At 71.3% G+C, this 48,748-nt stretch carries 41 protein-coding genes and 3 pseudogenes; 34 read left to right on the top strand and 10 right to left on the bottom strand.

What is annotated here, in order from left to right:
• Positions 1-27: 27 nt before the first annotated feature.
• Together ACFU6I_RS28750 and ACFU6I_RS28745 are read right to left on the bottom strand one after the other, a co-directional pair.
• The gene (locus ACFU6I_RS28750) at positions 28-705 is read right to left on the bottom strand and encodes a TrkA family potassium uptake protein (protein WP_037701202.1); all 678 of its coding nucleotides are present in this window, start codon (positions 703-705) and stop codon (positions 28-30) included.
• A complete protein-coding gene (locus tag ACFU6I_RS28745) occupies positions 705-1,373 on the bottom strand; it encodes a TrkA family potassium uptake protein (RefSeq protein WP_026242838.1) in 669 nt (222 codons plus the stop codon). Before ACFU6I_RS28745 ends, ACFU6I_RS28750 begins: the two co-directional genes overlap by 1 nt.
• A 314-nt stretch (positions 1,374-1,687) precedes the next feature.
• Between ACFU6I_RS28745 and ACFU6I_RS28740 the strand changes: the two genes are divergently transcribed.
• The 4 genes from ACFU6I_RS28740 (at position 1,688) to ACFU6I_RS28725 (ending at position 7,119) form a co-directional block, all read left to right on the top strand.
• The gene (locus ACFU6I_RS28740) at positions 1,688-2,380 is read left to right on the top strand and encodes a GntR family transcriptional regulator (protein ID WP_384371913.1); all 693 of its coding nucleotides are present in this window, start codon (positions 1,688-1,690) and stop codon (positions 2,378-2,380) included.
• 72 nt (positions 2,381-2,452) lie between these two features.
• Complete coding sequence (locus ACFU6I_RS28735) at positions 2,453-3,493, top strand: 1-aminocyclopropane-1-carboxylate deaminase (protein WP_384371912.1); 1,041 nt, start codon at positions 2,453-2,455, stop codon at positions 3,491-3,493.
• A 120-nt stretch (positions 3,494-3,613) separates the two neighbouring features.
• Positions 3,614-5,659: an APC family permease gene (locus tag ACFU6I_RS28730; protein ID WP_384371910.1), complete on the top strand. Its 2,046-nt coding sequence runs from the start codon at positions 3,614-3,616 to the stop codon at positions 5,657-5,659.
• Positions 5,660-5,760: 101 nt separating this feature from the next.
• Positions 5,761-7,119 (top strand): class I SAM-dependent RNA methyltransferase, encoded by a 1,359-nt coding sequence (locus tag ACFU6I_RS28725; protein WP_384371908.1) that lies wholly within the window; start codon positions 5,761-5,763, stop codon positions 7,117-7,119.
• 283 nt (positions 7,120-7,402) lie between these two features.
• Here ACFU6I_RS28725 and ACFU6I_RS28720 read toward each other — a convergent pair whose 3' ends face one another.
• Positions 7,403-7,603, bottom strand: coding sequence for a hypothetical protein (locus ACFU6I_RS28720; RefSeq protein WP_384371906.1), 201 nt, complete (start codon positions 7,601-7,603; stop codon positions 7,403-7,405).
• Between the two features lie 843 nt (positions 7,604-8,446).
• Here ACFU6I_RS28720 and ACFU6I_RS28715 point away from each other — a divergent pair.
• The 18 genes and pseudogenes from ACFU6I_RS28715 to ACFU6I_RS28630 all read left to right on the top strand — a co-directional run bounded on the left by ACFU6I_RS28715 (position 8,447) and on the right by ACFU6I_RS28630 (position 28,664).
• On the top strand, positions 8,447-9,109 hold the full coding sequence (locus ACFU6I_RS28715; RefSeq protein ID WP_384371904.1) for a hydrolase: 663 nt from the start codon (positions 8,447-8,449) through the stop codon (positions 9,107-9,109).
• 5 nt (positions 9,110-9,114) lie between these two features.
• Positions 9,115-9,597, top strand: a complete 483-nt coding sequence (locus ACFU6I_RS28710) for a DoxX family membrane protein (RefSeq protein WP_384371902.1) — start codon at positions 9,115-9,117, stop codon at positions 9,595-9,597.
• Positions 9,522-10,298 (top strand): annotated as a pseudogene (locus ACFU6I_RS28705) (FAD-dependent oxidoreductase); the annotation flags it as partial. The gene ACFU6I_RS28710 and the pseudogene ACFU6I_RS28705, both read left to right, overlap by 76 nt.
• A gap of 147 nt (positions 10,299-10,445) precedes the next feature.
• Positions 10,446-11,300 carry an alpha/beta fold hydrolase gene (locus ACFU6I_RS28700; protein WP_384371918.1) on the top strand — a complete coding sequence of 285 codons (855 nt, stop codon included), beginning with the start codon at positions 10,446-10,448 and terminating at the stop codon, positions 11,298-11,300.
• Between the two features lie 46 nt (positions 11,301-11,346).
• Entirely contained in the window at positions 11,347-12,300 is a 954-nt protein-coding gene (locus ACFU6I_RS28695) for an alpha/beta hydrolase (protein WP_384371900.1), read from the top strand.
• Positions 12,297-14,183 (top strand): amidohydrolase, encoded by a 1,887-nt coding sequence (locus ACFU6I_RS28690; protein ID WP_384371898.1) that lies wholly within the window; start codon positions 12,297-12,299, stop codon positions 14,181-14,183. Before ACFU6I_RS28695 ends, ACFU6I_RS28690 begins: the two co-directional genes overlap by 4 nt.
• 13 nt (positions 14,184-14,196) lie before the next feature.
• Positions 14,197-14,925 carry a GPR1/FUN34/YaaH family transporter gene (locus ACFU6I_RS28685; protein WP_384371896.1) on the top strand — a complete coding sequence of 243 codons (729 nt, stop codon included), beginning with the start codon at positions 14,197-14,199 and terminating at the stop codon, positions 14,923-14,925.
• Positions 14,926-14,970: 45 nt separating this feature from the next.
• Positions 14,971-15,285, top strand: coding sequence for a GNAT family N-acetyltransferase (locus ACFU6I_RS28680; RefSeq protein ID WP_384371894.1), 315 nt, complete (start codon positions 14,971-14,973; stop codon positions 15,283-15,285).
• A 116-nt stretch (positions 15,286-15,401) separates the two neighbouring features.
• Positions 15,402-16,733: an ABC transporter substrate-binding protein gene (locus tag ACFU6I_RS28675; protein ID WP_384371892.1), complete on the top strand. Its 1,332-nt coding sequence runs from the start codon at positions 15,402-15,404 to the stop codon at positions 16,731-16,733.
• Positions 16,733-17,698, top strand: a complete 966-nt coding sequence (locus ACFU6I_RS28670; protein ID WP_384371890.1) for a carbohydrate ABC transporter permease — start codon at positions 16,733-16,735, stop codon at positions 17,696-17,698. The genes ACFU6I_RS28675 and ACFU6I_RS28670 overlap by 1 nt, the downstream gene beginning before the upstream one ends.
• Complete coding sequence (locus ACFU6I_RS28665; RefSeq protein ID WP_384371888.1) at positions 17,695-18,582, top strand: carbohydrate ABC transporter permease; 888 nt, start codon at positions 17,695-17,697, stop codon at positions 18,580-18,582. The genes ACFU6I_RS28670 and ACFU6I_RS28665 overlap by 4 nt, the downstream gene beginning before the upstream one ends.
• A complete protein-coding gene (locus ACFU6I_RS28660; protein WP_384371886.1) occupies positions 18,579-21,347 on the top strand; it encodes an ATP-binding protein in 2,769 nt (922 codons plus the stop codon). The genes ACFU6I_RS28665 and ACFU6I_RS28660 overlap by 4 nt, the downstream gene beginning before the upstream one ends.
• A gap of 134 nt (positions 21,348-21,481) precedes the next feature.
• A complete protein-coding gene (locus ACFU6I_RS28655) occupies positions 21,482-22,318 on the top strand; it encodes an alpha/beta fold hydrolase (RefSeq protein WP_384371884.1) in 837 nt (278 codons plus the stop codon).
• 105 nt (positions 22,319-22,423) lie between these two features.
• Positions 22,424-23,509, top strand: a complete 1,086-nt coding sequence (locus ACFU6I_RS28650) for an LLM class flavin-dependent oxidoreductase (protein WP_384371882.1) — start codon at positions 22,424-22,426, stop codon at positions 23,507-23,509.
• Entirely contained in the window at positions 23,506-24,120 is a 615-nt protein-coding gene (locus ACFU6I_RS28645; protein WP_384371880.1) for an FMN reductase, read from the top strand. The genes ACFU6I_RS28650 and ACFU6I_RS28645 overlap by 4 nt, the downstream gene beginning before the upstream one ends.
• 60 nt (positions 24,121-24,180) lie before the next feature.
• A complete protein-coding gene (locus ACFU6I_RS28640; RefSeq protein WP_384371878.1) occupies positions 24,181-27,018 on the top strand; it encodes an AAA family ATPase in 2,838 nt (945 codons plus the stop codon).
• 130 nt (positions 27,019-27,148) lie between these two features.
• Positions 27,149-28,180, top strand: a complete 1,032-nt coding sequence (locus tag ACFU6I_RS28635) for a helix-turn-helix domain-containing protein (protein ID WP_384371876.1) — start codon at positions 27,149-27,151, stop codon at positions 28,178-28,180.
• Between the two features lie 232 nt (positions 28,181-28,412).
• Positions 28,413-28,664 (top strand): hypothetical protein, encoded by a 252-nt coding sequence (locus ACFU6I_RS28630; protein ID WP_384371874.1) that lies wholly within the window; start codon positions 28,413-28,415, stop codon positions 28,662-28,664.
• 198 nt (positions 28,665-28,862) lie between these two features.
• On the opposite strand, the gene ACFU6I_RS28625 is transcribed toward ACFU6I_RS28630, so the two are convergent.
• From ACFU6I_RS28625 to ACFU6I_RS28610, 4 genes are all read right to left on the bottom strand, one after another.
• Positions 28,863-30,074: a protein kinase gene (locus ACFU6I_RS28625; RefSeq protein ID WP_384371872.1), complete on the bottom strand. Its 1,212-nt coding sequence runs from the start codon at positions 30,072-30,074 to the stop codon at positions 28,863-28,865.
• A 2-nt stretch (positions 30,075-30,076) separates the two neighbouring features.
• A complete protein-coding gene (locus ACFU6I_RS28620) occupies positions 30,077-33,688 on the bottom strand; it encodes a WD40 repeat domain-containing serine/threonine protein kinase (protein WP_384371871.1) in 3,612 nt (1,203 codons plus the stop codon).
• Positions 33,689-33,693: 5 nt separating this feature from the next.
• Entirely contained in the window at positions 33,694-34,362 is a 669-nt protein-coding gene (locus ACFU6I_RS28615) for a DUF7019 family protein (protein WP_384049901.1), read from the bottom strand.
• An 86-nt stretch (positions 34,363-34,448) separates the two neighbouring features.
• Positions 34,449-34,667 carry a hypothetical protein gene (locus tag ACFU6I_RS28610; RefSeq protein WP_384371869.1) on the bottom strand — a complete coding sequence of 73 codons (219 nt, stop codon included), beginning with the start codon at positions 34,665-34,667 and terminating at the stop codon, positions 34,449-34,451.
• A gap of 187 nt (positions 34,668-34,854) precedes the next feature.
• Here ACFU6I_RS28610 and ACFU6I_RS28605 point away from each other — a divergent pair.
• Together ACFU6I_RS28605 and ACFU6I_RS28600 are read left to right on the top strand one after the other, a co-directional pair.
• Positions 34,855-35,610: pseudogene (locus ACFU6I_RS28605) on the top strand (hypothetical protein); the annotation flags it as partial.
• Positions 35,611-36,010: 400 nt separating this feature from the next.
• Positions 36,011-37,240: a damage-control phosphatase ARMT1 family protein gene (locus ACFU6I_RS28600; RefSeq protein ID WP_384371867.1), complete on the top strand. Its 1,230-nt coding sequence runs from the start codon at positions 36,011-36,013 to the stop codon at positions 37,238-37,240.
• 54 nt (positions 37,241-37,294) lie between these two features.
• Here ACFU6I_RS28600 and ACFU6I_RS28595 read toward each other — a convergent pair.
• The 3 genes and pseudogenes from ACFU6I_RS28595 to paaI form a co-directional block, all read right to left on the bottom strand.
• Positions 37,295-37,636, bottom strand: a pseudogene (locus tag ACFU6I_RS28595) (TetR/AcrR family transcriptional regulator); the annotation flags it as partial.
• 98 nt (positions 37,637-37,734) lie between these two features.
• The gene (paaK, locus tag ACFU6I_RS28590) at positions 37,735-39,081 is read right to left on the bottom strand and encodes a phenylacetate--CoA ligase PaaK (RefSeq protein WP_384371865.1); all 1,347 of its coding nucleotides are present in this window, start codon (positions 39,079-39,081) and stop codon (positions 37,735-37,737) included.
• Positions 39,078-39,509 carry a hydroxyphenylacetyl-CoA thioesterase PaaI gene (gene paaI / locus ACFU6I_RS28585; RefSeq protein WP_384371863.1) on the bottom strand — a complete coding sequence of 144 codons (432 nt, stop codon included), beginning with the start codon at positions 39,507-39,509 and terminating at the stop codon, positions 39,078-39,080. The genes paaK and paaI overlap by 4 nt, the downstream gene beginning before the upstream one ends.
• Positions 39,510-39,604: 95 nt before the next feature.
• Here paaI and paaN point away from each other — a divergent pair, with 95 nt between their 5' ends.
• From paaN to paaE, 10 genes are read left to right on the top strand one after another with little or no spacing between them, the layout of a single operon-like run.
• Positions 39,605-41,314 (top strand): phenylacetic acid degradation protein PaaN, encoded by a 1,710-nt coding sequence (gene paaN / locus ACFU6I_RS28580; RefSeq protein WP_384371861.1) that lies wholly within the window; start codon positions 39,605-39,607, stop codon positions 41,312-41,314.
• Complete coding sequence (locus ACFU6I_RS28575) at positions 41,314-42,537, top strand: thiolase family protein (RefSeq protein ID WP_384371859.1); 1,224 nt, start codon at positions 41,314-41,316, stop codon at positions 42,535-42,537. The genes paaN and ACFU6I_RS28575 overlap by 1 nt, the downstream gene beginning before the upstream one ends.
• Positions 42,534-43,283 carry an enoyl-CoA hydratase/isomerase family protein gene (locus ACFU6I_RS28570; RefSeq protein WP_384049885.1) on the top strand — a complete coding sequence of 250 codons (750 nt, stop codon included), beginning with the start codon at positions 42,534-42,536 and terminating at the stop codon, positions 43,281-43,283. Before ACFU6I_RS28575 ends, ACFU6I_RS28570 begins: the two co-directional genes overlap by 4 nt.
• A complete protein-coding gene (locus tag ACFU6I_RS28565) occupies positions 43,280-44,137 on the top strand; it encodes a 3-hydroxyacyl-CoA dehydrogenase family protein (protein ID WP_384371857.1) in 858 nt (285 codons plus the stop codon). Before ACFU6I_RS28570 ends, ACFU6I_RS28565 begins: the two co-directional genes overlap by 4 nt.
• A gap of 49 nt (positions 44,138-44,186) precedes the next feature.
• On the top strand, positions 44,187-44,810 hold the full coding sequence (locus tag ACFU6I_RS28560) for an enoyl-CoA hydratase/isomerase family protein (protein WP_384371915.1): 624 nt from the start codon (positions 44,187-44,189) through the stop codon (positions 44,808-44,810).
• The gene (gene paaA, locus ACFU6I_RS28555; RefSeq protein WP_384371855.1) at positions 44,773-45,759 is read left to right on the top strand and encodes a 1,2-phenylacetyl-CoA epoxidase subunit PaaA; all 987 of its coding nucleotides are present in this window, start codon (positions 44,773-44,775) and stop codon (positions 45,757-45,759) included. The genes ACFU6I_RS28560 and paaA overlap by 38 nt, the downstream gene beginning before the upstream one ends.
• Positions 45,756-46,049: a 1,2-phenylacetyl-CoA epoxidase subunit PaaB gene (gene paaB, locus ACFU6I_RS28550; protein ID WP_345514254.1), complete on the top strand. Its 294-nt coding sequence runs from the start codon at positions 45,756-45,758 to the stop codon at positions 46,047-46,049. Before paaA ends, paaB begins: the two co-directional genes overlap by 4 nt.
• A 9-nt stretch (positions 46,050-46,058) precedes the next feature.
• The gene (gene paaC / locus ACFU6I_RS28545) at positions 46,059-46,889 is read left to right on the top strand and encodes a 1,2-phenylacetyl-CoA epoxidase subunit PaaC (RefSeq protein WP_384371853.1); all 831 of its coding nucleotides are present in this window, start codon (positions 46,059-46,061) and stop codon (positions 46,887-46,889) included.
• On the top strand, positions 46,883-47,389 hold the full coding sequence (gene paaD / locus ACFU6I_RS28540) for a 1,2-phenylacetyl-CoA epoxidase subunit PaaD (protein ID WP_384371851.1): 507 nt from the start codon (positions 46,883-46,885) through the stop codon (positions 47,387-47,389). Before paaC ends, paaD begins: the two co-directional genes overlap by 7 nt.
• Entirely contained in the window at positions 47,389-48,504 is a 1,116-nt protein-coding gene (gene paaE / locus ACFU6I_RS28535; protein ID WP_384371849.1) for a 1,2-phenylacetyl-CoA epoxidase subunit PaaE, read from the top strand. The genes paaD and paaE overlap by 1 nt, the downstream gene beginning before the upstream one ends.
• Positions 48,505-48,748 lie beyond the last annotated feature (244 nt).

Raw genomic sequence — 48,748 nt, 5'->3', positions numbered from 1 at the left:
GCGTACAGGAATACGGGACGGCTTCCGTCAGCCGCCGCTGATCTCGCGGCGCACCGAGAGGAGGTCCTCCAGCTGCTCCTCGCGCGCCTGGGCGGCCACGAACAGCAGCTCGTCACCGGCCTCCAGCGTCTCCTCGGAGCTCGGCGTCAGCACCCGCGTACCGCGGATGATGGTGACCAGCGAGGTGTCCTCCGGCCACGCCACATCGCCGACCTGGGTACCGGCGAGAGCCGACTCCGGGGGCAGCGTCAGCTCGACCAGGTTGGCGTCGCCGTGGCTGAAGCGCAGCAGCCGGACCAGATCGCCGACGCTCACCGCCTCCTCGACCAGCGCGGACATCAGACGCGGCGTGGAGACCGCGACATCGACGCCCCACGACTCGTTGAACAACCACTCGTTCTTCGGGTTGTTGACCCGGGCGACGACCCGCGGCACGCCGTACTCCGTCTTGGCGAGCAGCGAGACGACCAGGTTCACCTTGTCGTCGCCGGTCGCGGCGATCACGACATTGCACCGTTGGAGCGCCGCCTCGTCCAGCGAGGTGATCTCGCAGGCGTCCGCGAGCAGCCACTCGGCCATCGGCACCCGCTCCACCGAGATGGCGGTCGGCGCCTTGTCCACGAGCAGCACCTCGTGGCCGTTCTCCAGCAGCTCGCCCGCGATGGAACGGCCCACCGCGCCGGCCCCGGCAATCGCGACACGCATCAGTGACCGCCCTCCTCAGGGCCCTCGGCGAAGGCCGCCTCGACCTTCGCGATCTCGTCCGTACGCATCATCACGTGGACGAGATCGCCCTCCTGCAGCACCGTCTGCGACGAAGGCAGTATGGCTTCGCCCAGTCGGGTGAGGAATGCCACGCGGACGCCCGTCTCCTCCTGCAGCGTGCTGATCTTGTGCCCGATCCACGACGGCGTGGTGTGCACCTCGGCGAGCTGAACACCACCGCTCGGGTCGCGCCACAGGGGCTCGGCACCCGACGGCAGCAGCCGCCGCAGCATCTGGTCCGCGGTCCAGCGCACGGTGGCGACCGTGGGGATGCCGAGCCGCTGGTAGACCTCGGCACGCCGCGGGTCGTAGATCCGCGCCGCGACGTTCTCGATGCCGAACATCTCGCGGGCCACCCGGGCGGCGATGATGTTCGAGTTGTCGCCGCTGCTCACCGCGGCGAACGCACCGGCTTCCTCGATCCCCGCCTCACGGAGGGTGTCCTGGTCGAAACCGACGCCGGTGACCCGCCGTCCGCCGAATCCGGACCCGAGGCGCCGGAACGCCGTGGGGTCCTGGTCGATCACGGCGACTGTGTGCCCCTGCTGTTCCAGGGTCTGCGCGAGAGCGGCTCCTACTCGCCCGCAGCCCATGATGACGATGTGCACCTTGCGCCTACCTCGCAGTCCTGGTCGTCCGGCTGACCTGCGAAAACACCCTGCTCACACTCTTTCCTCAGCTTGCCGGGCAAACAACGGGGCAACGTTTTTCGGCGTTGCCCGGGATGAGCTTATGCGGCCACGGACGCGTCGCCTCATTCGAGTGTGCTTTCACGGTGGCGGTGCCTGCAAAGGGGTGGTAAAGCGGAACGCCGGGGGTCGGTGCGCGTCGCCGGGTGCCGACCGTGTGCACAGCACATGACATCGGGCCCGGGGTCCGGACCCTTGAGCCGAGAGCTCACAGACATCTAACATGTCAGTTCATGGAGACTCTCCGGCCCGTCCAACGGACTCTGCTGCGGGACACCGCGTACGGGGCCATCCGCGACGCCATCGTCCGTGGCGAAATCCCACCCGGCGCGTCCGTGCGCGACGCCGACCTCGCCGAACGGCTCGGACTCTCCCGTGCCCCGGTCCGCGACGCCCTGTCCCGGCTCACCGGCGAAGGTCTCGTCGAGAGCAAACCGCAGAGCTATACGCGGGTGACACAGCTCGTCCCGCGCGACGTGCGCGACGCCGCCGCCGTCGTACGCGCCATGCAGGAACTGGCCGCCCGCACCGCCGTACCCCTGCTCGCCGACGCGGACATCACGGCGATGCGCGCGGCGAACGACCGCTTCCGGGCCGCGACCCGGGGCGGTGACGTCGCGGGCGCGCTGCGCGCCGACGACGAGCTGCACGACGTCCTCGTCACCGCCTGCGGCAATCGCGCCGTCGCCGCCACCGTCGAGCGGTACACGCCGCTGATCCGGCGCCTGGAATGGCGGCAGTTCGGTACGGAGAGCGCTGCGCACGGCTCGGCCGGACTGCACGACCGGCTGATCGAGGCGTGCGCGGCGCGCGATGCGGATGCCGCCGCCCGGATCACCGCGGAGATCTGGCGTGCCCTCGAAGAGCTGGCTGACGAACCCGCCGACGACGAACCCGCCGACGGGACATCGGCCGACGCGCCCTGACCGGCCGACCGCAGCAACCACCGGAACCGCAGAAGCCCGCCGAACCCGCCACCCCATGACGTCAGGAGCCCCATGACCACCTCCGCCCCCTCCGCCTCCCTCTCCTCGTACGCCCGCTATCCGCTCCTCTTCGGCCCCTCGCCCGTGCACCGCCTCGACCGTCTCACTGCCCACCTCGGCGGCGCGGCGGTCTGGGCCAAACGCGAGGACTGCAACTCCGGCATCGCGTACGGCGGCAACAAGACCCGCAAGCTCGAATACCTCGTGGCCGACGCCCTGGCGAAGGGCTGCGACACGCTCGTCTCGATCGGCGGCGTGCAGTCCAACCACACCCGTCAGGTGGCGGCGGTCGCGGCCCGGGCGGGCCTGAAGTGCGTACTCGTCCAGGAGAGCTGGGTGGAGTGGCCCGATGCCGTCTACGACAAGGTCGGCAACATCCTGATCAGCCGCCTCGCGGGCGCCGATGTCCGCCTGGTGCGCGCCGGGTTCGGCATCGGCGTCAAGGAGAGCTGGGAAGAGGCGCTGCGCCAGGTCGAGGAGGGCGGGGGACGTCCGTACGCCATCCCGGCCGGCGCCTCCGACCATCCGCTCGGCGGACTCGGCTTCGCGGGCTGGGCGTACGAGGTGGCCGAGCAGGAACGCGAGCTCGGCGTCTTCTTCGACACCGTCGTCGTCTGCTCGGTGACCGGTTCCACCCAGGCCGGCATGGTCGCGGGCTTCGCCGCCATCGAGGAGGCGGGCGGCCGCCCCCGCCGCGTCCTGGGCGTCGATGCCTCCGCCGAGCCCACCCGTACCCGCGACCAGATCGCCAGGATCGCCGCCGCCACCGCGCAGCTCATCGGCGTGCGGCGGGACATCACCGTCGACGACATCGAACTGGACGAGCGGTACCACGCGGGGACGTACGGCATCCCCGACGACACCACCCTCGACGCCATGCGGCTGGCCGCCCGCACCGAGGGCATGATCACCGACCCCGTCTACGAGGGGAAGTCGATGGCCGCCACCGTCGACCTCGTGGCGCGCGGCGAGATCGACCGGAACGCCACCGTCCTCTACGCCCATCTCGGTGGCCAACCGGCACTGAACGGTTACAGCGCGCTGTTCTCGTAGCCGGTGAGTGCAAGGATTCCGTTAAGGAATCCGTGGCGTTCTCGGCTATGTGCAGGAGATTGCAGGGCGACGGGGGTGGTGTGTGAGCGGCCTCCATACGGAACGCTTACGATCCTCTGCGTGTCCAAACTGACCGACGTGCCCAAACGGATCCTGATCGGGCGCGCACTGCGCAGTGACCGGCTCGGAGAAACGCTCCTGCCGAAGCGCATCGCCCTCCCCGTCTTCGCCTCCGACGCCCTGTCCTCCGTTGCCTACGCGCCTGGCGAGGTTCTGCTCGTCCTGTCTGTCGCGGGCGTGTCGGCGTACCACTTCAGCCCGTGGATCGCCCTGGCGGTCGTGATGGTGATGTTCACCGTGGTGGCGTCGTACCGGCAGAACGTGCACGCGTACCCCAGCGGTGGTGGCGACTACGAGGTCGCCACCACCAACCTCGGCCCCAAGGCCGGCCTGACGGTCGCCAGCGCGCTGCTCGTGGACTACGTCCTCACCGTCGCCGTCTCCATCACCTCCGGCATCGAGAACCTGGGCTCGGCGATCCCGTTCGTGGTCGAGCACAAGGTGCTGTGCGCCGTCGCGGTGATCCTGCTGCTGACGCTGATGAACCTGCGCGGCGTCAAGGAGTCCGGGTCGCTCTTCGCGATTCCGACGTACGTGTTCGTCGTGGGCGTCTTCATCATGATCGCGTGGGGTGCCTTCCGCACTCTCGTGCTCGGCGACACCATGCGCGCGCCCACCGCCGACTTCCACATCAAGGCGGAGCAGGAGGGCCTCGCGGGCTTCGCCCTTGTCTTCCTGCTGCTGCGCGCCTTCTCCTCCGGCTGCGCCGCGCTCACCGGCGTCGAGGCGGTCTCCAACGGCGTCCCGGCCTTCCGCAAGCCCAAGTCCAAGAACGCGGCGACGACGCTCTCGATGATGGGCGTGCTCGCCATCACCATGCTCGTCGGCATCATCGCCCTCGCCCTGGTCACCGACGTCCGGATGGCCGAGAACCCGGGGCAGGACCTGCTGAAAGGCGGTGTGCCGGTCGGCCCCGGCTATGTACAGGACCCGGTGATCACGCAGGTCGCCGAGGCCGTCTTCGGCAACGGCAGCTTCCTGTTCATCGTGCTCGCCGCGGCCACCGCCCTGGTGCTGTTCCTTGCGGCGAACACGGCGTACAACGGCTTCCCGGTGCTCGGCTCGATCCTCGCCCAGGACCGCTACCTGCCGCGCCAGCTGCACACCCGCGGCGACCGCCTCGCGTTCTCCAACGGCATCGTGCTGCTCGCCGGCGCGGCCGCCCTGCTCGTCGTCATCTACGGCGCCGACTCGACCCGGCTGATCCAGCTCTACATCGTCGGCGTGTTCGTGTCCTTCACGCTCAGCCAGACCGGCATGGTCCGCCACTGGAACCGCCACCTGCGCACCGAGAAGGACGCCGACAAGCGCCGCCACATGATCCGCTCCCGCGCGATCAACGCCTTCGGCGCCTTCCTGACCGGCCTCGTCCTCGTGGTCGTCCTGGTGACCAAGTTCACCCACGGTGCCTGGGTCGCCCTGCTCGGCATGGTGATCTTCTACGGGACGATGACCGCGATCCGCAGGCACTACGACCGCGTCGCCGAGGAGATCTCCGCCGACGAGGCCCCGTCCGACGACAGCATGAAGCCCTCCCGGGTCCACTCCATCGTCCTGGTCTCCAAGCTGCACCGGCCCACGCTGCGCGCGCTCGCGTACGCCAAGCTGATCCGCTCCGACCATCTGGAGGCGCTCTCCATCAGCGTCGACCCGGCCGAGACGAAGGCGCTCAAGGAGGACTGGGAGCGGCGCGGCATCAATATTCCGCTGAAGATCCTCGACTCCCCGTACCGCGAGGTGACCCGCCCGGTCATCGACTACGTGAAGAGCCTCCGCCGGGAGAGCCCGCGCGATGTGGTGAGCGTCTACATCCCGGAGTACGTGGTCGGCCACTGGTACGAGCATCTGCTGCACAACCAGAGCGCCCTGCGCCTCAAGGGGCGGCTGCTGTTCACCCCCGGTGTCATGGTGACGTCCGTCCCGTACCAGCTGGAATCCTCCGAGGCCGCGAAGAAGCGCGCCAGGAAGCGCGCGGACTGGAACGCTCCGGGTTCGGTGCGCCGGGGCCCCGTGGAACGAAGGACCAAGGAGCCCAGCAAGAGCTGACTCCCCGTGCCCGCCGTTTGGTAAGCGGCCGGACGCCACCCACGTAGACTTGTGGGTTGTTGTCCGGCCGTTTTTCCTTTGATCTCTGGAGCCACCCCCTCATGCAGAACGAAACCCCCTCGTCGCCGGCCGAGGACTCGCAGACCGGGGACTCACTGATCGGCACGGAGTACGAGGTCGAGGTGGGTCCCGTCGCCCACGGCGGCCACTGCATCGCCCGTACCGCGGAGGGCCGGGTCCTCTTCGTGCGGCACACCCTCCCCGGCGAGAAGGTCGTCGCACGGGTCACCGACGGCGCGAAGGACTCCCGCTTCCTGCGGGCCGACGCCGTCACGATCATCGAACCGTCCAAGGACCGCGTCGAGGCCCCCTGCCCGTACGCCGGCCCCGGCAAGTGCGGCGGCTGCGACTGGCAGCACGCCAAGCCGGGCGCCCAGCGGCGGCTCAAGGGCGAGGTCATCGCCGAACAGCTCCAGCGCCTCGCCGGCCTCACCCCCGAGGAGGCGGGCTGGGACGGCACCGTCATGCCCGCCGAGGGCGACAAGCTCCCCAAGGGCGAGGTGCCCGCGTGGCGCACCCGCGTCCAGTACGCCATCGACGAGAACGGCCGGGCCGGCCTGCGCAAGCACCGCTCGCACGACGTCGAGCCGATCGAGCACTGCATGATCGCGGCGCCCGGAGTCTCCGAACTCGGCATCGAGAAGCGCGACTGGACCGGCATGGCCTCGGTGGAAGCCATCACCGCCACCGGCTCCAACGACCGCCAGGTCATCCTCACCCCGAAGCCCGGCGCCCGGCTGCCGCTCGTCGAGCTCGACAAGCCGGTCTCGGTCCTGCGCGTCGACGAACGCGACGGCGGCGTCCACCGGGTCCACGGCCGCGGCTTCGTGCGCGAACGCGCCGACGACCGCACGTACCGCGTCGGCTCCGGCGGCTTCTGGCAGGTCCACCCGCAGGCCGCCAACACCCTGGTCCGCGCGGTCATGCAGGGCCTGCTGCCCCGCAAGAACGACACGGCCCTCGACCTCTACTGCGGCGTCGGCCTGTTCGCCGGAGCCCTCGGCCAGCGCATCGGCGAGAAGGGCGCGGTGCTCGGCATCGAGTCCGGCAAGCGCGCCGTCGAGGACGCCCGCCACAACCTGAAGGACCTCGACCGGGTCCGCATCGAGCACGGCAAGGTCGAGCAGGTCCTGCCCCGCACCGGCATCACCGAGTGCGACCTGATCGTCCTCGACCCGCCGCGCGCGGGCGCGGGCAAGCAGACGGTGAAGCACCTGACCGGCCTGGGCGCCCGCCGCATCGCGTACGTCGCCTGCGACCCGGCGGCACTGGCCCGCGACCTGGCGTACTTCCGGGAGGGTGGCTACAAGGTGCGGACGCTGCGGGCGTTCGACCTGTTTCCGATGACGCATCACGTGGAGTGCGTTGCGATCCTTGAGCCCGCCGAAAAGGGCCACTGACCTGCTGTTTCTCCGAGTCTGCGTGATGGGTGTTACGTGCGCCAGGTGCGATGTCTTGACGCATGTTCGACGCACGTGACGCACGTATGACGCACGAACGGCGCAATTCTTGACGGGTCGTCATGTGTGGTTGGTGACCGCTGACGGAGCCCTCAGCCGTGTGGCGGTGGGCCCCTCGAAGGGGCGGGGAGGCAGGCTTCCGAGCCGTTGGTCGTCCCCGCCCGTTCGCATCTCGGTGCTGACGTTCCGTGATGATTCGCTGGGGTGTCAGGCGGGTGTCGCGTCAGGGGCCGTAGGGGCTCCAGTGCCCGAGGAAGGGCCTGACGTCGTCGGCTCGTGGTTCGGGGATGTCGGGCAGTCGGGGTGGCGTGGCCAGGGGGTCGAGGCGCTCGACGGTGGTTGCTGCCCAGCTGATCCATGCTTCGGCTTCGGTTCGGGTCTGCCGCGGAGGCATGGCATCGACTCGCGTGCGTACGGCGCTCACGTAAGCAACAGCTCCGTGAACGTCACGCGGTGCTGTGGGGGGACGGCTTGGCTTTCGCTCGGCGGCTGGAGTCACCTGCGCTCGGGTGGAAGGAGGCTGAGGCGCGGCCTGGGCCTTGCGCGGGTGCGTCCCGCCGGGCCCGTCGGCGAAGAGGCCGCCCCGCAGTGGTGACCCTGGACCACCCAGGCCGCGTGACGGCCCGGGCCCTGCCCGCCGGGGACACCGACGGCGGCCGGCGCCCCACCGGCCACCGCGAAGGGCTCGTCCGGCCCCGTGCCGAAGACCCGCAACCCTGCCCAAGTCTCCAGGCCGACCAGCGCCTTTCAGACAGCGCGCCTTGTCAGCCGGCGGCCGCCATCAGGGCCGGGCAGCGCCCGCTGCTGAGCTGATGGCCTCTTTTGTCCTGCCTGCCTGGTTCGCTTCGGCTTCGCCGTTGAGCAACAGGGCGGGAGCCAAGATGTGTGAAGTCGCTCGGCTGAGCTTCCGCGTTGGTACAGGCGGGTGTGGTGAGCCAGGTGCCCCACGGCGAACGGTCGCGGAATCCGCAGGCACGGACAGTCGAGTTGACCGAGGACCGGTTGCGGAGGCACGGCGGGGGACACGCCTCTGAGCGAGCAGCCAGCAGCTGTTCTCTGCGCGATCACCTCGGGGTGCCGACGTCGCGACCTTGCCCGGTTCGCGCCGGTGACATTGCACGGCTCCCATCCTTGACCGGTTGTGCGCTGTCGTGCCAACTCCTGGGCGCAGGAGGTCAACGCGGTCGGCCCGGTCGCTCGTAGCTTGAAGAAGTGCCGAGCCGCCGATGCGGCGGGCACGTTACCGATCGCTTCGAAGGGACCCCTCATGTTCGACATCAACAAGGTGCAGGCCGCTCCGAGCAAGGACCTGCTCACTCCCGACAACGCAGTCATGCTCTTCGTGGACCACCAGCCGCAGATGTTCTTCGGCACCGGGAGCGGCGATCGTGCCGCGATCATCAACAGCACCGTGGGTCTCGCCAAGGCGGCTCAGGCGTTCGACGTGCCGACCGTCCTGACCACGGTCGCCGCCGATTCGTTCTCCGGGCCCCTGCTGCCCCAGCTGGCCGAGGTGTTCCCCAAGAACGAGGCCATCGACCGCACCACGATGAACGCCTGGGAGGACGAGGCGCTCGTCGCGGCGGTCAAGGCGACCGGGCGCAAGAAGATCATCCTGTCGGGTCTGTGGACCGAGGTCTGCCTGGTGCTGCCCGCGCTCTCGGCGCTGGAGCAGGGGTACGAGGTGTACGTCGTGACCGACGCCTCCGGTGGCGTCAGCCCGGCCGCCCACGAGCACGCGCTGCAGCGGATGATCGCCGCCGGCGCGGTGCCCGTGACCTGGGTCCAGGTCCTCCTGGAGCTGCAGCGCGACTGGGCGCGCCAGGAGACGTACGGCGCGGTCATGGAGATCGTCAAGGCCCACGCGGGTGCGTACGGCCTGGGTGTCGTGTACGCGCAGAGCGTCATCGGCGCGCACGCGGCCGGCTGAGCCCTGTGGACACCGGCATTCTGATCCTGCGTCTGCTGGTGGGACTGCTCGTCGCCGGCCACGGTGTGCAGAAGGTCAGCTCGCACCTGGGCGGCAAGGGACTCGAGGGCGGTACCGAGGAGTTCCGCTCCGACGGCTTCCGCGGCGGTGCCCTCACCGCCCTGGCGGCGGGCGGTGGTCAGATCGGATCGGGCCTGCTGCTCGCCGCCGGCCTCCTGACCCCGCTCGCCGCGACCGGGGCCATCGGGGTCATGACGGTCGCGCTCACCGTGAAGTGGCGCCACGGGCTCTGGGTGCAGAACGACGGATACGAGTACCCGCTCGTCCTCATCGGCACCGCCGCCGCCCTCGCTGCCACCGGCCCCGGCGCCTGGTCCCTCGACGCGGCCCTCAGCCTCACGCCCTACCCGCTGTGGTGGGCCGCCCTCGCCCTCGTGGCCGGTCTCGGCAGCGGACTCCTCACCCGGCTCATCCTGCACCGGGGCTGAGCGATCTGGGCGTCACGATCCGCTTCGGGATGTCGGCCGTCCGGGTCGTCCGCGACGACGACACCCGCACGGTGACCGTGGACACCGACGACGGCGCCACCCTCGTCTGCGACGAGGTCCTGGCCGCCGTCGGCCGGCGCCCGCGCACCGCGGACCTCGGCCTGCACTCCGCCGGACTACCGGCCGGCGACTGGCTCCCGGTCGACGACACCTGTCGGGTCACCGCGGTCGAGGGCGAATGGCTCTACGCCGTCGGCGACGTGAACCACCGCGCGCCGCTGACCCACATGGCCAAGTACCAGGCCCGCGCCTGCGCGGCGGCGATCGCCGAGCGAGCCGCGGGGCGTCCGGTCATCACCGGCGGCCGGCAGCCGTGGAGCGCGGAAGCCGACCACGTCGCCGTCCCGCAGGCCGTCTTCACCCGTCCCGAGGTCGCGAGCGTCGGTCTCACGGAACGCGCGGCACGCGAAGCGGGTCTCGCGGTACGCACGGTGGAGTACCGCATCGACGACGTCGCCGGCGCCGCGCTCCACGCGGACGACTACCGCGGCCTCGCCAAGCTCGTCGTCGACGAGACCCGAGGAGTCGTCGTCGGCTGCACGCTCACCGGCCCGATGGCGACCGAACTCGTCCACACGGCCATCGTGGGCGAGGTCCCCACGGAGCGCCTGTGGCACGCCGTGCCGGCCTTCCCGACGGTGAGCGAGGTCTGGCTACGGCTCCTGGAGGCGTACGGCCTCCGAGGCGAGGTCCCTCCCGTCCGACCGGCGCACCCCCGTCCTACCGGGCGCACCCGCCCGCCCGACCGAGCACACCCGAACGCTTCGCCACCCGACAAGGAAACCCCCATGCATCCCACGAGGCGCACCCTCGCCCTCGCCCTCGCCCTGCCGGCCACGCTGGCCTCCCTGATGGGCGCCGCACCCGCCGCACCCGCCGCACCCGCCCGACCCGCGAGCGGCCCGGCCGCCGCCGGCACCGATCGGCACGGTCCCAAGCCCACGGTCGTCCTGGTCCACGGAGCGTTCGCCGACGCCTCCAGCTGGAGCGGCACGATCAGGCGGCTGCAGCGCGCCGGCTACCCCGTCCTGGCCCCCGCCAACCCGCTGCGCGGTCTCACCGCGGACACCGCCTACCTGCGCAGCGTGCTGGCCGCCGTCGACGGACCCGTCGTCCTGGTCGGCCACTCCTACGGCGGCGCCGTCATCAGTGGCGCCGCGGCGGGCGACAGCCGTGTGAAGGCTCTCGTCTACATCGCCGCGTTCACCCCGGACAAGGGCGAGAGCGCCGCCGAGCTCGCCGCCAAGTTCCCCGGCTCCACCCTCGGCGACACCGTGAACCCGTGGCCGTACCCGCTGCCCGGCGGTGGCACCGGCACCGAACTCGTCATCGAACGGGCCAAGTTCCACCGGCAGTTCGCCGCCGACGTCTCCACCGCCGACGCGGCCGTCATGGCCGCGACCCAGCGCCCGGTCGCCACCGCCGCGTTGGAGGAGAAGGCCGGGGAAGCGGCCTGGAAGACGATCCCGTCCTGGGCGCTGATCGCCACCGCCGACAAGAACATCCCGCCGGCCGCCGAACGGTGGATGGCCCGGCGCGCCGGCTCGCACATCACCGAAGTGGACGCGTCGCACGCCGTGGCCGTCTCCCGTCCGGCCGTGGTCACCGACGTGATCCTCGACGCCGCGCGGGCGACCCGCTGACCCCCGACCTGCCGCCTCCCGTACATCCCCAGAAGGAGAACCCCTCATGAAGAACCGGCCGATCCTCGAACCCGCCGCCCAGGCGTTCGCCGACGCCACCGCCCAGCCGCCGTACCTTTACCAGATCCCCGTCGCCGAAGGCCGCAAGGCCGTGGACGACGTCCAGAACGGCGAGGGTGTTCCCCTGCTCGACGTCGACGAGGAGTGGATCACCGTCCACGGCGGTCCGACCGGCGACGTCCGCGCCCGGATCGTCCGCCCGCGCGGCGCCACCGGCCCGCTCCCCGTCATCCTCTACATCCACGGTGCCGGCTGGGTCTTCGGCAATGCCCACACCCACGACCGGCTCGTCCGTGAACTCGCCGTCGGTACGGGGGCGGCCGTGGTCTTCCCCGAGTACGACCTCTCGCCCGAGGCGCGCTATCCCGTCGCGATCGAGCAGAACTACAGCGTCGCCCAGTGGGTCGCCCGCGAGGGCCACCACAAGGACCTCGACGGCACGCGGATCGCCGTCGCGGGCGACTCCGTCGGCGGCAACATGACCGCCGCCCTCACCCTGATGGCCAAGCAGCGCGGCGACGTCACGCTCGTCCAGCAGGTCCTCTTCTACCCGGTCACGGACGCGAGCTTCGACACCGACTCGTACCACCGGTTCGGCGAGGGCTACTTCCTGCGCCGCGATGCCATGAAGTGGTTCTGGGACCAGTACACGACAGAAGAGGCCGAGCGCGCCCAGATCACCGCCTCCCCGCTGCGCGCCGGCACCGAGCAGCTCACCGGCCTGCCGCCCGCCTTGGTCATCACTGCCGAGGCCGACGTCCTGCGTGACGAGGGCGAGGCGTACGCGGCGAAGCTCCGCGCCGCCGGCGTCCCCGTCACCGCCCTGCGGGTGCAGGGGGTCATCCACGACTTCGTGATGCTGAACGCGCTGCGCGAGACGCAGGCTGCGGAACTCGCCATCGGTCTTGCCACCGACACTCTTCGCAAGGCCCTCGCATGACCGGGCCGTCGACGAGCATGCCGGTGGCGGGCCTCGTTCCCGCCCCGCGCCGGGAGCACGAGCACGCCGATCTCCTCGTCCGCAACGCCAAGGTGTTTACGGGTGACTCCGACCGCCCCGAGGCCCGCGCCGTCGCGATCCGCGACGGCCGGGTCGCGGCCCTCGGCGACGACCACGACCTCGCCCACCTCGTCGGGCCGGGAACGAAGGTTGTCGACGCTCTCGGCCGCCGGGTGATCCCCGGTCTCAACGACTCGCACCTGCACGTCATCCGGGGCGGCCTGAACTACGTCCTGGAGCTGCGCTGGGACGGCGTACGCAGCCTCCGACACGCCCTCGCGATGCTGCGCGAGCAGGCCGGTCGCACCCCCAAGGGGCAGTGGATCCGCGTCGTGGGCGGCTGGACCGCCGAACAGTTCGTCGAGCGCAGGATGCCGACCGTCGCGGAACTGAACGCCGCTGCCCCCGACACCCCGGTGTTCGTCCTGCACCTCTACCAGTCGGCGCTGATGAACCGTGCCGCCGTCAAGGCCGCCGGATTCACCCGGGAGACCCCCGACCCGCGCGGCGGGCAGATCGTCCGCGGCCGGGACGGCGAACCCAACGGCGTCCTCCTTGCCGCTCCGGGTGCCCTCATCCTGTACTCGACCCTGGCCAAAGCACCGGCCCTCGACGAGGCCGACAAGCGGACATCGACCCGGCACTTCCTGCGCGAGCTCAACCGCTTCGGACTCACCTCGGCGGTCGACGCCGCCGGCGGGTTCCAGAACTTCCCCGACAACTACGCCACGGTCGTCGACCTGGCCAGGTCAGGGGAGCTGACCCTCCGGATCGCCTACCACCTGTTCCCGCAGACGGCCGGGCAGGAGCTCGCCGACCTGAAGCGCTGGACCGAAATGGTGAAGCCCGGGGACGGGGACGAGTGGCTCCGGCTGAACGGCGCGGGAGAGAACCTGACTTGGGCCGCCGCCGACTTCGAGAACTTCTCCGAACCCCGGCCCGAACTCGCCGCGGGTTACGAGACTGAATTCGAGAGCGCCGTACGGCTCCTCCTCGAGAACGGCTGGGGCTTCCGGCTCCATGCGACCTACGACGAGACGATCCGCCGCGACCTGGCCGTCTTCGAGAAGCTCGCGGCCGAAGGGCTCTTCCCCGGCGGCAACCGCTGGCTCTTCGACCACGCGGAGACCGTCTCCACCCAGAGCCTCGACCGGATCGCAGCCCTCGGCGGCGCCGTCTCCGTACAGAACCGGATGTCCTTCCAGGGCGCCGCGTTCCTCGACCGCTACGGCGCCGAGGCCGCCGCCCACACCCCTCCGGTCCGGGCCATGCTCGACCAGGGCCTGACCGTCGCGGCCGGAACCGACGCCACCCGCGTCTCCTCTTACAACCCGTGGGTCGCCCTCCACTGGCTGGTGACCGGCCGGACCGTCGGCGGCACGGCCCTCTACCCGGTCGGGAACCTGATCGACCGGGAGACTGCCCTCGGCCTCTACACCCGGGGCGGAGCACAGCTCACCGGCGAGCAGGACGTCAAGGGAAGCCTGCGAGAGGGCTGCTACGGCGACCTCGCGATCTTGTCCGACGACTTCCTCACCGTGCCCGAGGACGTCATTCCCGACATCGAGTCCGTCCTCACCGTCGTCGGCGGACGCATCGTCTACGCGACCGCCGAGTACGAGGGACTCGACGAGGCCATCCCGCCGGTGACCCCCGAGTGGAGCCCCGTCGCCCGCTTCGGCGGCTACCAGAGCGGCGCCCTCCAGGCGTCGGCCGTGGCCGAGGCCGTCGCCGAGTCCGAGCAGCACCGCCGGTGGCGCGTCGCGCGCGGATCCGTTCCCGAGACGACACCGTCCTTCGTCGACCCCTGCTTCGAACACTGAAAGAGACCACACGATGAGTACAGCCTCCCCCGCCACCGACGGCGGCGACGAAGACCTGGCCGCCCTGCCGGGACGCCGCTTCGAACCGGACCTCCGGTCGATGACACGGATCAACCTGCGCCCCATCGCCTCACCCATGCCGCTCGGCTTCTTCACGATCGCCATCGCGTCCGTGATGACGGGCTGCCTCCAGCTAGGGATCTTCGGCGAGGAGGCCCGCACCGCCGTCGCCTTCACGGTGCTGCCGGCCTTCGTGCTCCAGCTCCTGGTCAGTTTCCTGGCCTTCGGCGCCCGTGACGTGATCGCGGCGACCCTGATGGCGGTGTTCGCCGGCAGCTGGCTGCCGTACTCGCTCATCATGATCAGCGGCGCGGCCGACGGCCTGAAGGTCCTCGGCGTCTTCAACCTGGCGCTCCTGTGCTTCGGGGCGCTGATGGCCGCCGTGACCCGGCCCAAGCGGGCGCTGTGGCTCGTGATCGCGGTCTCCCTGCCCCGCTGGGCGGCCACCGGCCTCGCGGGCATCACCGGCGCCGAATGGCTGACCCGCACGTCCGGTGCGCTCGGCCTCGTGGTGGCGCTCGTCGCGATGTACACGGCGTTCGCCCTGATGCTCGAGGACATGCGCAGCGAGCAGGTCCTGCCCATCGGCCGCAGCGGCCCCGCCCACCTCGCCGTGGAAGGCGACCTGGCCGTCCAGCTCCGCAATCTGGAACGTCAGGCGGGCGTGCGCCGCACGCTCTGACCGCACCCACCCACCCCGTCACACCACGACCGCACAGGAGCACCCATGGAACCGCAGGTGACGGACCGGCCCGAGAAGTCCCGGTACGAGATCCTCGCCGGCGACGACGGCACCGAGACCGCGGGCTTCGCCGAGTACCACCTCTCGGAGGGCGAGATCGCCTTCATCCACACCGAGATCGACAGCCGTTTCGCCGGCCGGGGCCTGGGCGGGCTGCTCGCCCGCGGGGCTCTCGACGACGCCCGGACCCGCAGGCTGCGCGTCCTGCCGTACTGCCCCTTCATCCGGGGCTGGATCGGCAAACACCCCGAGTACGCCGACCTGGTGCCCGAGGCGCGGCGCGCCCGCTTCGGCCTGTGAAGCACCGCGCAGACCCAATCGTTCAGGATCGAACGATTAGTCGATAATGTTCGAGCGCTGGTAGCTTCTGATCGCCCCGGAGAACCCTTCGGCGGGCGATCGGAGGAGACACACCCATGAGGTTCGGCGCGAGGCTCGCTCTCGCCGTCATCACCCTCGCCGTCACAGCCACCGCTTGCGGCACCCCGCAGGGCAGCGGTTCGCGGTCGCACACCACCGCGGACTGCGGACTGTACGCCCGGTACGGCAAGCACCCCGGCACCAAGGTCACCGTCTACGCGGAGAACCGGGACCGGGAGGCCGACCTGTTCGAAGAGACCTGGGCGGACTTCGCGGACTGCACGGGAATCGACGTCCAGTACGAGGGGGACGGGGAGTTCGAGGCCCAGATCCAGCTCCGGGTCGACGGCGGGAGTGCGCCTGACGTGGCGTTCTTCCCGCAGCCCGGACTCCTGGAACGCTTCGCGCGGGCAGGGAAGCTCAAGCCCGTGAGCGCCGGGGTCGCGGCCCTCGCGAAGCAGGGCTGGTCGGCGGACTGGAACAGCTACGCGACCGTGAACGGCACCCTCTACGGCACGCCGCTGGTCGCGAACGTGAAGTCGTTCGTCTGGTACTCCCCGAAGTTCTTCCGCGACAGGGGACTGAGCGTCCCCCGCACGTGGTCCGAGCTGATGGCCGTGCCGGAGAAGGTCGCGGCGTCGGGCGTCAAGCCGTGGTGCGCGGGCATCGAGTCCGCCGAGGCGACCGGCTGGCCCGTGACGGACTGGATCGAGGACGTCCTGCTGCGCCAGCAGGGCGCGGACGTCTACGACCAGTGGGTCGCCCACGAGATCCCGTTCAATGATCCGCGTGTGATCAAGGCCATGGACACCGTGGGGTCCATCCTCAAGAACGACCGGTTCGCCAACGGCGGTTTCGGTCCGGCCCGGTCGATGGCGTCGATCTCCTTCCAGGAGGCCGGCACACCGATTCTCTCCGGCGACTGTGCGATGCACCGCCAGGCCTCGTTCTATGCCGATCTGTGGCCGGAGGGCACCGAGATCGGACCGGACAAGGACGTCTTCGCCTTCCTCCTGCCGGGGGCCGACCCGGCCAGCCGCCCCGTACTGGGCGGTGGGGTGTTCACCGCGGCGTTCGCCGACCGTCCCGAAGTGCGGGCGTTCCAGGAGTATCTGGCCTCCGCGGACTTCGCGAACGCGCGTATGAAGAAGGGCCCGTTCGTCTCGGCGAACAGGGGCGTGGATCCGGCGAACGCCGCGACCCCGGTCGACAGGCTCTCGATCCAGCTGCTCCAGGATCCCAGGACACAGTTCAGGTTCGACGGTTCGGACCTGATGCCGGCGTCGGTCGGCGCAGGGACGTTCTGGAAGGGAGCCGTCGACTGGATCGGCGGCGCGAGCACCCGTCAGGTCGCCGACTCCATCGAACGGTCCTGGCCGAGCCACTGATGTCGTTCGACGTCGTCGCCCAGCAGCCCAAGCTGCTGTACCTGCTCCAGGGCGTCGCCGCCTTCGCGGCGCTGGTCTCCCTGATCCTGCTGGCGCTGCACCGGGGGCCGGTACGGAGGAGGGCCGCGGCCCTGATCCTGCTGGCCCCCGCGCTGCTGCTGCTCACGGTCGGTCTTCTCCTGCCCGGTCTGCGCACCCTGGTGCTGTCGTTCACCGACAGCGGGGGCGACGCGTGGGCCGGCTTCGACAACTACGTGTGGATGGTCACCGACCCCCGGGCACTGGTGGCGCTGCGCAACACCCTGGCGTGGGTGGTGCTCGTGCCGCTGACGGCCACCACGGTCGGTCTGCTCTACGCGGCGGCCGTCGTACGGTCGCGGTTCAGAGCGTTCGCGCTGTCCCTCGTCCTGATGCCGATGGCGATCTCCTTCGTCGGCGCGGGTGTCGTCTGGAAGTTCGTCTACGCCTACCGCCCCGAGGCGGCCGGGCAGATCGGGCTGCTGAACCAGCTCGTCGTCGCGTTCGGCGGCGAACCGCGGCAATGGCTCGTGGACTCTCCCTGGAACGTCCTGTTCCTCATCGTGGCCATGGTGTGGACGCAGGCGGGCTTCGCGGCCGTCCTGCTGGCCGGCGCGATCAGGGCCGTTCCCGGTGAGCTGACCGAGGCGGCCCTACTCGACGGTGCGTCCCCCCGGCAGATCTTCTGGCGGATCACCATGCCGTCGATCAGACCCACGCTGCTCGTCGTGGTCCTCGCCCAGGCGATCGGCACCTTCAAGGCCTTCGACATCGTCAAGACCATGACCGGCGGACAGTTCGACACGGGCGTCATCGCCCACGAGATGTACGACCAGGCCTTCCGCTACGGCGAGACGGGCCGTGGCGCGGCGCTCACGGTGCTCCTCTTCGTCCTCGTCACCCCCTTCGTCGCCCACCAGGTCCGGGCGCAAAGGAGGACAGGGTGAACGGCGTCCGGGAGCGTCTGGCCTCCCGCGCCTTCACGTCGATCGCCGTGGTGATCGCGGTCCTCTGGACGACACCGACCCTCGGTCTCCTGCTCTCCTCGTTCCGCCCCGAGGAGGAGATCAAGACGACGGGCTGGTGGACCGTGCTCGGTACGCCGCACCTCACGCTCGACAACTACGGCGAGGTGCTGTCCGGCGGCGGGAACGGGCCGGGGCGGCTCGCGGAGTACTTCGTCAACTCCGTCGTCATCACCCTTCCCTCGGTGCTGTTCCCGCTCGTCCTGGCCTTCTTCGCGGCGTACGCCCTGGCCTGGATCGACTTCAGGGGGCGCGACGCGCTCGTCGTCGGCATCTTCGCGCTCCAGGTCGTGCCGCTCCAGATGGCGCTCGTCCCTCTCCTGAAGCTCTTCTCCCAGGGCTGGCTGTTCCTGCCCGCGTGGCACCTCACCGGTCCCGCGCGGTTCGGCCAGCTCTGGTTCGCCCACACGGTCTTCGCGCTGCCGTTCGCGGTGTTCCTCCTGCACAACTTCCTGGCAGGGCTGCCCCGGGACCTGATCGAGGCCGCCCGCGTCGACGGCGCGTCGCACGGGACGCTGCTGCTCCGGATCGTGCTGCCCCTGGCCCGCCCGGCCCTGGTCACCTTCGCCATCATCCAGTTCATCTGGGTGTGGAACGACCTCCTCGTGGCACTGACACTGTCGGGCGGAACGGCCGAGACCGCGCCGATGACGGTCAGACTGGCGAGCCTGGCCGGGACGTACGGCAACGAGTGGCAGCGGCTCACCGCAGGAGCCTTCGTGGTGGCGTTCGTCCCGCTGCTCGTCTTCTTCTCCCTCCGGCGGCACTTCGCACGGGGACTGCTCGCCGGATCGGTCAAGGGATGAGCCCCGACCGGACTGAGGGAGAAGTTGTGGCGGCGCCCGGGAGCGCGGGGCTGAGCCGGCCCGGGCTGCGGGGCCGCGAAGCCGAGCTGGAGCGGCTGCGCGCCCTGGTCGAGGCGGTGCGCGACGGTGAGGGAGGAGCGATCGCGCTGCTCCTGGGCGAGCCCGGGATCGGGAAGACCGTACTGCTGCAGGAGACCGTCTCGATCGCACGGGCCCACGGATTCGTCGTCAGCCATGGACGCGCCGAGGAACTGCACGAGTTGGCACCGCTCGCCTCACTGGCCTCGGGCCTCCTGCACGGTGACCCGCCGCTGCTGTCCAGCACGGACTTCGCGGACCTCGCGGACCACCACGCCCAGCGCATCTGGCTCGTCGAACGGCTGGCCCAGCTGATCGAGGAACGCTCGGCGGGCACGCCCGTACTGATCGCGGTCGACGACGTCCAATGGGCCGACCCGCTGAGCCGGTTCGCCCTGAGTGTCATGCCGGCACGGCTGCTCAGCTCCCCGGTCCTCTGGCTGCTCACGGGCAGGGACGATCCGGAACTGTACGGGCAGGCGCCGCGGACGACGACCCTCCCTCTGCGGCCGCTGTCCGAGACGGCCCTGGCCGAGCTGGCACGCGACGTCCTCGGCGGGGACGTGCCGGCGCAGGTCGAGGAGCTCCTCGACGGGGCGGGCGGCAACCCCTTCCTCGCGGCCGAGATGCTCTCGGGCATCGCGGCGTCGGGCGCGGACGGGCCGGAACCGCCCGAGCGGCTGGTCCTCGGCGTACGTGGCCGACTGGCCGACCTCCGGCCGGACACCCTCCACTTCCTGCGGATCGGCTCGGTCCTCGGCCGCGCGTTCTCGCTCGCGGACGCCGCCGCCCTGTGCGGCCGGCCCGCCTCCGGACTCAGCGCCGAAGTGGACGAGGCGATCGCCGCCGCCCTCCTCCACGACGACGGCGAACGCCTCCTGTTCCGCCACGACCTGCTCCGCCAGGCGGTGTACGCGGACCTCGCCCCCTCCGTACGCCGAGCGCTGCACCGGGAGGCCGGGAGCCGGCTCGTCGCGGCGGGCCGGAGCTCCGTCGACGCGGTCCCGCATCTGCTGAAGAGCGCCGAACCCGGCGACCAGGAGGCGATCGGGCTGCTCGGCACGGCCGCCACGGACGTGATCGCCGTGATGCCCGACCTCGCCGCCGACCTGGCCGTACGTGCCCTGGAACTCGTACCGCCCCATGCGCCCATGGTGTTCGACGTGGGAGAACGGGCCATCGTCGCGCTGACCCGCGCGGGCCGGTACACCCAGGCACGGGATACCGGCGACGCGCTGCTCTCCCGGCAGCCGCCCCTGGACGTCTTCGCCCGTCTGCAGTACGTACTCGGCGACACACTGTGGCACCTCGACGACGTCCACGAGCTGACCCGCCGCTCGACGGCGGCGCTGGCAGCCGTCACCGACCCGGCGATCCGCGCCCGGCTGACCGCCCGGCAGGCCCTGGCCCGCTCCCGCGGCCGCGACCTCGCGGCCGCGCGCGAGGCCGGCGAACGGGCGCTCGCCGAGGCGGAGCGGGCCGGTGACCGGGAGGCCCACGTCCTCGCGCTGTGGGGCCTCGGCGAGATCGCCCTCAACGCGGGCGACTGCGCCGTCGCCGTCGAACACCACACGGCGCTGAGCGTGTTCGACACGGCCTTCCTGCCCGAGGAGGCCGTCGCCCGGATCCACATGGACGACTTCGACACCGTACGGCGACTGCTCCGGACGGCGGGCGACGATCCCCTGCGCCCCGCCATGCTGATCTGGGCCCAGGGAACCCTGAACATGGCGCTTGGCCGGCTCGACGACGCGGACGCCGACCTCGTCACCGCCGAGCGTCTTGAAGCGGACCTCCACGTGCCCGGCAACCTGGTCAACATCCGTGTCAACCGCGGCCTGCTGGCGATGCTGCGCGGCGACCGCGAAGCCGCGCGGGAACACCTGGACGTCGTGAGGGCGGCCGTGGCCGACCGGCCGAACACGGGCAACCACGCCACGCACCAGTACTTCGAGGCCGTCGTCGCCGACGCCGACGGCGACCACGCGGCAGCGGCCGAACTGGTCCGGTCCGTCCAGCGGGACCACCCCTTCCTCCGGTGGCGGCTCCTGCGCCCGCATGTCGTCCAGGCCGTACACATCGCCCTGCGCGGCGGGGACCGGAACCTGGCCGAGGACCTCGCGGCCCAGGCCGCCGAACACGCCGCCCGCAACCCCACCGTGCCGACCGCACAGGGGACGGCCGCCCACGCGTCCGCCCTGGTGAACGGCGACCACGGACTCCTGGAGCGCGCGGTCCGCATCCTCCTCACCGGCCCCCGGCCGCTGCCCCTCGCCGCCGCGTCCGCCGACCTCGGGCGCGCGCTGCTGACCTCGGGCGACGCCGCCGCGACACCCGCCCTGACCAGGGCGCACGACATCTACGCCCAGGCCGGGGCCGACGCCGAGGCCGACCGGGTCCGGGCCGATCTGGAACGGGCCACAAGCCGCCCCGGCCGGCGCACGAGAGGCCTCCGGCCGCGTTCCGGCCAGGGCTGGGACGCGCTCACGGCCTCGGAACGCAAGGTGGCCCGGCTGGTCGCCGCGGGTCACACCAACCGGTCTGCCGCGGAGGCCCTCGTCGTCTCCCCGCACACGGTCAACACCCATCTGGCGTCGATCTTCCGCAAGCTCTCGGTGCGCTCGAGGGTCCACCTGGCCCGGATCGTCCTTGCGGAGGGCGATGCCGGAACAGCCACCGGCGGCTGAGTGACCTCTGCGCCCCCGGGCAAGGTGCTGTGCGCGGTACGACAACAGGAGGTGCAGGACCGGTCCTAGCGTGACGGGCATACCGCGCCGCTTCGACGCGCGGACCGGTCGACCCGAATCGAGGAAGCATCCCCATGCCGTACATCACCGTGGCCCAGGAGAACACCAACCCCGTCGAGTTGTACTTCGAGGACCACGGGGCCGGGCAGCCCGTCGTCCTCATCCACGGCTTCCCGCTCGACGGCCACTCCTGGGAGCGCCAGAGCGCCGCGCTGCTCGACGCCGGCTACCGCGTGATCACGTACGACCGCCGCGGATTCGGGCAGTCCTCCCAGCCGACCACCGGCTACGACTACGACACCTTCGCCGCCGACCTGAACACCGTGATGGAGACCCTCGACCTGAACGACGCCGTCCTGGTCGGCTTCTCCATGGGCACCGGCGAGGTCGCCCGCTACATCTCCACGTACGGCTCCGGCCGCGTCGCCAAGGTCGCCTTCCTGGCCTCGCTCGAGCCCTGCCTGCTCAAGAGCGACGACAACCCGGACGGCGTCGCCCCGAAGGAGTTCTTCGACGGCGTCGTCGCCGCCGTCAAGGCCGACCGCTACGCCTACTACACGGCCTTCTTCAACGACTTCTACAACCTCGACGAGAACCTGGGTACCCGCATCAGCGAGGAGGCCGTCCGCAACAGCTGGAACACCGCAGCCGGCGGCGGCTCCCTCGCCGCGTCCGCCGCGCCGGCGACCTGGTACACCGACTTCCGCGCCGACATCCCCGCCGTCGACGTGCCGGCCCTGATCCTGCACGGCACCGCCGACCGCATCCTGCCGGCCGAGGGCACCGCGCGCCCCTTCCACAAGGCGCTCCCGTCGGCCGACTACGTCGAGATCGAGGGCGCCCCGCACGGTCTGCTGTGGACCCACGCCGAGGAGGTCAACACCGCCCTCCTCGCCTTCCTGGCGAAGTGACGCCCCACCGTTGACCCGCCGAGTGAGGCCGGAGCCCCCGGCGTCACCCCGGCCCCCGGGTTCCCCGGCGCGGGAACCGGACGAGCTCAGGAGAGCAGACACCCCATGCAGTTCGGCATCTTCACCGTCGGGGACGTGACCCCCGACCCCACCAACGGTCGCACTCCGACCGAACGCGAGCGCATCAAGGCGATGGTCGCCATCGCGCTCAAGGCCGAGGAAGTCGGCCTGGACGTCTTCGCGACCGGCGAGCACCACAACCCGCCGTTCGTCCCGTCGTCGCCGACCACCATGCTCGGCTACATCGCCGCCCGCACCGAGAAACTGATCCTGTCCACGTCCACGACGCTGATCACCACGAACGACCCGGTGAAGATCGCCGAGGACTACGCGATGCTCCAGCACCTGGCCGACGGCAGGGTCGACCTGATGATGGGCCGCGGCAACACCGGTCCCGTCTACCCGTGGTTCGGACAGGACATCCGCCAGGGCATCAACCTCGCCAAGGAGAACTACGCCCTGCTGCGCCGGCTGTGGCGCGAGGACGTCGTGGACTGGGAGGGCACGTTCCGTACGCCGCTCCAGGCCTTCACCTCGACACCGCGTCCCCTGGACGGCGTCCCGCCCTTCGTCTGGCACGGATCCATCAGGTCCCCCGAGATCGCGGATCAGGCCGCCTTCTACGGCGACGGCTTCTTCCACAACAACATCTTCTGGCCGGCCGACCACACCAGGCGCATGGTGCAGCTCTACCGGCGCCGGTTCGCGCACCACGGCCACGGCCGGCCGGAGGACGCGATCGTCGGCCTGGGCGGACAGGTCTTCATGCGCAAGAACTCCCAGGACGCCGTACGGGAGTTCCGTCCCTACTTCGACAACGCGCCGGTGTACGGCCACGGCCCGTCGCTCGAGGACTTCACCGAGCAGACCCCGCTGACGGTGGGCTCTCCCCAGCAGGTCATCGAGCGGACCCTGTCGTTCCGGGAGACCGTCGGCGACTACCAGCGCCAGCTGTTCCTGATGGACCACGCGGGCCTGCCCCTGAAGACCGTCCTCGAACAGCTCGACATCCTCGGCGAAGAGGTCGTGCCCGTGCTGCGGAGGGAATTCGCGAAGGGACGTCCGGCCGACGTGCCGGAGGCCCCCACGCACGCGTCGCTCCGCGCCGTCCGGGAGGTGTCCGCCGCATGAAGCTGATCGTCGTCTCCGCGGGGCTGAGCACCCCCTCCTCCACCCGCCTGCTCGCGGACCGGCTGGCCGAATCGGCCCGCGACGAACTCGCCGCCCGGGGGCAGGCGCCGTCGACCGAGGTCGTGGAGCTGCGCGAACTGGCCGGCGACATCGCCAACCATCTCGTGACCGGATTTCCACCGCCGCGACTGAGCGCCGCGATCGACGCGGTGACGACGGCCGACGGCCTGATCGTCGTGACCCCCGTGTTCGCGGCCTCCTACAGCGGTCTCTTCAAGTCCTTCTTCGACGTGATCGACCCGGACGCACTCACCGGGAAGCCGGTCCTGATCGCGGCGACGGGTGGCACCGCCCGCCACTCCCTGGTCCTGGAGCACGCCGTGCGCCCGCTCTTTGCCTATCTCCGCGCCGTCGTCGTCCCCACCGCCGTGTTCGCGGCCTCCGAGGACTGGGGCTCGGGGGGAGACGAGTACACCGACGGCCTGCCCGGCCGCGTCCGCCGCGCGGGCGTCGAGCTCGCCACGCTCATGGCGGCGCGCCCGGTCGGCGAAGGGCCCGAGGACGACGTCACCGTCCTCGAACGGCAACTCGCCGACCTGCGCTTCGACTGAGACGGGCCCGTGGGCCGGGCGACGGCAGGGTGGTTCATATGGTTCATACTGTTCCGCCGTATGAGCGTGAACAGTATGACGACAAGGACCGTGCCCGAGGAATTCGACGGTGTACGGACGCCCCTCCGCGGCAGGGACGCCGAACTGGCGTTCATCAAGGCGCGGCTCGACACGCTCGACCGGGGCGAAGGCGGGATCATCCGCGTCGAAGGCCCCGCCGGCATCGGCAGGTCCAGGGTCCTCGCGGAGGCCGCGGCAGCCGCGAGACGGCGCGGGACGAGGGTGCTCGAGGGAGCGGCGGACCCGGACGAACAATTCGTGCCGCTCGGCCCGCTCCTCGACGGCGTGCTCGCCGGCAAGGGGCCGCTGTCGGGCGCCGTCCGTGTCCGGGACCTCGCCACGACACCCGGCCAGCGGTTCTGGTTGCTCCAGGAGCTGGGGGACCGCCTGCGGGAGACGGTTCGAAAGGGACCCCTGCTCGTCGTCCTCGACGACCTTCAGTGGTGCGACGACCTGACCCTCCTCACCTTCCACACCCTCGCGGCCGGACTCTCGTCGCACGCCATCCTGTGGCTGGTCGCCGTGCGCAGCGGCAGCGTGCCGTCGGGAGTGCGCACCACCCTGGACAGGATCCGGCAGGCAGGTGCACACGAGCTGGCCCTTGGCGCGCTGGGGGACCGGGCGACCGCGCAGATCACCGAGGACGTCCTGGGCGCCCCTCCCGACCCGGACGTCCTCCGCGTCGCCCGCCGCGCCGAGGGGGTGCCGCAACTGCTGGTCGAGCTGATCGGCTCGCTGCGGGAGGACGCCGCGGTGACGATCGCGAACGGCATGGCCAGGCTGTCCGCCGGACCCCCGGCCCCACGGGTACTTCCCTCCGTCGTGCGCCGCCTCGACCAGCTGTCGGACGAGGCCCGGGAGTTGGTGCGGACGGCGGCTGCCATGGGCGGCCCGGTCACCGTCGCGCAACTCGCCGAACTGCTCGGCAGGTCCTCCGCGGCACTCATCACGGCGGTCCAGGAATCCCTCGACGCCGATCTGCTCGCCGAGAGCGGCGATCGCCTCGCCTTTCGTCAGGATCTGATCCGCGAGGCGGTCGAAGCCGGCCTCCCTCTGTCCCTGCGCCAGGCCCTTCGCCGGCAGACCGGCGGACTGCCGCCGGGGAGAGCACCGGCTGATGCGGCGCAGGTCGAGAGGACGGCACCGGGAGACGCCGCGGAGGCCGACCGGCTGCGCACCGAAGCGGCGGAACTCGCGGCCACCGCTCCCGGACCCGCCGCGGAGCGCAGCCTCAAGGCCCTGGAGCTCACCGCGGCGGACGCTCCGGAGCGGCCGCGGATCATCGCCGAGGCGATCCCGCTGCTCTGGCAGACGGGCCGGGCCGCCCAGGCGCGTGAGCTGGGGGCCTCCGCCCTGGCGGCCGGCGGTCTCGGACCCGAGGGCGAGGCGCTCATGCGCCTCGCCCTGGCACGCCTCGCCGTACAGTTCGACTTCTCCGAGGCCGTCCGGCAGGCCCGCGCCGGGGCGGAACTGCCCGGGATCTCCGTGACCGTGAGGGGGCGGCTGCTCGCCATGCTCGCCGTCGGCCTGTCGATGTCGGGCGAACACGCGGCGGCCGAGGAGGTCGCCGCGGAGGCGTGGGAGACCGCGGCGGCGGCGGGGGACCGCACCGCCGAGGCCACGCTGACGACGGTCCGCTCGGCGGTCAGTTTCCACCGCATGGACCTGGCCGAGGCGTTCCGGCAGGCCGAGCGGTCCGCCGCGCTGGCCGACGCACTGGGCGTCAGCACCTCGCTGTGGGTGCCGGAGGCCTTGTGGCACGCTCTCCTGTCGAACACCACCGGACGCACCGCGGAGGCGCTCGCCGTCGCGGAGGAGGGCATCCGTATCACCAGGGAGCAGGGCCGGACGGCCGCCACCCGCATATGGCTCATGACCCGCACCCGCATCCTTCTGGAAACCGGACGGCTGTCGGACGCCCGCGCCGACGCCGAAGCCGCGTCCCCGGCGGCCGACGATCCCGGCCCGGGCAACCTCGCCGACGTCACGCTCCGGTACGTGATGCTGCGCGTCGCCCTCCACACCGGTGACCGGCAGACCGCAGAAGCGTACGCGGCGGAGGCGAGGCGCATGCGGAGCGACGGTGCACCCGTCGTCCGGCACTTCGGCACCTGGATGCTGGCGCTGATGGCCGACTTCGAAGGCCGGCCCGACCGTGCCATGGCCGAACTCGACGAGGTGATGACGTCACCCGCCGCGGACCGGCCCGCCTACGCCGGCTTGATCGACCCCGCCGACGCCCCGGTGCTCGTCCGTATGGCGCTGCGCGCAGGCAGGCACGAACGGGCCGCGCAGGCGGTCGCCCTGGCCGAGAAGCGAGCCGTCCTCAACCCCGAGCTCACGTTCCTCGCCGCCACCGCCGCGCACGCCCGGGGGCTCCTCGACAACGACCTCGCCTCCCTCGTGCGCGCCGTCCGGCTGTACGAGGACTGCCCTCGGGTGCTGGCCCGGGCGTCGGCGCTGGAGGACGCCGGACGCAAGCTCGCGGCCACCCGTAAGTCCGAGGCGGTGCCGTTCTTCGAGACGGCCCTCGCGCTCTACGCGCGAGCGGGCGCCGAACGGGACGTCGCACGCGTCCGTCGGCGCCTGCGGGCCGCCGCCGTCCGCCGCCGGCCCTCGACGTCCGGACTCTCCGATGCATGGCCCGAGCTGACGGCCGCGGAGCTACGGGTGGTACGGCCCGTGGCCCGAGGGCTGACCAACCAGCAGGTGGCCGAGCACCTCTCCCTCTCACCGCACACGGTGAGCTCGCACCTGCGCCGGGCCTTCACCAAGCTGGACGTCACCTCGCGCGCCGAGCTGACCCGGCTGGTGAAGCATCGTGACAGCGGAGAGTAGTTGCTTCGTATCCCACGTGGGCGTCGTGGCAATGGACGATTCATGCGATGTGCGGGCGTCGTCGTTGCCTCAGACTGATCAAGAACCGCGGAATGCAGAAGTCCGCGGGGAACAGTTGACCGAACAGCGCATGACCGTAAGGCTCTGGCGAGCCCGCCCCGGCAGCCCCGAGCTCCAGGCACTCGTCGACGAGCTCGCGGAGCGGCTCGGCCGGTCCGTCGCCGCCTGCGCGAATCCACGGCTTGGAATCCCCATGACCCTCCCACTGATGTCACATGCGCCCGAACGGGCGCGACGGCAAGCGCCCGATCCGGCCTCGCCCTCCTCCCACTCGGGTTGGCTGGTCCAGATTCTTTCCGAGATGCCGGACACGAACGACCGGAACCACGTCTACCTCGGCGTCCATGTCCGTGGGCCCGTCACCGTCGTCCACGAGCGTGCCAGGACCCTGTTGGAGCCGAACGACCTGGTCTTCTGTGACCCGGCCCGACGGCACCTGCTGCAGTTCGGCGAAGACTGCCAGATGATCTTCTTCCGGGTGCCCCGCTGCTATCTGGGCGTCACGGAGTCGGAACTGAACCAGGTGCTTGGCGTACCCGTACGCGGCGGGGAGGGGATCGGGGCGCTGGCGTCCGACTTCCTGACCGCGCTCGCCGCCAAGGCGGAGTTCCGCCGGTCCACGATCGGGGACCGGCGTGCCCGGACGGCCGTACATCTTCTCTCCGTCCTGGTCATGGAGCTCCTCGAAGCGGACACGACGGACGAGGCCGACGACGCGTCCGGGGCCGTCAACGAGATGCTGTCCCGTATCCACGCCCACATCGAAGAACATCTGATGGACCCGGACCTCTCACCGGAGTCGATCGCACGCGCCCACCACATCTCCGTCCGGTACCTGCAGAAGCTCTTCCAGAACGACGGCAGCACGGTGAGCCAATGGGTGCGGCAGCGCAGGCTCGAGTTCTGCCGGCTCGAGCTGGGCCGCTCCAACCGGAGAATCACCATGGCCGCGGTGGCACACCGCTGGGGCTTCAGCAGCCCCTCGCACTTCAGCCGCACGTTCCGCGGGGCCTACGGCATGAGCCCCAGCGAATGGCAGGCGCTGGCGACCTCGGCCTTCGCGACGACGACTGCCGGCACGCAGGATGAGCGAAGGCGCTGAGACGCGTGTGCGCTGTGATGACAGCGCGGATGCGCGCATGTACAAGAGGTGCCACTTCCACGGCTCTGCCGTGAGTAACAGTTGCACGGACCTCTTGCCGAATTCCGGGCCGCGTCCTGACCGCCGTGACGACGCCCCACACGTGGCCCGACACCGAGAAGAGAACTCGCAGGACCAACCCCACCGTCGTCCTCGTGCACGGTGCTGGCAGTACCTGGATCTGGGCCCGGCCGTGACGGACGTAGCCGATGCCGCCCGGCAGATCCGTCTCGTCTGCGCCACCTACGGCCGGTTCGACCCCGGCACAGTCGTGGACACCGTCGTGTGGTGGCAGGATCGATGCCGGCGAGGGATCGAGGCGGGGGCCGAGCGCGGGGAGCCGGCGATGATGCGTCTGAGACAGCAAGGCGTGCCCGACGCCATCCGTGCCGCCCGTGACTGGGTGGCGAACCGCCGTCTGGAACTGGCCGGCTGCACCTCCTGATCATTCAGCCTCGATCCACCGCGTGAATGGTGGCCTAAGGGCTGTCCCGTAATCCCTGGTGGATCAGCGCGCGGCGTCAGATGCGGTGCATCGCAAGGCGGAGGACCGTCCTCATACTGGGTGTATTCGGGCGTTCCGACAACGCAGCGAGGTGCCGTAGCTGTCGTCGTGCGCCCGCCAGGGATTACGGGACAGCCCTTAGCAGGCGCGTGTCTCGCGGAGCGTCTGGGAGAGGGCGGATGCTGAGGAGGGTTTCGGTGTGGTGCTTTCGTCGAGGGTCGTGTCGATCGCCTCGGCGAGCCGTCGGGGTAGTGACGGCAGTCGGTCCCGCACCGGTACGGGTGGCTCGCGCAGCACCACGGCGACCGGGTCCGCGCCGGGCGGGAAGTCGCGTGGTGTGCTGCCCGTCAGCATCCAGTACAGACAGGCCGTGACGGCCCACAGGTCGACGTCCGGCCGCGCGTACTTGTAGTCGATGAGCTGGCGGCGCGGCATGAAGGCGACGCTGCCGCCGACTGCGCCGGTGTGGGTACGCCCGGACAGGCCCGCCAGGTCGAAGGCCTTGGCGAGCCCGAAGTCGCCGACCTTCAGCACCCGCCGCCGGGCGGGCCCGGTGAGCAGCAGGTTCTGTGGCTTGATGTCACGGTGCACCAGCCCGCGCCCGATCGCCGTCGCCCCGTCGGCGAGCCGCACCGGGATCGGCGCCTGGTGGGCGTGGGCGAGCCCGTCGAGGGCCTGGAGCACCAGCGGCACGGCCTCGTCGACGGGGAGCCGTCCGCCGCGCCGCACCACCAGGTCGGCGACGCTGCCTCCCGCGCAGTACTCGCAGACCAGGCAGAGGGCGCCGTCCGGAGCGGCGCTGCTGTGGAAGCGGACGATGTGCGGGTGCCGTAGCGCCTTGACGCAGTCCATCTCGCGCCGGAAGGCGTCGCGGGCGGCGGGGTCGACGCGGCACTGCGGGATCAGCGTCTTCACGGCGACGAGCCTGCCCGACTCCGTGTGCCGGGCCAGCCGCACCACGCCCTGCCCGCCGCTGCCCAGCTCGCGCACGGTCCGCAGACCGGGGACGGGTTCGGGGCGGGGTCCGGCGCCGAGGACGACGCGCACCGTCACGCCGCCGAGGCGCAGTTCGTCGCCGTCTGCCAACCGGCGCTCGCCGCCCAGCCGTTCGCCGTTGACACGGGTGCCGTTGTGGCTGCCCAGGTCGCGGACATACGCGTCCGGCGGCCGGACCTCCACCCGGCAGTGCCGACGGGAGACCTTGCGCTGCTCGGACGCGACGCGGATCCGGCACTCCCGGCCACGCCCGAGCAGGAACGTGTCAGGGCCCTCGAAGACGTACTCCTCGGTGATCTCCGCGCCATCGTCCGCGCGGCCGGTGGTGACCAGCATCGCCAGGGACCACGGCACCGTCAGTCACCCGCCCCGGGCCGGACATCGTAGTCCCAGGCCAGTTCCCACACCCACACCGCCGAACCCTGGTCGGCTGTGGCGAGCAGGCTGCCGTCCTCGCTCAGTGCCACGTGGTCGACCGTGGCGCGATGGCCCTCCAGGGTGCGCAGGCGGCGGCCGGAGCGTACGTCCCACAGGTGGACGAGGCGGTCGTGGCCGCTGGTGACGGCGAACGCGCCGTCGGCGCTGAGCGTGAAGGCCCACGGTTTGTCGGGCAGCGACAGGGAGCGCAGCACCCGGCCGGTGCCGGTGTCCCAGATCCGCAGGGTTCGGCCGTCCGGTGTGGCGCCCAGACGGCCGTCGGCGGTGAAAGCCACCACGCTCTGTCCGCTGCCGTACACTCCGCTGTCCTTGAACGACTGGAGCAGCTCGCCGGTGGCGACGTCCCAGGCGGTCGCGTACAGGCCGCCGGAGACGAACAGGATGCGGCCGTCCGGGCTGAAGTCCAGGCGTTCGTCGCGCATGCGGCCCTCCAGCGTCCAGGCGGGGCGGTCCGCGTCGAGCGGCCAGAGGCGGATCTCGTTCTCGTTCGACGGGCCGCCGAAGAGGTTCGCCCGCGGATGGGTGCCCGCGTGGGATGCGGCGTACTGGGCGTCGCGGCTGAGGGCCACGGTGTGGACCTTGCCACCGTGCGCGTGCAGTTCGCGCAGGATCTCGCCCTGAGGGAGGTTCCGCAGCTTCAGGGTGCCGTGCTCGTCGCCGATCAGGATGCGGTCGCCCGTCTCGTTGAGGGCGTGGGCGGTGAGGGCTCCGTCGTCGTCGGTGAAGATCCGCTTGACGCCGGTCTCCAGGCTCAGCTGACGGATCGTGCCCTTGCCGGTCAGGACGGTCAGCAGCCGTCCGCCGACGGCGAACCGGATGTCCCTGGCGCTGCCGCCCTCACCGCGGTCGAAGGTGTGCAGCCGCTCTCCGGCGGCGAAGTCCCAGACGTCCACCTCGCCGGTCCACCGGCCGGTCACCATGTAGGCGCCGTCCCGGCTGACGGCGAGGCTCACCGGCTGGGTCAGCTCCCCGTGCCCGTCGAACTCGTACAGGCCCCAGGCGCCGAGCAGGGTGGAGCGGCGGCCGTGGGGGGCCACCCGCACCCAGGCCTGGCGCAGTTCCGGGTGGCGGGCGAAGCCGGGCACCCGCTGGGCGGCGCGCAGTGCCTCGGCCGCCGCCGCGAGGTCGCCGTGCTCGGTGTGGGCGCGGGCGCGGTCCATCAGCTGCCCGAACTCCTCCTCCGTACGCGTGAGTTCGTCGGCGGGCCGGGGTCGCGCATAGCACCAGGGGGCGACGAAGTCCGCGGTGGGCAGCGACCGCACCACGAGTGCGCCGTGGCCCCCGCCGAGCACGGCGACCCGGCCGTCCGCGCCGATCGCGGCGGAGTGCACCCAGAGGGCGTCGGCGGGCAGGTCGCCGTCGAGCGTGCGCAGACAGCGGCCGGTCGGCACATGCCACACCTGCGTCGGTTCACCGTGGCCCCCGGTCAGCAGGGTGGGGCCGGCCGTGGCGACCGCCAGGGTCGTCACATGCCGCAGCCGGTGCGGCACCTCGCTGACGACCGTGCTCCGCCGTGCGTCCCACAAGGTGAGCGGGCCGTTCGACCAGAGGGCCGCCGCGCAGCGGGCATCCGGGGAGAGAGCCACGCTGTCACCGAGCCAGGTGCGCACCTCCCGGCCGTGCAGCGTGCCCCTGACCGGCCCGACGAGCGTGCCGAGGCCACGGGTGCCGGGCACGTCCCAGGAGCGGACGGTGCCGTCGTTGCCGTGCTGGTCGAAGGAGGCGGACAGCGCCCTGCGGCCGTCGCGACTCAGCGCCAGGGCGGTGACCGGCCCCGCGTGGCCGCGGAATACGGCCGTCAGGCCCCGTTCCTCCGGTTCCCAGACCTGGATCACGCCGTCGTCCTGGCCGGTCGCCACGTACCGGCCGTCCCCGCTGACCGCCACGGCGCCCACGGCCGGGGAACCCGGTGCGAACGGCAGGGCGCGTCTGCGGCGGCGGCCCCGGGGCAGGTCCCACACCTCCGGGACGCCGTCGCCGCGGAGGGCTACGCCGAGCGTGCCGCCCGCGTCCATGGCGAGGGCGGTGACCGGTTCCCCGCGTCGGGTCAGGGTGCGCTTGGCCCAGCGGTCGCCGGCCTCCCGTCGCGTCCACAGCAGCAGCCTGCCCGCTCGGTCGCCGGACACGATCGCGCCGCCGTCCGCGGCGATCGCGACCGCGTCGACGTTCTCGGAGTGCCCTTCGAGGTCAGTGCGGATCCGCGGGGGGCGCCGCTCGCACTCGGCGAGGGCCGCGGCGGCGTCCGGTGAGTCGGGGTCGGCCGTGGCCGCCTCCCGCAACAAGGCACCGGCGCGGGCGTTCTCGTGCCGCTCCAGCTCCACGGAGCCCAGGAGCAGGGCGCCGAGGCCGGGCGGGGCGCCGGTGTCGGCGGCGCGGGCCGCCTCCAGGTCGGTGACGACCTCCTCGCTGGTGCGCCGTCCCGAACGCCACGAGTGCAGGCCGAAGTTGTAGACCGAGGGCAGGTGGTGGGGGTCGGCCTGGATCGCCGCCAGCCACAGTTTCTCGGCGTCCTCGGCGCGGCCGAGGTCGAGGAGGGAGAGAGCCTGGTTGGACAGGCCGTCCGACAGCAGGTGTACGGCCTTCGGGGCGGGGCGCGGATGGGGGGTGCCGAGCCGTTCGCGGTGCAGGTCGCGCAGGGCCGCCGCGACCTCCGCGAGCCCGGCCGGGCGGTCCGCCGGGTCCTCGGCGAAGCAGCGCCGCAACAGCTGGGCCACCTGCGGCGGCATGGGCGGCACGCGCGCGTCGTCGGGGCCGCCGTCGCGCAGGAACGTCTCCAGCGCCGCGCCGGCCACCTGGCCGTAGGGGGTGGGCCGACGACCGGCGAACATCTCCAGCACGCTCACCGCCCAGGACCACACGTCCGTCGCGGTGGTCAGCCGTATGCCCCGGTGTCCCGCGGCGGCGGCCGCCTGCTCCGGGGAGCAGTAGGCGTGGGTCATGCCGCCGAAGGTGACGGTCAGCGGCTCGTCCGCGGGACTCTCGGTGTCCTCCCGGGCGTCGTTGTTCCCCCGTGCCCCGGCCAGGCCGAAGTCGGTGACCTTGGCGGTGCCGTCCGGTTCGAGCATCACGTTCGCCGGTTTGACGTCCTGGTGGACGAGCCCGCTGTGGTGCGCGTGCGCCAGGCCCCACGCCATCTGCACGGCGATGTCGAGAACGCGGCCCAGCGCGGTGTCGGGGCCGCCCGCGTAAAGGCCGCCGCCACGCACGGCGTCGGACAGGCTGCCGCCGTCGACCCACTCGGCGAACACCCGGGGCAGACCGTCGACGGTGCGTACGTACACGCAGTTGACGGTGTGCGGATGGAGCCCGAGCCCCACCCAGGTACCGGCCTCGGTCTCGAAGCGGCGGCGACCCTCGGCGGTGCGCACCTGTTCGGGGCGGGGTGTCTTCACCGCCAGGTCCACCTGCCAGTCGCGGTGCCGGACCCGGTGCACCAGACCCATGCCACCGCTGTGCACCACGTCGAGCACCTCGTACAGACCGAGGACCACCTCACCCGGCTGCCAGGTCCGGGCCCGCTCGGCGGCCACGGTGGTCAGTCGGCGAGCGCGACGAAGAGCGGGCTGCCGAGCAGCACCGTCATCCCGTCCTGGCCGTCGAGTTCGGGGTAGGGGCTCGGGCCGTGCAGCAGACGTTTGGCGAGGAACTCCACTTCTTGCTCGGCGCCGCGCAGCGTCCGGTTCGCGAGCTGGACGGAGGCGAGCGCGTCGGGCTGGGGGGTGCCGTCCGCGCCGTCCGCCGCCACGGCCGCGGCGAGCCCGGTCAGCAGACCCGGTGCCGTGGACGGTGCGAAGGGCAGCTCCTGCTCGGCGGGCGCGGCCCCCGGTGCGGGCCCGGGGGCGCCCAGCACATGGCCGCTCGCCCCGCCGAGCCCGACGATCGTCCGCTCGGTACGGCCACCGAAGTAGACCAGCGGCGACGGCCCGAGCGGCAGCGGCCCCCAGCGCATCGGAAGCCGCCCCCGGACGTACTGGCCGGGTGCGTCCACGGTGCCCACGTCGCCGAAGTCGTCGAGGTGCCGCACCACCCGCTCCAGCCGTGCCACCCGGTCCGACGCGGCTGTCTCCACGCTCCGCCGGGCGCTGACGAACTTCAGGCTGACACCGACCTCGGTGGCGCGTCGGCGCGTGAACCCGGGGTCGACCTGCGGCAGCAGCATGTCGACCTTGGCATCGCTGATGTAGACGTAGTACCGCAGCGCCACAACGCCCCCTCCGTCGGACGCAATGTATGCGTTCCGTCTACGCCAGGTTACTGGCAGGCGGCCATCCGAGAGGCAGTCTGGCTACATCAGGTTCTTCGGGAAGAACCGAATGACTTGGGTGACGCCGGCGCTGATGAGCGCGCGGCGTCCGCCTTGACGGACTGCGAGTCGATCACGCCGGCCGTCGGCTCCGCGTCCCGGCCCAACCGCTCGTGGACCTGGCCGCGCAGCCGGTCGTGGAACTCCTTGACCAGGCCATGGCCGCGCAGCAGCGGCCGGACCTCGGCCCACTCCGCGTCCGTCATGTCGGATGGGTACCGGCGCTGCCGCTCGGGCCGGTCAGCCGCGTTGCCGTATACGTTCGCGAGGCAATCACACGTTGCTGCGGCCGAGTTGGACTGCCCGGCATCGACAACTCACCCCGGCAGGAGCACCCGACCGGGAACCCGCTTCTAAAGTCAGCGATCGCGGTGACGAGCGCGAGGCAGTGCCCGCCGACAGAGGCGGCTCGCGACCCTGCGCGGCAAGGCTGCCGGTGACATCCTCGGCGAGGCGCTGCCGCACGCGGAGGCCCGCCCGTACACCGACCTGGACGACTTCTACCGGCGAGGCCTGGTGCAGGGTTTCGATCTGCATCAGTACGGTGAGCGCGGCCTGCTGCCGGCCGGGCTGATCCAGGAGATCCGGGCACTGGCCCACCCGCCCGTGCCGTGGGATGCGAGGCTCGCCCGCTGGTTCGACGAGTACGTCCCCCGACCGGAATCCGTACGGTCCTACGCTCGCCCGGCGCGGCGGCAGGCGTCGACACCGGACATCCCGCGCGCGGGCCGGTACTTCCCTCCTCAGGAGACGGCACGCTGCACCTTCGGAGTCGTTCTCGACACCTCCGGATCGATGAACAGCGCCGTGCTCGGCAAGGCACTCGGCGCCATTGCCTCGTACGCGGAGGCACGCGACGTACCCGCGGCGCGTGTGGTGTTCTGCGACGCGGCACCGTACGACGCCGGCTATCTGCCACCGGCCGAGATCGCGGGCCGGGTTCGGGTGCGCGGCCGTGGCGGGACCGAACTGCAGCCGGGCATCGACCTGTTGCACACGGCCGACGACTTCCCGCCGGCGGCCCCGGTGCTCGTCATCACTGACGGCCGGTGCGACACGCTGCGGATCCGGCGCGAGCACGCGTTCTTGATCCCGCAGGGTGCCTCTCTGCCGTTCACACCGCGTGGCCCGGTGTTCCGGTTGAGCTGAGGGTCCGGCGTCACGAGGTCTCGCGTGGAGGTGCGAAATTCGCCGACGCCCTCCTGCCACGTTTCGCTGAGGCGACGCTGTCGGCCCGGCTGCGGATCGTGATTCCCTCGGCAACGGCAGCGACCTCTTCGACTTCGTCCACGTCATCCCCCACGATCCGGGAGGGCCACCGATGTCACCTGCAGGAGGTCTGCTGCCCGATGACCAACGCGCCGTCCGCCGGTTTCGGTCCGTCTACCGTTGGATCGACCACATCAACAACTCGACGAGTGGGGCCGGCAGGGGCTTGCCGGGACTCAACACTTTGTTGCCGACGGGCAAGCCGATGTGGGAGACCTGGAGAAGACCAGCAATCAGGAGCTTGACGCTCCGGTTGGCGATTCGCGAAGGGCTGGACGCCATGGAAGACAGAGGTCCCCACACCGCGGGCGAAGGGGCCGGAGCCGACTCCGCTTCGGCCGTTGCGGCAAGCCCGCCGGTCATCATGGGCAACAAGCCCGGCTCGTTCGCCTGGGATGTCCTTGCCAACCGCCACCCTGCCCTCATCCAGCAGGTACGAGCCGCCTTCCCGTACAGCCGTCGGCAGCACGAGGCCCTCGATGACCTGCTGGACGAGATCACCAACGGCGCCGTCGAACCGCTCGACCCCGAGGACCACGATCACGAGCACTGGGCGGACTCGGGGCGGGAGCACTTCGGGCGATCCTGGTACGACGCGCCCTTCCTGTGGGCGGAGAGCTACTTCTACCGCAGGCTCCTCGGCGCGGTCGGGTACTTCGGTAACGGGCCATGGCAGGGAGTCGACCCCTTTGCGCCCTTCAAGCAGGCGGAACTGTGCGGCGAGGCGGTGGAGGAGGAGCTGCGGGCCCTGGACGCGCTCGCAGACGCGCCGGCCGATGAGCGGGCCACGGCCCTGCTCCATGCCTCGCTCTGGGGCAACCGCGCGGATCTCGGCTTCCGCGTCTCGGCGGGGGAGGCGGCGGCCAGTGAGGCCGTTGCCTCTGCGCTGGTCGCCGACGACAGTGCCGTGCTGTGGCAGCTGCTGCCTGCCGGACGCTCCTCGACTGTCGCCGTGGTGGCCGACAACGCGGGACGCGAGCTGATTCCGGACCTGATCCTCATCGACCACCTCCTCGAACACCGACATGCCGAGCGGGTCGTGCTCCACGTCAAGCCCTACCCGTACTACGTCTCCGATGCGATGACGGCGGACGTGGTCGACTGCCTCCGGCGCCTCACCGAGGCGCCCGGCGAAGCGGGCCGGATCGGCGGCCGACTGTGGAAGGCCATGGCGACCGGAAGTCTGGAGGTCCGTACCCACCCGTTCTTCTGCGCCCCTATGCCGTACGAGGAGATGCCGGAGGACCTCCGTGAGGAGTTCGCGGGCGCCACGCTCACCATCATGAAGGGCGACCTCAACTACCGCCGCCTGGTGGGGGATCGGCTCTGGGGTGCCACAGTGTCCTTCGCCACTCGCACTGCGTACTTCCCAGGAGCCGTCGCGGCCCTGCGCACACTGAAGTCCGACGTCATTGTCGGCCTGGACCAGGCAACCTTGGACGCCCTTGAGCGCTCCGGTGCCGCGTGGCGTACAAGTGGGACGCACGCGCTGATTCAGGTGCGCAGATAGCTTCGGCCGGAGGGGCCTCCTGGGCCGGCGCCGGCTCCCCGGCGGCTCAGACCGTCGAAGCCGCGCGAGCGCCCGCCGCTCGGTGTCGCTGTTGCCGTGCACCCGCAGCAGCAGGGTGACGTAGGGCAGCTCCGAGGCGAGCACCTCGACGCTGCATCGTACGACGTGCCGCAGCCGGGCGGTTGTCGACGTGTACGGCGCCGGGCCCTCGTCCAGCACGGCGAACAGCGCGTCCAGAGCACGGGTGACGGCGAGTGAGAGCAGTTCCTCCTTGCCGGCGACGCCGGCGACGTGGTGGTAGATGCCGGACTTGCTCAGGCCGAGACGCCGGGCCGGCTCCTCCATGCCGGTGCCGTCGTAACCGCGCTCCTTGAAGACCGCGACCGCGACTTCCAGGAGGGAGTCACGGTCGTAGGCGGGCCGCTCCCCCCCCCTGCCGTGCGGGAAGTCCGATGGGCGAGTCGCTCACCCGGCCATTGCGGCAAGGAGACGGATCACGCCGTGCGCTGGTCCTTGATCCTGCGCAGCTTGCCCAGGGAGCGCTCCAGGCTCTCCGGCTCCACGATCTCCACTTCCACGCTCACGCCGACGCCGTCCTTGACGCCCTTGGCGATCGCGCGGGCGGCCGCTTCGCGCTGCTCGGGACCCGCGCCGGGCTCGGCCTCCACACGGACGGTCATGTGATCCATGCGTCCCCTTGTACTCAGCTGGATCTGGAAGTGCGGGGCGACGCCGGGGGCGCGCAGCACCACCTCCTCGATCTGGGTCGGGAAGACGTTCACCCCACGCAGGATGATCATGTCGTCGCAGCGGCCGGTGATCTTCTCGATACGGCGGAAGGCGGGCCGGGCGGTGCCGGGCAGGAGCCGGGTCAGGTCGCGGGTGCGGTAGCGGATGATCGGGAGTGCCTCCTTGGTGAGCGAGGTGAAGACGAGTTCACCGTTCTCACCGTCGGCGAGGGCGTCGTCCGTGAACGGGTCGACGATCTCGGGGAGGAAGTGATCCTCCCAGACGTGCAGGCCGTCCTTGGTCTCCACGCACTCCTGTGCCACGCCGGGGCCCATCACCTCGGAGAGGCCGTAGATGTCGACGGCGTGGATGTCCATGCGCTCCTCGATCTCGCGGCGCATCTCCTCCGTCCACGGTTCGGCGCCGAAGATGCCCACCTCGAGGGAGGTGGAGCGCGGGTCCACGCCCTGGCGCTCGAACTCGTCGAGCAGGGTGAGCATGTAGGACGGGGTGACCATGATGATCTCGGGCTTGAAGTCCTGGATGATCTGCACCTGTCGTGCGGTCATGCCCCCGGAGGCGGGGATGACGGTGCACCCGGCCCGTTCGGCGCCGTAGTGCGCGCCCAGGCCGCCGGTGAACAGGCCGTAACCGTAGGAGATGTGCACCTTGTGCCCGGGACGGCCGCCGGCGGCGCGGATCGAACGGGCGACCACGTCCGCCCATGTCGACAGGTCGTTCTCGGTGTAGCCGACGACAGTGGGGCGGCCCGTGGTGCCGCTGGAGGCATGAACACGGCGGACCTGGTCCATGGGTACGGCGAACATGCCGAACGGATAGGTGTCGCGCAGGTCGGCCTTGGTGGTGAAGGGGAACCGGGCCAGATCCTTCAGTGTGTGGCAGTCGTCGGGCGTCACGCCGGCCTGGTCGAATTTCCTGCGGTACAGCTCGACGTTGTCGTAGGCGTGCCGAAGCGTCCGGTGGAGGCGGCGCAGCTGGAGGTCCTCCACCTCCTCCCGTGACATCCGCTCCGCATCGTCCTGCAGTTCCGCCGGCAGGGGCTCACCGCGGCGGGGGCGGACGTCCATGGGGGCGGTCGGTTCGCTGATCATTGCGGCTCCTTGGATCCCGTGCTTCGGATGCTGCGGCTGCGGCCGCGGAACTCCGCGATCACCGTCTCGCCGCGGATGACGGTGACGTCGTAGATGCCGCTGCGACCGAAGCGGGTGATCTCCCGAGCGGTGGCCGTCAGGACGTCTCCCTCGTGGGCGGGCGCCACGAAGGTGACGTCCGCCCCGGACGCGACGGTGACGGGTCCGTGGCTGTTGCAGGCGCAGGCGAAGGCGGTGTCGGCGAAGAGGAACAGGTATCCACCGTGGGCGGTCCCGTGCCCGTTGACCATGGACGCCGTCACCGTCATGCGCAGTACAGCGGTTCCCTCGCCGTGCTCCAGCAGTTCGATGCCGAGAAGGCGTGAAGCCTGGTCCGCGGCGAACATGCGCGCTGTCGGCGCCGAAAACGTGGGGGTTGCTTCCGTCACGGTTTACACCACCTTGTGTCCCGACCGAACATTCGGTTAGTTTCGGCACGGCCAAGTAATCAAGCCACGCCAGGGCCTGTCAAGAGGTGAGTCATATGCAACACGCAGCCACTGAGGTGCCCGACTTCTTCGCACGTCATCGCACCCTGCTGGAACAGGCGGTGGCTGCGACGGAAAGCCGGGAGCACTGGACGCCCTATCCCGAGTCGCCCAGCAGGTCGGTGTACGGCGAGGACGCCGCCACGCTCGGCGAGGCGGTCTTCCGGGAGCAGATCGGCAGGCCGTTCGACCTGCCCGGACATCCGGGGGAGGGACGTGTGGCGCCCGAGGAGCACTCCCCGTACGGCTTCCCGCTGGGCATCAGCTACCCCCGGCTCTCCCCGACCGCGGCCGTGGCCGCCGCCAAGGACGCCACGGCAGCCTGGCGTGCGGCCGGCCCGGACACGCGCGCCGGCGTCGCCGCGGAGATCCTCGCCCGGCTGAACGCGGCGAGCTTCGAGATCGCCCACGCGGTGCAGCACACCACCGGCCAGGCGTTCGTCATGGCCTTCCAGGCGGGCGGCCCGCACGCCCAGGACCGGGGCCTCGAAGCCGTCGCCTACGCGTGGGCGGCGCAGAAGAAGCACCCGGCCGCCGCCCGCTGGAGCAAGCCGCAGCGCAAGGGCGACGCCCTGGTGCTGGACAAGAAGTTCAGCCCCGTCGGCCGTGGTGTCTCACTCCTCGTCGCCTGCAACACCTTCCCGACCTGGAACGGCTATCCGGGGCTGTTCGCCTCGCTCGTCACCGGCAACCCGGTCGTGGTCAAGCCGCACCCAGGTGCCGTGCTGCCCCTGGCGATCACCGTGCGCATCGCCCGCGAAGTGCTGGCCGAGGCGGGCTTCAGCCCTGACCTCGTCCTTCTGGTCGCCGAGGCGCCCGGCGGCCGGGACGCCGCCACGCTCGCCCTGGACCCGGACGTCCGGATCGTCGACTTCACCGGTTCCACCGAGTTCGGCGACTGGCTCGAGACCCACGCCCGCCAGGCAGTCGTGTACACGGAGAAGGCCGGCCTGAACACGGTCGTGCTGGACTCGACCGACGACTACCGCGGTCTGCTGGGCAATCTCGCCTTCTCGCTCTCGCTGTACAGCGGGCAGATGTGCACGACCCCGCAGAACCTGCTGCTCCCGCGTGAGGGCATCGCCACCGACCAGGGCCGACGGACGGCCGACGAGTTCGCCACCGACCTGGCCGCAGCCCTGGACCGGCTGCTCGGCGACCCCGCGCGTGCCGCCGGCACGCTGGGCGCGATCGTCAATGACGGTGTGCGCGATCGGTTGAAGGACGCGGCCGGCGTCGGCCGTACGGTGCGGGCGTCGGCGTCCGTCGCACACCCGGAGTACGCCGAGGCGGACGTGCGGACGCCGCTCGTGGCACGGCTGGACGCGGAGGCCGACCGGGAGGTGTACAGCCGGGAGTGGTTCGGACCGGTGTCGTTCGTGATCGGCACCGACTCCACCCGGCACAGCCTGGAGTTGTTCCGTGAGATGGTGCGCGCGCACGGGGCGCTGACCGCCGCCGTCCACTCCACCGACGAGGACGTGCTGGCCGCCGCCGAGGAGGCCGCCCTGGACGCCGGTGTCCACCTGTCCGAGAACTTCACCGGGCAGATCTTCGTCAATCAGTCCGCCGCCTTCAGCGACTTCCACGGCAGCGCCGCCAACCCCGCAGCCAGCGCCACTCTGTCCGACGCGGCCTTCGTCGCCGGCCGCTTCGCCGTTCTGCAGTCCCGTCGTCCCGTCGTCACCGCCGAGGAGTCCGTCTGATGCCCGAAGAGGTCTACCTGATCGACGGAGCCCGCACCCCGCAGGGCCGTTACGGTGGCGCCCTGGCCTCCGTTCGCCCCGACGACCTGGCTGCCCTCGTCGTCGGCGAGGCCGTGCGCCGCTCCGGCATCCCGTCCGAGGCCGTGGACGAGGTGATCCTCGGCGCGGCCAACCAGGCCGGTGAGGACAACCGGGACGTGGCCCGTATGGCGGTCCTGCTGGCCGGGCTGCCGCACACGGTGCCCGGCTACACCGTCAACCGGCTGTGCGCCTCGGGCCTGACCGCCGTCGCCTCGGCAGCCCAGGCGATCCGCGCCGGCGAGGCCGACCTGGTCGTGGCCGGCGGCGCGGAGTCCATGACCCGTGCCCCGTGGGTGATGCAGAAGCCGGGAACCCCCTGGGCCAAGCCGGGCGAGGTGCACGACACGTCGCTGGGCTGGCGGTTCACCAACCCCCGCTTCACGGCCGCCGACCGTGCCGTCCCCGCAGGTGCCGGACCCGAGACGGCGAAGGTCACCCTGTCGATGGGGGAGACCGCGGAGGAGGTAGCGGCCCTGGACGGCATCACCCGTGCCGAGTCCGACGCCTTCGCTCTGCGCAGCCACCAGCGGGCCGTTGCCGCCCAGGACGCGGGCCGCTTCGACCGCGAGATCGTTCCCGTCCCGGTCAAGGACGGCGAGGTCATACGGGACGAAGGCCCCCGCCCCTCCACCACGCTGGAGAAGCTCGGCGCCCTCCGCACCATCTTCCGCAAGGACGGCATCGTCACCGCCGGCTCCTCCTCGCCGCTGTCCGACGGCGCCGCCGCCCTCATCGTGGCGAGCGCGGCGGCCGTGGACCGCTACGGGCTCACCCCGCGGGCGCGGATCGTCACCACGGCCTCGGCCGGCGTCCAGCCCCACATCATGGGTCTCGGCCCGGTGCCCGCCACCGAGAAGGCCCTGGCCCGGGCCGGATGGCAGGCGGGGGACCTCGACGCGGTGGAGCTGAACGAGGCGTTCGCCGCCCAGGCCCTGGCGGTGATGCGCCGGCTGAAACTCGACGAGGACAAGGTCAACGCCGACGGCGGCGCCATCGCGCTGGGCCATCCGCTCGGCTGCTCGGGCGCTCGTGTCCTGCTCACCCTGCTGGGCCGCCTGGAGCGGGAGGACGCCCGCAGGGGGCTTGCCACGCTGTGCGTCGGTGTCGGCCAAGGCGTCGCGATGCTGGTGGAGCGGGTGTGAACGCCACGACCTACGAGACCCTCCTGGTCGAGGAGCGCGACGACCGGGTGGTCGTCACGCTGCACCGGCCCGACGCCCGCAATGCCATCAGCGGCCGGATGATCGCCGAGCTGCACGACGTCTGCGACGAGCTGGAACGTCGACCGAAGCTGCTGCTGCTCACCGGGCACGGCCGCGTTTTCGCGGGCGGCGCCGACATCGCAGAACTGCTCGGGCGCGGCCGGGACGAGGCCCTGCAGGGCATCAACAGCCGCCTGTTCGAGCGGGTACGGCGCCTGCCGATGCCGACCGTCGCCGCAGTCGACGGCTGGGCCCTGGGCGGCGGTGCGGAACTGGCCTACGCGTGCGACCTGCGCATCGCGGGGCCCGACGCCGTGTTCGGCAACCCCGAGCCGGGGCTCGGCATCCTCGCCGCTGCCGGGGCATGCTGGCGGCTGCCCGAGCTGGTCGGCGAGTCGGTCGCCAAGCAGGTGCTGCTCGCCGGGCGGAATCTCGACGCGCAGGCGGCCCTGGCGGCCGGGCTCGTCATCGACGTCGTGCCGGTCGAGAAGCTGCTCGACGAGGCGCACGCGCTGCTGGACCGCATGGCCAGGTCCTCGGCCACGGCCCTGCGCCTGACCAAGCTCGTCGTCGACTCGCCGGGCGCCCATCCGGTCGCCGACGACCTGGCTCAGGCCGTGTTGTTCGAGGGCGAGGACAAGAAGGACCGCATGACCCGCTTCCTGGAGAAGAGGAGCCGAGCATGACAACCACCGCACCGGCCGTCGTCGGGGTGATCGGCGGCGGCCGCATGGGCGCCGGCATTGCGCAGTCCTACGCGACCGCCGGCTCCGCAGTCACCGTGGTCGAGAGCGGCGCCGAGGCCGCAGCCGCGGCCCTGGACCGGGTGGCCACGGGACTGAAGCGGGCCGCCGAACGCGACCTGCTCACCGAACCCGCGGACGAGATTCTTGCCCGGGTGTTCACCGTGGAGTCGGTGGACGCGCTGCCCGCCGAAGCCGACCTGGTCGTGGAGGCCGTCCCGGAGGACTCCGCGCTCAAGGCCCGCGTCCTCGCCGCCGCCGAACTGACGGTGAGCGCGACGACGGTCCTGGCCAGTAACACCAGCTCTCTGTCCGTCACCGAGCTGGCCGCCGTCCTCGCCCGGCCCAGCCGCTTCCTGGGCATGCACTTCTTCAACCCGGTGCCCGCCTCGGACCTGGTCGAGATCGTGGTGGCGCCGGGCACGGACGCCGCCACGACCGAGGCGGCCTTGCAGTGGACGCGCTGCCTGGGCAAGAAGGACGTCGTCGTCAAGGACTCGCCCGGCTTCGCCAGCAGCCGCCTCGGCGTCACCCTCGGACTGGAGGCCATCCGCATGGTCGAGGAGGGCGTGGCGGAACCCGAGGCCATCGACGACGCGATGCAACTCGGCTACAAGCACCCCATGGGTCCCCTCCGCCTGACCGACCTGGTCGGCCTGGACGTGCGCCTGGCCATCGCGGAACACCTGCACGCCACGCTGGGCGAACGGTTCGCCCCGCCGCGGCTGCTGCGCGAGAAGGTCGCCCGGGGCGAACTGGGCCGCAAGACCGGACAGGGGTTCTACGCATGGCGGTGAGCGAAACGGCGCAGGCCGACGAACGCACCGTCGAGTACACCCTGCCGGACTGCGGCGCCGTCATCGAATAGCGTCGGGCGTCGAGGGCGCCTGCGTCGGCGCCGGTCTCGGCCTCGCGCTCTGCGCCGACCTCCGGGTGGCCGCCCAGGGCGGCCCGTTCTCCACCTCGTTCACCGGGATCGGCGTGGCCGCCGACAGTGGGCCGAGCGGCGCGCCGGCGCAGGCGGTCGGACCCTCGCGGGCAGTCACCCTGATGCTGCTCGGCGACCGCTTCGACGCCGAGGCGGCCGAGCGGTGGGGTCTCGTCCATCGCATGGTGCCGGACGGTGCCGCGACCGAGCAGGGCCTCGGTGCGGCCCGGCGCCTGGCCGCCGGCCTCAGCGCCGCGTATGCCGAGGTCGAGGCGCAGCTCCGGGCTGTGGCGGGCGGCGACCTGCCCGCACTGCTGGAGGCGGAGGCCGTGGTGCAGGAGCGGCTCAGGTGGACGGAGGACCACCGTGCCGCCGTCTGCGCCTTCCTCGACGGCCGGCCACCCTCCTTCACCGGGAACGGACCGCACTTCGGCACTTGCCAGAACCCAGGAATCTCGTCATATCATCGACCGAACGAACGGTCGGTAGGGATTGGTGGTACGGATGACTGCACAGCAGGCCGGCTCGTCGGCCGCACCTGACGCTCCACCCGCGCTACAGGAGCACTTCGAGTCGACGATCGCGCGGGACCAGCGGATCGAGCCGCGTGACTGGATGCCCGACGGCTACCGGAAGACGCTGATCCGGCAGGTGGCGCAGCACGCGCACTCAGAAATCATCGGCATGCAGCCGGAGGGTGAGTGGATCACGCGTGCGCCGTCACTGCGCCGCAAGGCGATCCTGTTCGCCAAGGTGCAGGACGAGGCCGGGCATGGCCTGTACCTGTACTCGGCGGCCGAGACGCTCGGCGCCGACCGCGCGGACCTCACCGAGCGACTGCTCGAAGGGCGCCAGAAGTACTCGTCGATCTTCAATTACCCGACGCTGAGCTTCGCCGACGTCGGGGTGATCGGCTGGTTCGTGGACGGCGCGGCGATCTGCAACCAGGTGCCGCTGTGCCGCTCCTCGTACGGGCCGTACGCGCGGGCGATGGTGCGGATCTGCAAGGAGGAGTCGTTCCATCAGCGGCAGGGTTACGAGCTGTTGCTGACGATGATGCGCGGCACCGAAGCCCAGCGGGAGATGGTGCAGGACGCGGTGAACCGCTGGTGGTGGCCGTCGCTGATGATGTTCGGCCCGCCCGACGAGGACTCGCCCAACTCCGCGCAGTCGATGGCCTGGAAGATCAAGCGGCACAGCAACGACCAGCTGCGCCAGCGGTTCGTCGACATGACCGTCCCGCAGGCCGAGAAGCTCGGCGTGAATCTGCCCGACCCGCAGCTGCGCTGGAACGAGGAGCGTGGCCATCACGACTTCGGCACCCCGGACTGGGACGAGCTGAAGCGCGTCATCACGGGCGACGGGCCGTGCAACACCCAGCGGATGGAGCGCCGCCGGACCGCTCACGAAGAAGGCGCCTGGGTGCGCGAAGCAGCGACCGCACACGCGGCCAAGCAGGCAGCGAGCGCGAAGAAGGGAGCGGCGGCATGACCTCCGACAAGCACGGCTGGCCTCTGTACGAAGTGTTCGTGCGCGGCAAGCGCGGACTCAACCATGTCCATGTCGGCTCGCTGCACGCTGCCGACGACGCGATGGCGCTCACGCACGCGCGCGACCTGTACACCCGCCGCAACGAGGGCGTCAGCATCTGGGCGGTGCGCAGCGAGGACATCGCGGCCTCCACGCGCGACGAGAAGGATCCGTTCTTCGCGCCCAGCGCCGACAAGGTTTATCGCCACCCGACTTTCTACGACATCCCCGACGACGTCCCCCACATCTAGGAGCAGGGCATGAGTGACGACCACGTCTACATGACGCTCGCCGAGGGACACGAGGACGACGCTCGCTGGGCCTACGGCACCGGTTTCGAGGATCCGCTGCACGGGGTGAGCTCCGCTGTGCCGGACGGGGTCGACCGTGCCGAACTGGCCGCGCTGTGCTTGGTGTTGGCCGACGACGCCCTGGTCGGTGCCCAGCGCCTGGCCGAGTGGACCACGCGCGCACCCGAGCTGGAGGAGGAGGTGGCACTGGCCAACATCGGGCTCGACCTGCTCGGCCAGGCCCGCCTCCTCTACGCCCGCTGCGGTCAGGTCGACGGCACGGAACGCGGCGAGGACGCCTACGCCTATTTCCGTGACGCGGACGACTTCCGCAACGTGCGCCTGGCAGAACTGCCCAACGGCGACTTCGCGTTCAGCATCGCACGGCTGCTGGTGTTCGCCAGTTGGCGCCTGGCCCACTTCGAGCGGCTCACCGCCTCGGCCGACCCGGTACTCGCCGCCATCGCGGCCAAGGGCGTGAAAGAACTGACCTATCACCGGCAGTACGCGGCGGAGTGGGTCGTCCGACTCGGTGACGGCACCGCGGAGTCCCACCGCAGGATGCGCGCCGGCCTCGACGACGTGGCCGCCCACCTGGGGGAGTTGTTCGAGGCCCACGACGCGCGGACCGAGGTCCTCGCCGTGCTGCGACAGGTCACGACAGCGGCAGGGCTGCCCCTGCCGGACGTACCGCCGCCGACGGCCGGCTCCGGCCGCGAAGGTAACCACACCGAACACCTTGCCCCGCTGCTGACCGAGCTGCAGAGCGTGGTCCGCGCCCACCCGGAGGCGACATGGTGACCGTGCTCACGGACGCCCGGCGCATCGCCGAGCAGGTGCCCGACCCCGAACTGCCCATGCTCACCCTGGCCGACCTCGGAGTGTTGCGGGACGTGACGGTGGCCGCCGACGGCACGGTCGTCGCCGCACTCACGCCGACCTATTCCGGCTGCCCGGCCATGCCCGAGATGCGGGCCGGTGTGGCGGCGCGGCTGAAGGACGCCGGCTATGAGCGTGTGGAGGTCCGCACAGTCCTCGACCCCCCGTGGACCACCGACTGGATCACCCCGGAGGGGCGCCGCAAGCTCGCCGAACACGGCATCGCACCCCCCGGACCCGCACCGCGCCCGCTGCCGGGACCCGTGCCGCTGAGCCTGTCCACCACCCGCCGAGCCGTGCCCTGCCCTCGCTGCGGCGCCATCGACACGGAGGAGGCCTCCCGCTTCGGCGCCACCTCCTGCAAGGCGCTGTGGCGCTGCCGGGCCTGCCAGGAACCGTTCGAGTACGTCAAGGAGATCTGATGGAGGACCTGTTGGCTCCCGAAGCCGCCGCCCTCTCCCCGGGGCGGCGGGCGCGCCGCCGCCCCGCCTTCCACGCCTTGAAAGTGGCGGCAGTGCAGCGGCTGTGCGACGACGCTGTCGCGCTGAGCTTCGACATCCCCGGTGAGCTGGCCGAGGAGTTCGCCTTCACACCCGGCCAGTCGCTCACGCTGCGGCGCGAAGTCGACGGGCGGGACGAGCGGCGCTCCTACTCGATCTGCTCCCCGGTGGGTGCCCGGCCCCGCATCGGGGTGCGGGTGGTGCCCGGTGGACTGTTCTCGTCCTGGTTGGTGAACGAGGTGAGGCAGGGCGACACCATCGAGGTGATGGGTGCGACCGGCGCCTTCACCCCTGATCTGTCCATGCCCGGACACCACGTGCTCATCGCGGCCGGCTCGGGCATCACCCCGATGGTCTCCATCGCCGAGTCCGTCCTTGCCGCGGACGACCGGTCCCGCGTCACCCTCTTCTACGGCAACCGGCGCACCGACTCGGTGATGTTCGCCGACGAACTGGCCGACCTGAAGGATCTCTACCCTGCCCGGTTCCAGCTCGCGCACGTACTGTCCCGCGAACCGCGCGAGGCCGAACTACTGACCGGCCGTCTCGACGCCGACCGGCTGGCCGCGCTCATCGACGGCCTGGTCGACGTCTCCGAAGCCGACCACTGGTGGCTGTGCGGCCCCCACGGCATGGTCCTGGACGCCCAGAAGGTGCTCGCCGAGCTGGGAGCGTCCAGTGACCGGGTCCACCAGGAACTCTTCTTCGCAGGCGAGGAGCCCGTCGCCGTACGCCACGAGGAGCCCCGGGCCGACGGACCGGTCAGCCAGGTCACCGTCGTCCTGGACGGCCGCTCCACCACCTTCGCACTCTCCCGCGAGGCCACCCTTCTCGACTCGGCCTCCCGCGTACGCCCCGACCTGCCGTTCGCCTGCAAGGGCGGCGTCTGCGGTACCTGCCGCGCTCGGGTCACCGAGGGCGAGTCGGACATGCGGCGCAACTACGCGCTGGAACCTGCCGAGGTCGACGCCGGGTATGTGCTGACCTGCCAGACCTTCCCTGTCTCCGACAGCCTGACCGTCGATTTCGACAGCTGAGGAGCAGCTGTCGAACCCTCGTCCCGAAGTCGGTCAGGGCGGCAGACTCTCTGCCGGAGTCGGAGTGCGCCGACGTACTCGACCAGGACCTGTCCGACGGGGCCGTCCCAGGGCGTGTGTCGGAAGTCCCGCCTGCCCGGCGACGCCCGGCACGCTCGCTGCGTTGTCGGGGTCGTCCGAGTACGTCCGGTACGAGGGCGACCCTCCGCCTTGCGATCGCACGCACCGGACGCCGCCGGGCCCA

Source organism: Streptomyces sp. NPDC057486, from assembly GCF_042802415.1.
GTDB lineage: Bacteria > Actinomycetota > Actinomycetes > Streptomycetales > Streptomycetaceae > Streptomyces > Streptomyces yanii.
The sequence above is the reverse complement of the archived record's forward strand: the minus strand, read 5'-3'. Positions and strand labels throughout refer to the sequence as shown.

Coding starts and splice junctions, on each gene's coding strand:
- ACFU6I_RS28750 (WP_037701202.1), bottom strand. CDS start 705: ATGCGTGTCGCGATTGCCGGGGCCGGCGCGGTGGGCCGTTCCATCGCG.
- ACFU6I_RS28740 (WP_384371913.1), top strand. CDS start 1,688: ATGGAGACTCTCCGGCCCGTCCAACGGACTCTGCTGCGGGACACCGCG.
- ACFU6I_RS28735 (WP_384371912.1), top strand. CDS start 2,453: ATGACCACCTCCGCCCCCTCCGCCTCCCTCTCCTCGTACGCCCGCTAT.
- ACFU6I_RS28725 (WP_384371908.1), top strand. CDS start 5,761: ATGCAGAACGAAACCCCCTCGTCGCCGGCCGAGGACTCGCAGACCGGG.
- ACFU6I_RS28715 (WP_384371904.1), top strand. CDS start 8,447: ATGTTCGACATCAACAAGGTGCAGGCCGCTCCGAGCAAGGACCTGCTC.
- ACFU6I_RS28700 (WP_384371918.1), top strand. CDS start 10,446: ATGCATCCCACGAGGCGCACCCTCGCCCTCGCCCTCGCCCTGCCGGCC.
- ACFU6I_RS28695 (WP_384371900.1), top strand. CDS start 11,347: ATGAAGAACCGGCCGATCCTCGAACCCGCCGCCCAGGCGTTCGCCGAC.
- ACFU6I_RS28690 (WP_384371898.1), top strand. CDS start 12,297: ATGACCGGGCCGTCGACGAGCATGCCGGTGGCGGGCCTCGTTCCCGCC.
- ACFU6I_RS28685 (WP_384371896.1), top strand. CDS start 14,197: ATGAGTACAGCCTCCCCCGCCACCGACGGCGGCGACGAAGACCTGGCC.
- ACFU6I_RS28680 (WP_384371894.1), top strand. CDS start 14,971: ATGGAACCGCAGGTGACGGACCGGCCCGAGAAGTCCCGGTACGAGATC.
- ACFU6I_RS28675 (WP_384371892.1), top strand. CDS start 15,402: ATGAGGTTCGGCGCGAGGCTCGCTCTCGCCGTCATCACCCTCGCCGTC.
- ACFU6I_RS28670 (WP_384371890.1), top strand. CDS start 16,733: ATGTCGTTCGACGTCGTCGCCCAGCAGCCCAAGCTGCTGTACCTGCTC.
- ACFU6I_RS28660 (WP_384371886.1), top strand. CDS start 18,579: ATGAGCCCCGACCGGACTGAGGGAGAAGTTGTGGCGGCGCCCGGGAGC.
- ACFU6I_RS28655 (WP_384371884.1), top strand. CDS start 21,482: ATGCCGTACATCACCGTGGCCCAGGAGAACACCAACCCCGTCGAGTTG.
- ACFU6I_RS28650 (WP_384371882.1), top strand. CDS start 22,424: ATGCAGTTCGGCATCTTCACCGTCGGGGACGTGACCCCCGACCCCACC.
- ACFU6I_RS28645 (WP_384371880.1), top strand. CDS start 23,506: ATGAAGCTGATCGTCGTCTCCGCGGGGCTGAGCACCCCCTCCTCCACC.
- ACFU6I_RS28640 (WP_384371878.1), top strand. CDS start 24,181: ATGAGCGTGAACAGTATGACGACAAGGACCGTGCCCGAGGAATTCGAC.
- ACFU6I_RS28635 (WP_384371876.1), top strand. CDS start 27,149: ATGACCGTAAGGCTCTGGCGAGCCCGCCCCGGCAGCCCCGAGCTCCAG.
- ACFU6I_RS28610 (WP_384371869.1), bottom strand. CDS start 34,667: ATGACGGACGCGGAGTGGGCCGAGGTCCGGCCGCTGCTGCGCGGCCAT.
- ACFU6I_RS28600 (WP_384371867.1), top strand. CDS start 36,011: ATGGAAGACAGAGGTCCCCACACCGCGGGCGAAGGGGCCGGAGCCGAC.
- paaK (WP_384371865.1), bottom strand. CDS start 39,081: ATGATCAGCGAACCGACCGCCCCCATGGACGTCCGCCCCCGCCGCGGT.
- paaN (WP_384371861.1), top strand. CDS start 39,605: ATGCAACACGCAGCCACTGAGGTGCCCGACTTCTTCGCACGTCATCGC.
- ACFU6I_RS28575 (WP_384371859.1), top strand. CDS start 41,314: ATGCCCGAAGAGGTCTACCTGATCGACGGAGCCCGCACCCCGCAGGGC.
- ACFU6I_RS28565 (WP_384371857.1), top strand. CDS start 43,280: ATGACAACCACCGCACCGGCCGTCGTCGGGGTGATCGGCGGCGGCCGC.
- paaA (WP_384371855.1), top strand. CDS start 44,773: ATGACTGCACAGCAGGCCGGCTCGTCGGCCGCACCTGACGCTCCACCC.
- paaB (WP_345514254.1), top strand. CDS start 45,756: ATGACCTCCGACAAGCACGGCTGGCCTCTGTACGAAGTGTTCGTGCGC.
- paaC (WP_384371853.1), top strand. CDS start 46,059: ATGAGTGACGACCACGTCTACATGACGCTCGCCGAGGGACACGAGGAC.
- paaD (WP_384371851.1), top strand. CDS start 46,883: ATGGTGACCGTGCTCACGGACGCCCGGCGCATCGCCGAGCAGGTGCCC.
- paaE (WP_384371849.1), top strand. CDS start 47,389: ATGGAGGACCTGTTGGCTCCCGAAGCCGCCGCCCTCTCCCCGGGGCGG.